Origin of the sequence: Hyphomonas sp. (assembly GCF_041398385.1) — a bacterium.
In the GTDB taxonomy this organism is placed as follows: domain Bacteria; phylum Pseudomonadota; class Alphaproteobacteria; order Caulobacterales; family Hyphomonadaceae; genus Hyphomonas.
This window is the reverse complement of sequence record NZ_JAWKUW010000008.1, coordinates 56649-111373: the sequence shown is the minus strand read 5'-3', so window position 1 is coordinate 111373 and position 54725 is coordinate 56649. Positions and strand designations below refer to the sequence as shown.

Genomic DNA, 54725 nt, shown 5'->3' with positions numbered 1-54725 from the left:
CCATCCGGGCTTGCAAGGCTGTAGGTGCCATCGGGCTTGTATTCGACCACGAGTTCCGGATCTGGCGGCGTTTGCAGGATCCAGGTGCCGACCAGTTCGCTCTGGACCTGTTCGGAACCGGCAGGGTCATGGTCCGGAACCGCCTTGTCGGATGAGAGGAAGAATGCAGCGATTGCGAGCACAGTCGAGACGATCGTGGCGGCCGAAACCGCCAGCGAAAGCCAGGGATGTTCCGAGATGCGTCGTGCCCAGCTCATTTGACCTGCGTTTATCACAATCGCCGGCGCGTTGCACGCAATGTTCCTGTACGGCCAATTGCGCCGTCCGGTGCACCCGGCTAATCCATTGCGCGACAGCCCGTTGACACAGATGCGGGCCCGGTTGCGGGAAGGGGCCACGCGTATGATCCTGACAGAGATTTCCCGGCCGGCCTTGCCGGCATTCCCGATCGAGGGCGGATGCCATTGCGGGGCGGTGCGCTATCGCGTGACGGCGCGGCCGAAATGCGTGAATGCCTGCCATTGCAAGGATTGTCAGCGCCTGACCGGCGCTTCGCATGGATTGTTCCTGCACCTGATGGCCAGCGATCTGGAGCGGCTGTCCGGCACGTTCGACGTGTTCCGCCGACGGGGCGGCAGTGGCAACATGATTCCGATCGAGCGGTGTACGGAGTGTGGCACGCGGATGTGGCACCTGCCGGAGGCTGCGCCGGACCTTGTCATTCTGTGCGCCGGGACGCTAGACGATTCCAGCTGGGCGGTGGCGACATCCCACATCTTTGTCGGGGAGGCGATTGCCGGGTCGACGGCCGCGTCAGATGCGCTCGTGATCGAGGAGTTCAGGTCGACGCGGCCTGCGCTGTGGGGCCGGTTCGAAGAAATCTACGGCCCGCCTCAATAGGCGTAGCGCATCTGGCGGGCGTAGCGATAGCGCTTGTCGTCGGCATCGTCTTCGATGATCGAGGGGATGAGGAAGAAATCCACCATCCACCAGACAAAGCCGATCAGGAAGAGATAGCTGAAAATCTGCAGCAGGGCGGTGCCCCACTTGCCGAGATAGAAGCGGTGAGCCGAGACGCAGCCGAGGAAGAACCAGAGCAGGTAAGCTGCGGCGGGGCTTTTCTTCGAATTGGCCACGCGCTGTTCAATATAGATCCGGTCATTGGTCGAGAGGCTCATCGGCCTGGTCTCCTTTCTTATCGAAAAACAATATATGTGATTTTCGGCGGAGTTCCAGAGGCCGCGGCAAAAAAACTATCCGATTGAGCCGGGCGGTCCGGGCTGCTAAGCGCCGCGGCCATGTACCAGATTTCGACAAAGGGCGCGCGGGCGCCGGTGGAAGCGGCATGGGATGCGCTGGCCTGGGCGGATCCGTCGCCGGCGGGCGCGGTGGACTGCAAGGAAGACGGGCGCGGCGTGTGGCGTCTCGATGCCTTCTGCGAGACGCAGGAAGAGGCCGATGAATGCGTCGCCATCATCGCCGCGACGAGCCCGGAGCTGAATGCCCGGATCGAGGAAGTGGTCGAGCGTGACTGGGTGACGATGTCGCTCGAAGGGCTGCCGCCGGTCTCAGCGGGGCCGTTCTTCGTGACCGGCAGCCATGCGCTGGCGAAGATGGCGCCGGGAAAGATCCCCGTGCTGATCGAGGCGGGACCGGCCTTCGGCACCGGCCATCACGGCACGACGCTCGGCTGCCTGCTGGCGCTGGACGCGGTGCGCCGCCGCCGCGGCATTGGCCGGGTGCTGGACCTCGGGACGGGCTCCGGCGTGCTGGCAATTGCGGCGCTGAAGGCGGGCGCAAGCATGGCGCTCGGCACCGATATCGACTTCGACAGTGTCGGCGTTGCCAATGAAAACGCTGCGAAGAACCAGGTTTCCGGCTTTACCGCGCTGCATGTGCGCGGCGCGAACAGCCCGCGCATCCGGCGGGCGGCACCTTATGACACGGTGTTCGCCAATATCCTGATGCGGCCGCTGATCGGCCTTGCGCCGGAGATCGCCCGCCTGACGGCGCCGGGCGGGACGATCATCCTGTCAGGCCTCTTGCATCACCAGGCCGGGTTGGTGCGCCATGCCTTCGAAGGCCATGGCCTCCTGTTCCAGCGCCGCATCCGCAAGGATGGCTGGTCGACGCTGGTGATGCGCCAGAAAATTCAGGCGCCCTGAAGCCTAGCCGTGCGCGGCGCGGCGGGCCCAGCGGGCATTGCGGCGGGCCAGGATGTGCGGGCGAGCGGCCAGCGGGCCGGCAGAGCGCACTTCGTTGACTTCCAGCGGGCGGCCGACCGGGACCGTGACCACGGCTTCGCTGTGAATGGGGGTGTTGAGTTCACGTTTCATCGCATCTTTCCTTCTTGTTGCCTGGCAGCGGCAATTTTGTGCGCTGCACAATAGATATCGATACGCGTCATATAGGGTGTGAAGGCATACGAAAAAGTATACAAAATGCGCTTTTTGCGTGCAAAAACGCATAGCTCAAATGCGCTTTCCACGCATGGGTGCGGGCGCTAAGACTGCTGCATGAGACAGACTTTCGATATCAAGGGCGGCCCCCAGGACGGCCGCGCGCACCTGCCATTGCTCCGCAAGGAAATGGCTGCGATGGGCCTCGACGGATTCTACGTGCCGCATGAGGACGAGTATCAGAACGAATACCTGCCGGACGCGAATGAACGCCTCGCCTGGGTGTCCGGCTTTACCGGCTCGTTCGGCTCGGCCTTCGTGTTCGCGGACAGGGCCGTGCTGTTCGCCGACGGGCGCTACACGCTGCAGGCGGCCGACCAGACGGCGCCGGAACTCTGGGAACGCCAGGGCGTGCCGGATCCGGGCGCCTTCGGCTGGCTGGCAATGCAGGCGCTGGACGGCAAGACCATCGGCTACGATCCGCGCCTGATGAGCCCGAACGATGTCGCCGCGCTGAAGGCGGCGGCTGAGAGTGCAGGCGCGCGCGCCGTGGCGGTGGACGACAACCCGCTGGACAAGGCGTGGACCGCCCGCCCGCCGCAGCCGGACGCACAGGTCGTGCCGCATCCGGTCAAGTTCGCCGGCGTCGAGCATACGGACAAGCGTGCCGAAATCGGCCGGGCGCTTGCCGCCGCGAAAGTGGATGCCGCGGTGCTGACCTCGCCGTCCTCGATCGCCTGGGCGTTCAATATCCGGGGCGGGGACGTGTCGTGCACACCGCTGCCGCTCGGCCGGGCCATTCTTTATGCGGATGGAACGGCGGACCTGTTCCTGGACGAAGGCAAGGTGTCGCCGAAACTGCGCAAGCATCTCGGCAACACGGTGACGCTGCGTCCGCTCGGCGCGCTGGAAGAGGGGCTTGCGGATCTTTCCGGCAAGACGGTCAGCCTTGATCCGGATGTCGCCTCGGCCTGGTTCTTCGACAAGGTGGAAGCGGCCGGCGGGAAGATCGTGCGCCAGCGCGACCCGGTGGCCCTGCCGCGCGCCTGCAAGAACGCGGCGGAGATAAAAGGCACGACGGCCGCGCACATCCGTGACGGCGTGGCGCTGACGAAATTCCTGCACTGGCTCGACACCGAGGCCCAGAGCGGCGACGTCACCGAGATCGATGCGACGATCAAGCTGGAATCCCTGCGCGATGAAGTCGACGGGCTGCAGGACCTGTCCTTTCCGTCGATTTCCGGTGCGGTGGAGCATGGCGCGCTGCCGCACTATCGCGTGTCGACCGCCTCCGACCGCAAGCTGGACCGTGGCTCCCTGTTCCTGATCGACTCCGGCGGTCAGTATCCGGACGGCACGACGGATGTGACGCGGACCGTGCCGATCGGCGAGCCGACGGCCGACATGATCCGGCACTACACGCTGGTGCTGAAGGGCCATATTGCGCTGGCCACCGTGCGCTTCCCGCCGGGCACGACGGGCACGCATCTCGATGTGCTGGCGCGCCACGCGCTGTGGCAGGCGGGGCTGGATTACCAGCATGGCACCGGCCATGGCGTCGGCGTGTACCTTGGCGTGCATGAAGGCCCGCAGCGGATCGCAAAGCCATGGAACGCGACGCCGCTGGCGCCCGGCATGATCGTCTCGAACGAGCCCGGCTATTACCGCGAGGGCCAGTACGGCATCCGCATCGAGAACCTGCAATATGTCACGCCCGCCGCGCCCATCGAAGGCGGCGAGATCGACATGCTGAGCTTCGAATGCCTGACCTTCGCGCCGCTGGCGCGAGACCTGATTGATGTGAAGCTGCTCTCGAAAGAAGAGCGCGCCTACGTCAACGACTATCACAAGCGCGTCTGGAAACTGCTGAACCGCAAACTGCCGGACGATGTGAAATCCTGGCTGAAAGCCGCGACCGCGCGGATCTGAGAGATCAGATCTCGGAGTAAATCACTGTTTTCAGGGCCGGGTTTTCCGTCACCTGAAGGGCGACATATTCGTAGCGGGTCTTGCGGCCCTTTGGCGGGTAGAGCGTCTTCTGCCCGCCGCCGCCCTTGCGAATATCGTGCAGGCTCCACCATTTTGCGAACTCGGCGCTGCCGGCCTGCAACCGGCCGACAAGGCGCACGAAGCGCGGGTCGGTGGCATTGACGTCGTAGACCGGCCGGAATTCAGCGAGCATGCGCTTGGCCTCAGCCGCCCAGCCGCCGGCGAACAGCCTGCGCGAGGACTCGCGCAGGAACATGCCGGCATAGACGTTCCGGTCCTCGCCGGAGACGCCGCCGAAGCCGAACAGGCGCTCGGCCTGCCCGTTCCAGTGCAGCACGTCGCCGAGGCGGTTGGTGATGTAGGCGGGCTGGGACAGGCGGTCGACCAGGCGGCGCACGGCAGGCGGCGCGGTCTCGTCCATCGCGCCGGCGGCGGGCGCGGTGCCCGTCAGGGCATAGAGGTGCGCGGTTTCGACGGCGTCGAGGCACAGGGCACTTGCAAGGGCGTCGACCGTCTGGCGCGACGGCGTCACGGGGCGGCCCTGTTCCAGCCGGATGTACCAGTCGACGCTGATATCCGCGAGTTCGGCCACCTCATCGCGGCGCAGGCCCGGTGTGCGCCGGCGTCCGCCCTCGGGCAGGCCGACAGCTTCCGGCCTGATCGCTTCGCGGCGCGAGCGCAGGAACCGCCCGAGCGTGGTGGTGTCGTGGCGCGTGGCGGCCGATCCGGATACGGGCATCAGGGGCTCCTGCGTGGGCTCAATTTATCCTAGGATAATCCTAGTCCTGTTTGGACATGAAAAGGCACTTTATTCTTGCGGAACGATCCGTCAACGCCGGATCGCGAGCCAAGGAGACATACGATGCCATTGATTCAGGTCTGGATGCGGTCCGGCAAGGACAAGGCCTACAAGGCCGCCATTTCGAAAAGCATTCATCAGGCGATGATTGAGGTCATGAAGTTGCCGGGAGACGACTACTTCCAGGTCACATGCGAACTGGAAGAAGAGAATTACATCTTCGACCCGAACTATTTCGGTGTGCCGCGCAGCCCCGATTTCCTGATGATCCGCTTGTCGTTCAATGCCCGTCCGGCGGCTGTGAAGCAGCGCCTGTTCGAGACGATCGCGGACAATCTCGTCAAGTCGCCGGGCCTCCGGCGCGAGGATATCGGCATGATCATTATCGAGACGGCATTTGAGAACTGGTGGGTCCATGCCCGCGCGGTCGATCCCGATACGGGAACGGATTCGCGGATCGGGGGCGCCTAGGAGAGGCCCAGCGCCCTGATCGCCTCCCACACACCTTCCGCCCTCGGACGGATGTCGTCGGCGATATGTTTGTGCGTCGGGATGTAGAAGAGGCCGAGGTCGAGGCCCTTGAGGGCGATCCGGGCGCACTCCTCCGGCATGATGACGTTGAATTCGGGCGGGATGTCCTTCGGGTCCGGCAGGCCCTGCGCGATGAGCGGCGTGTAGACGCCGCCCGGCATCAGGACGTGGACGTCCATCAGTTCACCCGCGAGTTCCTCGCGCAGCCATTCGGCCATGATCAGCACGCCATGCTTGCTCGCCCCATAGGCACCGAGCCGGCTGCGCGTCACCGCCTGCGGCAGGCTGAGGGAGTTTTCCGACCCGGTGATCATCAGCCGCCCCCGCCGGCCGGCCGTCTCCAGCGCCGCGCCATAGGCCTGCGCCATGCGGAACGGCGCGAACATGTTGACGGCGAAGAGCGCCATCGTGTCGGGTCCGAACGCCTCCTGCATCATCCGCTTGCGGCGGCCGAAGCCGGCATTGGCGCAGACGAGGTCCAGCCGGCCCTTCCAGGCGAAGGCCTCGGCGACGAGCCTGGCGGGTGCGGCCGGATCGGACAGGTCGCACGCGACGGCAAAGCCGGGGCGGGGCAGGGCGGCGGCCACCTCGCGGGCGAGATCGCCCTGCTTGTCGGCGACGATCACGTCTGCCCCGCGCGCGGCAAGCTGTGCGGCGAGCGCCGCGCCGATGCCCGAGGCGCCGCCTGTCACCAGCACGGCGGTGTCCTTATAGTCGATCATGTGCTGCGCCTCCCTGATTTCGCCGTTTTCGGCAGGCTATACTTATCGCCTCAGCGCGCCCATGGGCTGGCCTGAAGATTCTATTTGTTCCGCATTTGTTCTCATGATAAGAACGCTCCGTAGAGTTGGGAGTGCGGGCCATGATCCTTGCTTTGTCCATTCGCGATTTTGTTCTGATCGACCGTCTCGATCTTGAGCCCGGCGCGGGCTTTACCGCGCTGACCGGCGAGACCGGGGCGGGCAAGTCGATCATTCTCGATGCCTTGTCGCTGACGCTTGGCGCAGCGGCGGACCGGGCCATGGTGCGCGCCGGGGCGGAGCAGGCCTCCGTCGCGGCGGAGTTCGCTGTGCCGCCGGGCCATCCGGTCTGGGAGGTGCTGGCCGAACACGGGTTCGAAGCTTCCCCCGACGAGACGCTGACCCTGAAACGGGTGGTGCGAACATCCGGTCCGGCGCGGGCCTTTATCAATGACCAGCCGGTAAGCGCGGCCCTGCTGGCGGAGGCCGGTGAGACGCTGGTCGAGATCCATGGCCAGCACGCCGCCTCCAGCCTGATGCGGCCCTCGTCGCACCGCAAGCTGCTCGATCTGTTCGCCGGTAATGAGGCGTTACTGGCGGCCTGCGCGGAAGCGCACGGGGCGCGGGCGGCCGCGCGCGAAGCCCGCGAGCAGCTGGAAGAAGCGCACCGCGAGGCGCTGCGCACGCGGGACTGGCTGGCCGCCGCAGTCGGCGAACTGGAACAGCTTGCCCCGCAGGTGGGGGAGGCGGCTGGCCTCACCGAAACGCGCACGCGGCTGATGCAGTCCGAACGGGTCACCGAGGCGATTGCCGAGGCTGAAGACGCGCTGGCCGAGGGAGATGTCGAGGCCGCATTGTCGAAAGCCGCGCGGGCAGCTGAACGCGTCTGCCGCCTGCCGGGCTTCGACGGGGCGGATCATCCGCTTGCCCATGCGGCGCGGGCGGCGGCCGAGGCGATTGAACGGGCACTGATCGAGGCGGGGGAGGCGGCGGGCGCGCTTGCGGCGCTGGAAAGCCTGGTCGAGCATGACACGAGTGCGCTGGAGGCGGCCGAGGCGCGGCTGTTCGCGCTGCGGGCGGCGGGGCGGAAACATTCGGTCGATCCGGACCTGCTACCGGAGCTTCTGGTCCGGCTGCGTGAGCGGCTGGACCTTGTCGAGGCGGGCGAAGACCAGCTGATCCGCGCCCGCAAGGCAGAGGCCGCGGCGAACGCCGCCTGGCATGCCGCCGCCGACAAGCTAAGCGTGGCGCGCAAGGCCGCGGCCGGGCGGCTGGAGGCAGCGATCGCGAAAGAGCTCAATCCCCTGAAGCTCGGCCGGGCGGTGATCCGCGTGGCGGTCGAGCCGTTGGGCGAAGAAGGCGGGGCCCATGGCGCCGACAAGGTGGAGTTCGATGCCGAGACCAATCCGGGCGCGGGCTTCGGGCCGCTGCGCAAGATTGCGTCCGGCGGGGAACTCGCGCGGGTGTCTCTGGCGCTGAAATGCGCGCTCGCAGAAGCCGGCAGCGCCATGACGCTGATCTTCGACGAGGCCGACCAGGGGGTCGGCGGGGCGGTCGCCGCGGCGATTGGCGAGCGGCTGGTGCGTCTCGGCAAGGCGCGGCAGGTGTTCGCCGTCACGCACTCGCCGCAGGTGGCGGCAGCGGCGCGGGCGCAATGGCTTGTGGAGAAAGGCAAGGGCAAGTCTGGCGGCACGCGGCTGCGCGGGCTAGATGAAGCGGACAGGCAGGAAGAAATTGCCCGCATGCTGTCCGGCGCCGAAATCACGGCAGAAGCACGGGCCGCAGCCGGGAGGTTGTTGGAGGATGCATGAGCGAGGCGACCCCGCCCGAAGCCCTGACCCGCGAGGAAGCGGCGGCCGAGCTTGAACGCCTTGCGAAGCTGATCGCGGAAGCGGACGCGGCCTATTACCAGGACGATGCCCCGCTGATGAGCGACGCGGAATATGACGCCGCGCGCCTGCGCAATGCCGAGATCGAAGCCCGCTTTCCGGACCTGAAACGCGAGGACAGCCCGTCCGACCGCGTGGGCGCGGCGGCACATGAGGGCTTTGCGAAGGCGGCTCATGCCGCGCCGATGCTGTCGCTCGAAAATGCCTTCAGCGATGAGGACGTCACGGATTTTGTCGACCGCATCCGGCGCTTCCTCGGCCTCGGGGCCGACGTGCCGGTGGCGATGGTGGCCGAGCCGAAGATCGACGGTCTGTCGCTCAGCCTCACCTATGAAAAGGGAAAGCTGAAACGCGCCGCGACGCGCGGCAATGGCGAGGTGGGCGAGGATGTTACCGCCAATGCCCGCACGCTGAAGGACATTCCGGAACAACTGTCGGGCAAGGGCTGGCCCGACAGGATCGAGATCCGCGGCGAGGTCTACATGACCAAGCCGGACTTTGCCGCGCTGAACGAACGGGAAGGGGAGGCGGGCCGCAAGACCTTTGCCAATCCGCGCAATGCGGCGGCCGGCAGCCTGCGCCAGCTCGATGTCGAGATCACGAAATCGCGGCCCCTGCGCTTCTTCGCCTACGCCTGGGCGGCCGAGAGCGCGCCCTTTGCCGCAAGCCAGCATGAGGCGGTCGAAAAATTCGCAGCCTGGGGATTCGAGACCAATCCGCTTATGATCCGTACAGAGACGGTTGGCGGCCTGCTCGAAACTTATCACGGAATTGAGACCCGGCGGGCCAGCCTGCCCTATGACATTGATGGCGTCGTCTACAAGGTGGACCGGCTGGACTGGCAGCAGCGGCTCGGCTTTGTCTCCCGCGCGCCGCGCTGGGCGATCGCGCACAAATTCCCGGCCGAGAAGGCGACGACCAGGCTGGAAGCCATCGATATCCAGGTCGGGCGCACCGGCTCGCTGACGCCGGTCGCGCGGCTGGAGCCGGTGACGGTCGGCGGTGTCGTCGTGTCGAACGCCACGCTGCACAATGAAGACGAGATTGCGCGCCTTGGCGTGAAGCCGGGCGATGTGGTGGAGATCCAGCGCGCGGGCGATGTGATCCCGCAAGTGCTCCGTGTCGTGAAGGATGGCGGCGGCAAGGCGTGGGAGATGCCACATGCCTGTCCGGTCTGCGGCTCGGACGCGGTGCGGGAGATTGACGACAAGGGTGTCGAGGATGTGCGCCGGCGGTGTACGGGCGGGCTTGTCTGTCCGGCGCAGGCGGTAGAGCGGCTCAAGCATTTCGTGTCACGCAAGGCGCTCGACATTGACGGGCTCGGCGCGAAGCAGATCCAGCTGTTCCACGAGGCCGGCGTGCTGGAAGGGCCGCAGGATATTTTCCGCCTGCGGACGGCGATCGAGGCGGCCGGCCTGCCGCCGCTTGAAGAGTGGGAAGGATTCGGCGCGGTTTCGGCAAAAAAACTGTTCGATGCCGTCGATGCGCGCCGTGCCGTGCCGTTCGCCCGCTTTCTCAATGGGCTCGGCATCCGGCATGTCGGGCAGACGACCTCGCAATTGTTCGCTCGCAATTTCCTGCACTGGGAAAGCTTCTGGGCTGCGGTCACCGCTGCGGCTGAAGGCGGGGAAGACAGCAAGGCCTGGGCTGAACTTACCGGCATAGACGGGATCGGCGCGGCTGCCGTCGGGGCGCTCTGCGATTTCGAACGCGAAGCACACAATCGCGACATGCTGGCGGCCCTGCTCGAGGAAGTCACCGTCGAAGACGAGGCGCGCGCGGCGACCGACAGTCCGGTTGCCGGCAAGACCATCGTGTTCACCGGCACGCTGGAGCGGATGACGCGCGACGAGGCGAAGGCCCGCGCGAGCGCACTCGGCGCCAAGGTCTCCGGGTCAGTGTCGGCGAAGACGGATATTCTCGTCGCGGGCCCCGGCGCAGGATCGAAACTGAAAAAGGCCGAAGAACTCGGCGTACAGACGATGACCGAAGACGAATGGTTTGATCTGATCGGGGGCTGATCCCGCCAGCGGGTGGGAAAGGGGCCTGTTGGCCGCCCTATTTGCCGCCGGGGATCAGTCTCTGGATCAGCGTGCGCTTCGGCGCTTCGACTTCCAGGGCCAGGCCTTCCGAGGTCATCAGGTCATAGGTCATGCGATACCAGTCCGATTCCGGATAGTTGTAGCCGAGCGCTGCGGCTGCTTCGACGGCCTGCGGGCGCATGCCAAGCGTCAGATAGGCCTCCACGAGGCGGTACAGCGCCTCTTCGGTGTGCGAGGTCGTGTCGAAGTCTTCAACGACGGTGCGGAACCGGTTGATGGCGGCCAGCGTCTGGTTGGAACGCAGGTACCAGCGGCCAATGGTCATTTCCTTGCCGGCGAGCTGGTCGTTGACCATGTCGAGCTTCACCTGGGCGTCGCGGGCATATTCGCTGGTGGGGAACCGGCGGACCACATCGACCAGCGAGGCCTTGGCCGCTTCGGTCGTGCCCTGGTCGCGGCCGACATCGACGATCTGCTCGAACTGGCTGATTGCGATGAGGTAATAGGCATAAGCGGCTTCCGAGCCGCCGGGGTGCAGGCCGATATAGCGCCGGGCCGAGGAGATCGCCTCCTCATAATCGTGCTGCTTGTATTGCGCATAGGCCGTCATCACCATGGAGCGGCGGGCCCATTCGGAATAGGGGTGCTGGCGCTCGACCTCATTGAACATCAGGATCGCGTCGTCATAGGCGCGGCTGTCGAGCCTGGCGGCGGCCTGATTATAGAGCTGTTCCACCGGGCGCTCGACATAGGCGAGTTCTTCCTGGCGCTTGGCCTTGCTCTGGCAGGCGGTCAGGCTGACGGCGGCTGCGATCAGGGCGAGGGCAATGGGCTTTGCAGGCTTCATGGGCTCGGGCGCACTTTACTGCTGTTTCTGACCGATCCTGATTAGCCCGAACTTGCAGGCTTTTCCAAGGAACTTTCACAGGGAGACGCTACTGAGCGGGCGGCAGGCCTAGAGGGCGGCGCGGGCCGGGGCGCTGGTTTCGGCAGCCACGTCCTGATCGGTTTCCCAGCACCAGGCCGACGGCGTGGCCAGCAGCGTTCGCACCAGCTTGTTGTTCAGCGAGTGGCCGGGCTGGACCGCATCATAGGAACCGGCAATCGGGGCGCCGGCCAGTATCAGGTCGCCCACAGCGTCCAGCATCTTGTGGCGCACGAATTCGTCTTCGATGCGCAGGCCTTCCGGGTTCATGATCTCCTCGCCATCGACCACGACAGCATTGTCGAGCGAGCCGCCGCGGGCGAGGCCCATGCTGCGCAGCATGTCGACATCGCGGGCAAAGCCATAGGTGCGGGCGAAGGCGAGGTTGCGGGCGAACATGCCGGGCGCAAGGCGCAGGGCCATCTGCTGGGTGCCGATGACGTTGTTGTCATACTCGATCCGGGCGCGCATCGTCAGGTGATTGTCGGGGGACGGGGACAGGGTGGCGCGCTTCGGGCCGTCCACGATTTCCACGGTTTCGAGGATGCGGATGCGGCGGCGCGGGGCGGATTGGGCTTTCATGCCCGCCTGCAGCAGCAGCTCGCAGAACACGGCCGAGGAACCGTCCATGATTGGCACTTCCGGCCCGTCGATCTCGACGAGAAGATTGTCGATGCCAAGGCCGGAGACGGCCGCCATCAGATGCTCGACCACGGCAACGGAGACGCCGGCCTCATTGGTGAGTGTGGTGCCGAGCTGCGTGTCTGAGACGGTTTCTGCGTGCGCGGGAACCAGCGTGTCGCGACCGGAGATGTCCGTGCGGCGGAACACGACGCCGGTGCCGACCGGAGCGGGTTTCAGGATCAGGCGGGCCTTTTCGCCGCTGTGGACGCCGATACCAGCGCACATGGCGGGCCGCTCAATGGTGTGCTGCATGTCCATGCCTGAAACGCCTCTACTCGCACAATACCTGATGAGCCTATCTGGCTTGCAGGCGCTCCGGGCGCAAAACACGGCTTGTTTCGCCGTGTTACAAAAGGGCCGTACCTGTCGGTACGGCCCTGTTTAAAATAGACTTTATCTGTAACAGATGGCGTGAAGCTTACTGTTTTTTCAGCTCTGCTTCAATGATTGGCCGACCGGCGCAGGAAAGCCGGGATTTCGAGGTCGGCATCGTCGAACGGGGCGGCTTCGGGATGGTCGTCCGGCGAGGAGACGATCGGGCCGGGGGCGGCGCCCGGTGCATCGTCGTTTTCGCCTTGCGGATTGCGCCGCCAGCCGAACAGGTTGGCAAAGCCCGCAGTGCGGTTGTCCTGTTTCGGCCGGTCTTCGGCCGGCAGGTCGCGGCGGGCGGAGAATACGGAATCGGCGCTCACGTGGTCGTCTCCTTCATCGCGCACCCATTCGTCTTCTTCGACAGGTGCGGCAGGGGCTGATGTCCGGCCGTGGGTGATGATGGTCGGGCGCTCGTCCTCCGGCGCGACGGCCTCGTCCACGGTCTCTTCAGCCGCCTCTTCGGCGGGGTCGGCCATCACGGTCACATCCTGTTCCGTTTCGGCCTCGAATTCAGGTTCGGCGTCCTCTGCCAGTTCCGGTTCCTCGACCGGCGGGGCGATCGGCTGGCGCACGGTGGCCGTGGCAGCGGCCTGCGGCAGGGCAGGGCGGCCGGTGGCGAAGCCAGCCTGCACGCCGGCGGCGACCACCGACACGCGGATGCGGCCTTCCAGCTCCGGATCAAAGGCAGAGCCAAGAATGATGTTGGCGTCGGCATCGACCTCGCGGCGCACTTCGTTGGCGGCCTCGTCGAGTTCGAACAGCGTCATGTCATAGCCGCCGGTGATGTTGATGAGCACGCCCTTGGCGCCCTTCATCGAGACCTCGTCGAGCAGCGGATTGTCGATCGCCTGGCGGGCGGCGTCGAGCGCGCGGGTCTCGCCCGTCGCTTCGCCCATGCCCATCATGGCCGTGCCCATGCCGCGCATGATGGCGCTGACATCGGCGAAATCGAGGTTGATCAGGCCTGGCATGACCATGAGGTCGGTGATGCCGCGCACGCCCGCGTACAGCACGTCGTCGGCCATACGGAAGGCATCGGCAAATGTGGTGCGGTCATTGGCGATGCGAAACAGGTTCTGGTTCGGCACCACGATCATCGTGTCGACCTGGGACCGGATGGCGTCGAGGCCCATTTCGGCCACGCTCATGCGGCGGTTGCCCTCGAACCCGAAAGGCTTGGTGACGACGGCGACGGTGAGAATCCCGAGTTCCTTGGCCGCGCGGGCGATCACGGGCGCTGCGCCGGTGCCGGTGCCACCGCCCATGCCGGCAGCGATAAAGGCCATGTGGGCGCCTTCGAGCCGGGCGAGAATGTCGGCATAGCTCTCTTCGGCGGCCTGTTCGCCGATTTCGGGACGGGCGCCGGCGCCGAGGCCGGACGTGGTGACGGGGCCGAGCTGGATCTTGGTGCCAGCGCGCGAGCGTTCGAGCGCCTGGGCATCGGTGTTCGCGACGATGAACTCGACGCCCTGGAGGTTCGCCTCGATCATGTTGTCGACGGCGTTGCCACCGGCACCACCGACGCCAAAGACCAGGATCCTGGGCTTCAGTTCATACATCATGCAAATTCCTCACTCTACAGGCGGCCCCAACAGATTGGGAACATGGCGTCTTGCAGCTAATAAGCCGTAAAATGCTGTGAAATTTGGTGCAAATTTAGCTCAAAAATTCTCTTCGAGCCAATGGAACACTTTGTTCACGACGCCGTTTCGCGCCTCCGGGCCGTCTTTACGCGATGCAGCCGCAGCCCTGACTGCATCAGCAAACCCCAACTCGGAGTACAATAGCAGACCGGAGGCTGTGGAAAAAGCGGGCGTTGCCAGCGATTCTCCAAGAAACTCAGCGATTGTCGGCTTGCCGAGGCGGACTGGCGCATTGAGGATCCGGGTCGCAACCTCACGCACGCCGGGCAGCAGGGAAGCGCCCCCGGTCAGCACCACGCGGCGAGGGAGAACGCGGCGTACACCACTCGATTCCAGCGTTTTCTGCACGAGTTCGAAAATTTCCTCGACCCGCGGGCCGATGATGGCGGCAAGCTGGCCGCGCTCCATCCGGGTCGCCTGCAGCCGGCCATCGTCGCCAAGGCGCGGCACTTCGATCCGCTCGGCAAGGCCGGGGCCTTCGATATTGGCGGTGCCATAGACGCTCTTCAGGCGCTCGGCCGCGGCAAAGGTGGTGCCGATGCCCTGGGCAAGGTCTGCCGTCACATGCGAACCGCCGACCGGGATGAGGCCGAGCCAGGCTGGCGAGCCGTTGAGATAGACTGAAACAGCGGTGACGCCGGCGCCCATGTCGATGCAGATGGCGCCGTTTTCGATCTCGTCGTCGATCAGCGTGCCGGCGCCGCTGGCGATGGAGGAGGGGACAAGGGCCGAGACGCCGAGATGCGCCCGGCCGACGCATTCGACCAGGTTCTTCACGACGGATTTGGGGGCCGTCACGGCCGAAAGCAGCACGCCCAGCTCATGGGCATACATGCCCTGCGGTTCGCGGATGCCGTCCTCGGCGTCGGTGCGGTAGGCGACCGGCCAGGCGGCGAGCAGTTCGAGCCCCTTGGTCGGCACCTGGGCGAGGGCCTGGGCCTGCACCTTTTTCACGTCGCGGGCGGTGATTTCGCGGCTGCCGATCTCTAAGCCGGCGGTGACCAGCGAGCAGGAAAGCTTCTGGCCGGTGATGCCCAGAACGACATTGGAAATCTGTTCGCCCGCTTCGCGCTCGGCATCTTCCACGGCAAGGCGGATGGCGCGCTCGAGGCCTTCCATGTCGGTGATGGCGCCGCCGGTGAAGCCGCGCGATTGCTGGCGTCCGGCGCCAAGGATCTTGAAATTGCGGGGAGCGCGCCCGTCATTGCGGCCGATCAGGCAGGTGATCTTGGAGCATCCGATGTCCAGCGCCGCGACCGTACCGGAAGGCGAACGGCCCAGTCGGGCCACGCGGCGGGACTGGACATTGGCCATCAGCTGCGCGCGGCCTCTTCGCGGGCGCTGAAATCCGGGGCGGTGAGCGGGGCGAGATAGACGCGGCCGGCATTGCGCAGGTCGATCGTTTTCAGCGGCCGGTACATCAGGGCGGTGCGCACCTGAAGTTTCGACAGCTGGTCGAGGGCGCCCGGCAGCTTGTGGTCTTCCGGCATGCGCACCGTGGCGCCGGAGATGAGGCGCATGTCCCAGCGACGGTCATTGATACGGGTCGCGATGGCGACGCCGGGCGTCACATCCGGAGCACTGGCAAGCGCCTTGACGAGTTCGGGTGCGGCTTCGGGGGCGCCGCGGCCGGCAAGGCGGACGAGTTTCGGATGGTCTTCGGCGCGTTCGTCCGGAATGACGCGGCCAAGGCCGTCGACCACCGTCCAGCGCTCGCCATCATGCCAGAGGGCGACCGGCTCGGCCGCATCGGCAAGGATCACGACCTGGTCCGGCCAGAGGCGATGCACGCGCACGTTCAGCACCTTGCGGGTGCCTTCGACGCGGCGGCGGATAACATACGGATCGGCGCGGAACATGTTTTCGCCGGGCTCGATCATGGCGGCGGCGCGGATTTCGTTCTGCAGGGCCGGATCCTGCTCAAGCCCGATGACGGACACCTCGTTGACCGACACGCCGGCCATGCGGGCGGTGTCGTCCATGAAGCCGGCAAACCGGTTCTCGATCTTGGACATGGACCCGCCCATCCAGGCGGCCAGCGCCACGATAATGGCGATCAGCATGACAAGGCCGAACAGGACGGAGGAGACGCGCACTTCCTCGCCTGTCACCTCGTCGACGAAGGTGATCGGCTCGCGGCGGCGTTTCGGCACGGTCTGGTTACGGCTTACCTTCGGCATGAAGCGTCCTCGATCATCCAGGAAACCAGCGCTTCGAAGGACATGCCCACAAAGGCGGCCTGCTCGGGAACAAGCGAGGTCGGCGTCATACCTGGCTGGGTATTTGTCTCAAGGATCACGAGCCGGTCTCTCTTGTCGTCGTAGCGAAAATCGGACCGCGTCGCTCCCCGGCATCCTAAAGCCTGATGGGCCCGGAGCGCGAAATCCATCGCTGTCCGGGTGATATGCTCAGGCAGGTCTGCCGGGATCACATGTTGCGATCCTCCAGCAGAATATTTTGCATCAAAATCGTAATAGTCCCTTAAGGTCGTGATCTCGGTGACAGCGAGGGCGCGGTCGCCGAGCACCGCGACGGTCAGCTCCCGGCCGGGGATAAATTCCTCGGCCATGAGATAGTCGCCATAACGCCAGTTGGCGGCGTCGAGATCCTTCGGCGGAGCGTTCGCCCCTTCGCGCACGATCAGCACGCCGAAACTGGAGCCTTCATTGACGGGTTTGACCACGTAAGGCGGCTTCAGTGCATGCTCGCGGGCCGCCTCCTCGCGGGTGACCTGCCGGTCCTCGGCGACAGGCAGGCTGGCGGCGCGATAGACGGCCTTGGATTTCAGCTTGTCCATGGCCAGCGCGGAGGCCAGCACGCCGGAATGGGAATAGGGCAGGCCCATGATCTCCAGCAGGCCCTGCACACAGCCATCCTCGCCCCACGGGCCATGCAGGCCGTTCAGCACCACATCCGGCTTCAACTCCGCCAGCTTCGCGGCAAGGTCGCGGCCGGCATCGATTCCGGTGGCGTCGTAGCCCGCAGCCTTTGCCGCTTCCAGCATCTTGGTGCCGGAGGAAATAGACACGTCGCGCTCGGAGGACCAGCCGCCATAGATCACGGCGACGCGCTTGTCGGGCTTGCTCATTTTATGTCCTCCTTGATGCGTTCTGCGCCGGGAATCATGCGTTTCTCTCCGGATTATCTGCGCTGTGCCAGTGAATACGGGCTTAAGAGAGGCCGCCCCGCGGCAGGCCCCGGAAGGATAACAAAAAAGTTATGCGGGATGCGCTTGCCGCCCCAAGACTACAACAGTAGTCAATGAGGGATTCGAAAAAGGAGTCGCTGGCGGGGGCGCCGGTTTGTCTCCACACAAAAAATATCGAGGAGGCGCCCCTTTGTCGGTCGGCTGTAGACTATTTCCGAGCATCGTTGCGGGTGTCGCAATTTTAGTTAGCGCTAACAATGCGTGGGCCGATCCGGATGCCGGATCGCCCGGCGGCGAGTCCGGTACGAGCTTCACGATCGACGACTTCGCCCAGTACAATCCCCGCACGGCGCTCGACATGGTGCGCCGGGTGCCGGGCTTTTCCATCCAGAGCGACGATGACGGCTCACGCGGCTTTGGTCAGGCGACCGGCAATGTGCTGATCGACGGCCAGCGTGTTTCCGGAAAATCGAATGGCGCGGCGGCAGCGCTGCGGCGGATCTCGGCCGACCGCGTCACCCGCATCGACCTGGTCGATGGCGCGCGGCTCGACATTCCGGGCCTCTCCGGACAGGTCGTCAATGTGATCACCAGCGGGGAAGGGGGCCTTTCCGGCACCTGGCGCTGGAAAAGTCGGGTCCGCGAGAACCTGACGCCGTATTTCCATGAGGGCGAAGTGGCCCTCTCCGGCGGCAGCGACGCGCTGAGCTGGAGCCTTGAGGCGAGCAGCCTGCCGGAACGCGGTGCCAATGCAGGCTGGGAAACCACTACCGACGGGGCCAGCGTGCTGCTGGAACGGCGGAAAGAGGATTTCACCTTTATCGCCGACAATGCCTCCGTATCCGGATCGCTGGCCTGGAAGCCGGACAGCGGCGCCGTCGGCAACCTGAACGGCAAGGTCGGGATCTGGCAGTCGGACCTTAAGGAAGTGTCCAAGACTTTCCCGGTCGGGGAAACGGAAGGCCGGCGCCTCTTTCTCAGCGGTGAAGACGAATGGAACGCGGAATTCGGCGGCGACTATGAATTCGGTCTTGGGCCAGGCCGGCTGAAAGGCATTGGCCTGATCCGGCTGGAGCACAGCCCGATCGTCAACAGTTTCACATCCGGCGCCCTTGACGGGACGGACCTTTCCTCGTCGCGTTTCCTTCAGACAACGGATGAAGGGGAATATATTGCCCGGGCGGAATATTCACTGGCCTCGTCCAAAACGCGGGACTGGCAGGTCTCGTTCGAAAACGCCTTCAATTTCCTGGAAGCCGAGTCGGCGCTCAGCGAGTCCGTGGGTGGCGGCCCGTTCGTCGACATCCCGCTCGATGGTGCCAATACGCGCGTCGAGGAAAAGCGGATGGAAGCCAACCTCACGCATAGCCGCCAGCTGATGCCGAAACTGCGGCTGCAGGTGTCTCTGGGGGCGGAGTATTCGGAATTGTCGCAGTCCGGCGACAATGCGAATTTGCGTGAATTCACGCGGCCCAAGGGCTTTGCGAGCCTGTCCTGGCAGGCGCAGCCGAGCCTCAAGGTCACGACGCGGCTGGAGCGCGATGTCGGCCAGCTCAATTTTTCCGATTTCATTTCCTCGGTGAACCTCAACGCCGAAAACGGGCGTGAGGGCAATTCGGAAATCGTGCCCCAGCAGGACTGGACGCTCAGCGTTCAGGCTGAAAAGGACATGAAGGACTGGGGCGCGGCGACGTTCAAGGTCTTCTATTCCGACATTGAAGACATCGTGGACCGCGTGCCGATCGGGACCGGCGACGGCCCCGGCAATCTCGACTCGGCCTGGCAAATCGGCGCGGAAATGGACGTGACCCTGAAGCTCGACAAGCTGGGCGTCGCGGGCGGTGAGCTGAAATCCAATGCGGAATGGTATGACTCCGAGGTGGAAGATCCGCTGACCGGCGTCATGCGCCCGATCAACGGTAATCTTGCCTATTATTTCAATTTCGAATTCCGGCAGGACATTCCGAATTCCGACTGGGCCTGGGGCGCCCTCGTCGACCGTTACAAGGTGCACTATTATTACCAGCTGGGTGAGCGGGGCATTGAATTCGGCGAGCCCGGCTATTCCAATGCCTTCATTGAACGGAAGAATTTTTACGGCATGACCGCCACGTTTGCCGTCGGGAATCTGCTCAACCAGCAGGACGGGTTCGAGCGCCAAATCTATTCACCCAACCGGCTGGGTTCGGTCGTGCGCAAGGAAAGCCGCGGGCGCCGCTTTGGCCCGATCGCGATTTTCGAACTGAAGGGAACGTTCTAGGCGGGGGTCGCCAGCCGCCCGATGCGGCGGACTTCCCAGCGGAGGTCCACGCCCTGTGTGTCGCGCACGCGGGCGCGGACAAGTTCGCCAAGGGCTTCAAGGTCGGCCGCGGTCGCGTCGCCCGTATTGATCAGGAAGTTGCAGTGCATGGGCGAGACCTGCGCGCCGCCGACTTTCAGGCCCCGGCAGCCCGCCGCGTCGATGAGCTTCCAGGCGGAGCGCTGGTCCGGCGTGCCGGGCGGGTCCGGATTGGCGAAGGTGGAACCGGAGGTCTTTTCCCTGATCGGCTGGGTCTCGCTGCGGCGGGCCTGCAGCGCTTCGATGGCGGCGAGGATGGTTGCTGGGTCGTCCGTGCCCGTCCCTTCGAGGATGAGGCGCGTGACGATCAGATCGTCCGGCAGGTCCGTGTGGCGGTAGGAAAAATGCGCTTCCGGCTGGGCGCCCGGCTTGCCGGGGCCGCGATACGCGGCCTTCGAGCCGTCGCGCCGGAAACCATGCAGGGCAACCAGCCCGTCGCGCAGTTCGCGCCCGTAACAGCCTGCATTGGTGCGCGTCGCGCCGCCGATGGAGCCGGGAATACCGGACAGGAATTCGAGGCCCGTGATGCCGTTGGCCGCGGCAGTCTTCGCCACGGCAAGGTCCAGCGCCCCGGCGCGGGCCTCGACGGTGATGCCGTCCAGCGCGTCCACCTGTCCCCAGTATTTTCCCATCAGGCGGATCACGACGCCATCGATGCCGCCATCACGCACGATGACGTTCGAGCCGACACCGAGCACCGTGACAGGAATGGCCGGGTCCAGCGCTGTAAGGAAATCGCCGAGGTCTTCTTCATCCGCGGGTAGGAACAGGGCGTCCGCCGGCCCGCCCACCCGGAACCAGGTGTAAGGGGCCAGCGGCGCGTTTTCGATGATCTTGCCGCGCACGGGGGGAAGGGGGAACGCCGTCATGCGCTTGGCGTTCCCCTGACTTGGGGCCGCTGTCAAGCGGCGGCCCCCGCCTTGCGTCCGCCATACCAGTCGACATTGCGGGTCATGTACATGGTGAGCGCGATGGCTGCGAAGCTCGCGAGCGCCCCGGCGAGCAGGGCATGGCTCTCGGCCCGCATCAGCACATAGATGAGGCCGTAAATGCCGGACAGGATGCCAAGGGCGCGCAAGCCATAGGCGCGGGAGCGGAAGACGCTCATCGCATAGGCCGAGATGAGGCCCACCGTCATCACCGCCGCGATCAGGAACGCGCCGTCGAAGCCCATCCGCTCGGCAAAGGCGAGCAGCAGGATATAGAAGATCGACTGGGCGAGCCCCACCAGTACGTATTGCGCCGGGTGGGCCCGCGCCCCGCTCGTCACCTCGAACAGGAACCAGGCGAGGAAAACGAAGCCGATGAACATGGCGGCGTATTTCAGCGCCCGCTCGACGCTCTGATACGGGCTGACTTCCTTCATGAAGCGGACGGCCATGTCGCGGCGATTGTATTCGGTGACGTCCGAAAGCTCGATATTGCTGCCGGCGCCGGCAATGTCGCGGGCGAGATAGGGCACGCGCCAGCTGGCGGTGAAGCCTTCGACGCCTTTCACGCTGGCCGTGTGGCTATCCGGCAGCTTGCCGCCCTGGAAGCTCGGATCGTCCCAGTTGCTCTTGAGGGAGAAGCTGGTGTCCTTGGCAAAGGGCCCGACGGCGAACCGCTCGGCGCCGGTGAGGCGCAGGGCCGCCGTCACGCGGATCGGCGTTTCGGCGGTTTGCAGATCCCCGATCACGCCGCCGGCGAGGCTCACCCCGGAAGAGGGGACCGGCTGGTAGGCCTGGTCCATGCCATAGCGATAGGGCGCGGGCTCCATGGCGACCGGCTTGCCATTGGCCGTGACGCGGAAGGCCTCGCGGATGCCGCGCGTGTCGGAAACGCCCATATAGAGGCGCGCATCGGCCCAGACCGGTTCGGCCCCTTCGGGCAAGGCAGCCCGCAGCGCACCGGGATCGAAGGTCGCGTCGAAGGTCACATGCGCATCGAAAACGGGAATGGTGTGGATACCGCGCTTTCGCTCCGTCACCTGAACATCCGCGTCCGCCGTGCCGGTTTCGGCGAAGGCGATGGCGTTGCCGTAGACGACATCGTTCGGCCGGGCCGGGTTCGGCGCGCGCGAAAAAGGCAGGACCAGCACCGGGCCGAGCAGGCTTTGCGAGCCGCCGATCGCCTGGCTGACCTCAGTGAGGGCGCGGTCGGCGCCCATGCGCCGGTCCTGCACGACGCCGAACACGAACAGGGCCGGGATCGCCATGAGCAGCGCGAGGCCGCAGACGAGCAACAGCTTCAGGCCCGCGGAGCGTTGGGGAATGAATTGGGCAAGGGGATTGGCCGGCGGTCCGGCCTGCGAAGTCTCTGACACTTTCTGTCCTCCGGGCATGTGGAGGCTGCCCTCATGAAGGACGGACACGGCAGGGGCAGGGCGCCCAGGCGGCACCGGGAAGGAGAGATTACGGAAAGTTCAGGGCAGGGTCAGGCCGCGAGACCTGTCACCTGCAACAGTTCAGCCAGACAGTCAGGCACCTCACGGCCACCTGTATCTAGCGTGTAAGTGCAATAAGGATTGGGATCCCATCGGCGTGCCTGCACGGCTTCCATCGTCACGGGGGCCAGTCCCTCGATCCCTGTCTCACGGGTCTGGAGGCGGGTGTGGACTTCATCGGGGTCCGAACAAACGATCTCGATCTCGACGATTTCCGCCCCGGCTGATCGCGCGATGTCCCGCCAGCCCTGACGTGCTGCTTCGATGGCATTCACCGCATCGACGATCACATCACGCCCCGCCTGCAGGTGATGCGTGGCCAGTTCATAGCCCCGCTTGTAGCCGCCTGTCCCCACGTCGAAGTCTGCGCCGTTCAGGTCGCGCAAAGCCTGTTCAAAGACATCAATCCGCAAATATTCCGCGCTGGCCCGCTCGGCGAGCAGCCGGCCGAGTGTGGATTTTCCAGAACCCGGCAAGCCCGACAGCATCACCAGCCGGGCCATTGCACTTATGCCTGCTGGTGCTGGATGGCGCCGTGGCAGTGCTTGTATTTCTTGCCGGAGCCGCAGGGGCAGAGCGAGTTGCGCGGCGTGTTCGACCAGTCATCCTCTGCCTGGTGCAGGGCCGGGCCCGGCGGCACGGACGTGTCGGCGGGGTCCATTTCATTGACGCCAGTATCGGGGTCGAGATGGGTCTCGTGGACTTCCGGCAGCGTCGGCATCGGCGGGACCGGCGCGGGCGCGGGGCGCCGTTGCGGTGCCGGCTGCTGAGGCGCTTGCTGAGCCTGGGGCTGCTGCACGCGAATGTGCATGAGCGACCGCGTGACCGTGGCACGCAGTTCTTCGAGCAGGCTGTGGAACAGGTTGAAGGCTTCCGACTTGAATTCGTTCAGCGGGTCACGCTGGCCGTAGGAGCGAAGGTGGATGACCGAGCGCAGCTGGTCGATCATCTGCAGGTGTTCGCGCCAGCGCATGTCGAGCACCTGAAGCAGGATCTGCTTTTCGATGCGGCGCATCTGGTCGGCGCCGACGGCGTCGGTGATCGCCTTGTAGACCGTGCTGACGGCCTCGCGGATGCGGCCGGCGACTTCCTTGTTGGCAACGCCTTCTTCGGCAGCCCATTTGTCGACCGGCAGGTCGATGGCGAAATCGTTGCGCATCGCTTCGCGAAGGCCCACGACATCCCATTGTTCCGCATACGCCTTTTCCGGCATGGTGCGGGTGACGAGGGCATGGATCACATGATCGCGCATTTCGTCGATGATGTCGGAGACGTCGTCGGCGCGCATGAAGTCCATGCGCTGTTCGAAGATGGCCTTGCGCTGGTCGTTGATCACGTCGTCATATTTGAGGACGTTCTTGCGGATCTCGAAGTTGCGCTGCTCGATCTTCTTCTGGGAGGTCTCCATCGCCTTGTTCATCCAGGGATGGGTGATGCCCTCGTCTTCCTTGATGCCGAGGCGGCGCATGACCGCATCCATCCGCTCGGCGGCGAAAATGCGCATCAGGTCGTCTTCGATGGAAATGTAGAATTTCGATTTGCCGGGGTCGCCCTGACGGCCCGTCCGGCCGCGCAGCTGGTTGTCGATGCGGCGGCTTTCGTGGCGCTCCGTACCCAGAACGTAGAGCCCGCCCGCATCCAGCGCGCGCTTTTTCTTGACTTCGATTTCGGCCCTGATCTGCGATGCCATGAGTGACGTTTCGCCCTCGGTCAGCTCACGGTCGAGCTCGGCTTCCTTCTTCGTCCTCTCCTGATCCATGCGCATGTCGAAATTGCCGCCCAGCTGGATGTCGGTGCCGCGGCCGGCCATGTTGGTGGCCACCGTCACGGCGCCCGGCACGCCGGCATCGGCGACGATGAAGGCTTCCTGCTCGTGATGGCGCGCATTCAGCACCTTGTGCGGAATCTTCGCCGCCGTCAGCAAATTGGAGAGGAGTTCGGATTTCTCGATCGAGGCGGTGCCGAGCAGGATCGGCTGGCCCTTGGCATGGCACTCGCGCACTTCCTTGACGATTTCGGCATATTTCGCCTTGGCCGTGCGGTAGACGACGTCATCCTCGTCGATCCTCTGGATCGGCTTGTTGGTCGGAAGGTCGATGACTTCCAGCTTGTAGATGTCGGCGAATTCGTCGGCCTCGGTCAGGGCCGTACCGGTCATGCCGGACAGTTTGCCATAGAGGCGGAAATAGTTTTGGAAGGTGATCGAGGCGAGCGTGACGTTCTCGGGCTTGATGTCGACCTTTTCCTTGGCCTCGATGGCCTGGTGCAGGCCTTCGGAGAGGCGGCGGCCTTCCATCATCCGGCCGGTGAACTCGTCAATCAGCATCACCTGGCTGTCCTTGACGATGTAATCCTTGTCGCGGGAATAGAGCTTGTGCGCCCGAAGCGCCTGGTTGGCGTGATGGACCAGCGAAATATTGTGCGGTTCCCAGAGCGAGCCTTCGAGCAGGCCGGCTTCTGCCATCCATGTCTCGATCTTCTCGGTGCCGGTTTCGCTGTAGGTGACCGAGCGCTGCTTCTCGTCGAGTTCGAAGTCTTCTTCTGCAAGGCGCGGGATCATCGCGTCGATCTTGATATAGAGATCGGAGCGGTCGTCGGTCGGGCCGGAAATGATCAGCGGCGTGCGGGCTTCGTCGATCAGGATGGAGTCGACTTCGTCGACGATGGCGAAGTGGTGGCCGCGCTGGGCCATCTGCTCCAGCGCATACTTCATGTTGTCGCGCAGATAGTCGAAGCCGAATTCGTTGTTGGTGCCGTAGGTGATGTCGGCGGCGTAGGCGGCCTTGCGTTCCTCGTCGGTGATGCCGTGGACGATGACGCCGGTGGACATGCCGAGGAAGCCATAGATCTGGCCCATCCATTCCGCATCGCGGCGGGCGAGATAGTCGTTGACGGTAACGACATGCACGCCCTTGCCTTCGAGGGCGTTGAGATAGGCGGCGAGCGTTGCCACCAGCGTCTTGCCTTCACCGGTGCGCATTTCGGCGATGGCGCCGGAATGCAGGATCATGCCGCCCATCAGCTGCACGTCGAAATGGCGCATTCCGGTGGCACGCCTGGCCGCTTCGCGGGTGACGGCAAAGGCCTCTTCCAGCAACGAATCGAGGCTGGCGCCATCGGCGAGCCGCTTGCGGAATTCGGCGGTTTTTCCCTTGAGCGCGCTGTCGGACAGCGCCTCCATCATGGGCTCCAGCGCATTGATCCGGTTCACACGGGCCCTCAGGGGCTTCAGCTTGCGCTCGTTGACAGAACCGAAAATCTTACGCGCGACGGAGAGCATATCTGGCAGTACCCATCAGATTTGTGGCGGCAAATCACGAATCCTGACCGTTCTACCGCACAGGACGTTTGCGGGTTCACCCACCGTTTTGTGCCGCCCGAACCCTCTCGACCGGCACGCGGGTGAGACTTAAGAACGCCGCATTGGGGTGTCAATGCAGCGCCCTCAGCCACCGGGAGTGTTAATTGTGCCGAAACTGATGGCTTTCCGGGCGGGGATCCGCCCCCTCGTCGCCGCGTCTCTCGTCGCCCTGATTTGCGCCTGTGGTGCCCCGCCGGCGGAGGAAACCCCGGTCCAGGTCGACGGGGCCGTTGCCGCCATCGTCAATGGCGACCGGATCTATGTCTCCGATGTCGAGCTGGAGGCGGTTGCCCGCGGCCTCGTCTCGCCGGGACAGAAAATCGGCCCTGGCAATGCCGATTATGACGCCGTCCTGGGCCAGCTGATCGAGGAAACCCTGATGGCCCAGGAGGCGATCCGCCGGGGGCTGGACAAGGATCCGACCTCTCAGCGGCGCCTCGCACGGGCCCGCGACCGCATCCTTGGCAACCTGCTCGTGGAGAGCGTGGTCGCCGCCGAAGTGACCGAGACCGACATCGAAGCCATGTACAAGGCGCAGGTCTCCCTGCAGCAGGATGATGACCAGGTGCTGGTCGCCCACATTCTCGTGCCGACCGAGGAAGAGGCCCAGGAACTGTTCGAACGGATCCGGGAAGGCGAGAATTTCGACAGCCTCGTCGCCAGCCATTCGCAGGACAGCGCCACACGGATGGAGAAGGGGAGCCTCGGCTATGTCTCGCCGAATGACGAGCCGGAGCCGTTCCCCGTCGTGATCGCCAATACCGGCGTCGGCGAGGTCTCGCCGCCCTTCCAGTCGGCCGATGGCTGGCACATCCTGAAAGTGAAGGACCGCCGGTCGAAGCCGCCGCAGACGCGCGAGGAAATGCGGCCGGAAATCGTCACCTTCCTGACCTTCGAGCAGATGGCCAAGCTGATCCGGCGCCTGAAGGCGGAAGCCAAGGTGCTGCGGGGCGAGCCGGCCCTCGACGAGTCGTCCACGACGCCGTACAGGCTTCCCGATTCCGATGCGGAAGCCCCGCCGGAAGAAGCGTCAGACCCCAGACCGCCAGGAACCGAGCTTTGAACCTTACCCCTTCGCCTTTCGCGCCCGCCAGCTTTCCGCACCTGCCAGAGGTCAAAGGGGTCCGCGCCGCGACGGGCTCGCGTGGCTTCTATGCGCGCCGGGGCGTGACACGTGACGACGTGTTCCTCTTTGCCTTTGACGAAGGCACGACCTGCGCCGGGGTCTATACCGTTTCGCGCACCGCTTCGGCGGACGTGCGCTGGTGCCGCGAGGCGCTGAAGGAAGGCAAGGGCCTCGCCCGCGCGCTGGTCGCCAATTCAGGCAATTCCAATGCCTTCACCGGCCCGAAAGGCCGGGACAAGAACGAAGCGACGCTGGCCGCGCTGGTGGCGACGCTGGGTGTGCCGAAGGAACAGTGCTTCCTCGCTGCAACCGGCGTGATCGGTGAGCCGCTGCCGGACCCGAACTATGTCGGCGCCTTCATCCCCGAGCTTGCAGCCAAGCTCAGCCCGCCGGACTGGGAAGCGGCCACGCGGGCTTTCATGACGACGGACACGTTCACGAAAGCAGCCGGCACCAGCCTCGACATGGACGGCACCACGGTCAATTTCGCGGGCATCATCAAGGGCTCCGGCATGATCGCGCCGAATATGGCGACCATGCTGGGCTATATCTTCACCGATGCCGCGGTCGCCCCCGACGTGCTGCAGGAAGTGTTGCAAGACATCACGGACGAGACCTTCAACTGCATCACCGTGGATGGCGACACTTCGACCTCCGACACGGTCATGGTGTTTGCGACCGGGGCGAGCGGCGTGGCGCCGATCACGTCGCGGGACGATCCGCGCCTCGATTCGCTTGCCATGGCGCTGCACTCGGTCTGCCTGGAACTCGCCCAGCTGGTCGTGAAGGACGGGGAAGGGGCGCAGAAATTCGTCACCATCGAAGTCACAGGCGCCGCCTCGCACCTCTCGGCCCAGATCATTGCCGCCCACATCGCCAATTCGCCGCTGATCAAGACGGCGATGGCGGCGGGCGATGCCAATTGGGGCCGGATCGTCATGGCGGTCGGCAAATCGCTGGAGCCGATCGACGACGAGGCGCTCGCCATCTGGTTCGACGATGTCCAGGTGGCCAAGGACGGCGCCCGCATGCCGGACTACAGCGAAGCGGCGGCGAGCGCGGTCTTCGCGAAGCGTGAGTTCACGATCCGCGTCGATGTCGGCGCCGGCGACCAGTCGGCCACGATGTGGACCTGCGACCTGACGCACGGCTATGTCGACATCAACGGGGCCTACCGGACATGAGCGGCCCGCTGCTGCTGGTCGTTGCTGCCGCACTCTACAATGAAAAGGGCGAAATCCTGCTGGCCCAGCGGCCGGAAGGAAAGCAGCTGGCAGGCCTGTGGGAGTTTCCGGGCGGCAAGGTCGAGCCGGGCGAAACGCCGGAAGCGGCGCTGAAGCGCGAACTGCTGGAAGAATTGGGTGTCACGGTTAACGAAGCGGATCTTTTGCCGCTCACATTCGCCAGTTTCGATTACACCAAATTTCACCTGCTGATGCCATTATACGCCTGTCATGCCTGGCGTGGCGAAGTGCATCCGCGCGAGGGACAGTCTGTCGCCTGGGTGCCTCCGTCGCGCTTGTCTGACTATCCGGCGCCTCCGGCAGACATCCCTCTGTTCGAAGTGCTCTCGGGTAAACCCTGACGGAGCGACTATGCGAACGAAGTCCACTGCCCTCCTGAAGCGCCTTCTTTCCGATGAAAGTGGTGCGACGGCTGTTGAGTACACGCTCGTCATGGCGCTGATCGCCATTGCGATCATCGGATCGATCACCTCGATCGGCGTCAACATCAACGGCAAGATGAACACCATCGCAACCTCCATCGAAAATTGATGAAGCGCGCCTGACCGTCCGGGTCAGGACGGGTCTTTTTTCCCGATAACATCCGCCAGGCTCACCGTGGCGCTGCCGGGTTTCAGCGGCTGTGGCTGGCCGGGGGCCGGCGCCCAGCCGGACACATGCACAATCTCGAAACTTGCACGCACCCGCCCGTCGGGATCGGCGAACCGTTCCGTATAGAGCTCCATGGCCCGCATCAGGACGCGGCGCGGCAAGGGCTGGACCTGGCCATGGCCGAAGGCCGTGCGTTCGCCCATGCCTTTCAGGTCCGCCAACAGGCGCATCGGGTTCCGGTAGCGCACGATGACGCTGTCCCGATCGGCGACCGGCAGGGCAAATCCGGCTCGCTGCATCAGGGCTGCCATGTCGCGCAGGCCCGGCAGGGGCGAGAGGCGTGCCGCGGCCCCGCCGGTCAACGCGGTTTCCGCTTCCATCAGGCATTCGCGCAGTTCCCCCAGCGTGCCCGCACCGAACAGCGCGCCCAGGAACAGGCCGTCCGGCTTCATCGCCTGCCGGATCCGGACCAGCGTGCCGGGCAGATCGTTGACCCAGTGCAGCGACAGCGCTGACAGGACGAGATCGTAGCGGCCTTCGGCGAGGTCCGGCGTTTCCTCATCGCCGGCATGTGCGGCGACGCCTGCGGCCGCGGCCTGCCGCACCATTCCGGGCGACAGGTCGGACGCCTCCATCGCCGCCACCCGCCCGGTCGCCAGCGCAGCCGCCGCAAGGCGCCCATCATGGCAGCCGAGGTCCAGCCCGCATCCGAACGTGTGCGCCGTGTCCTGAAGGCGCTCGCAAAGATCGCTCGACACCCGGTCTTTCAGGAACGCATAGTCCGCATAGGTTGCCGCGGCGCGGTCGCGATTGCGGGCAAGGCGCGCCCGGTCGAACAGGCGGGGGGCAGATGGGGGAGTGCCGGGCGGCGTCATGGCGCGCGATATGGACCACGAGCGCCGGGCGGCAAAGGCCTTTCTGCGGCAGGCGGCGGACTTCATCTGGCCGCCGCGGTCCCTTGTCAGCCGCGACCGGGGTGCCGGGAAGGGGCCGCTCAGCCCGGCGGAGTTTTCAAGGATCCGGTTTCTGGATGGTGCCGTGTGCGACCGGTGCGGCATGCCGCTGGGCGTCGATACCGGGGCCGGCGGCGTATGCGCTGCCTGTATCGCCCGGCCGCCGCGCTGGAACCGGGCGCGGGCGGCGTTCGTCTACGACCCCCAGTCCCGGCGCCTGGTGCTGGACCTGAAACGCTCCGGCCGCCGGGACGGGCTTGCGACGTTCGGCAGCTGGATGATGCGGGCAGGGGGCGCCCTGATTGTGGAGGCGGACCTGATCGTGCCGGTGCCGCTGCACTATGTCCGCCTTGCCGGGCGGGGCTTCAACCAGTCCGCCTGGCTGGCCCGGACCGTTGCGCGCCTGTCCGGCACGCCGATGCGGGTCGATGCGCTGAAACGGACGCGCCGCACGCCGACGCAGGGCGGCCTCTCAGCCCGCGCCCGTAAGCGCAACGTGGCCGGCGCATTTGAAGTCCGCAAACGCAGCGTTCCGTTTGTGGCGGGCAAGCGGGTGCTGCTGGTGGATGATGTGCTGACCACCGGGGCGACCCTGTCGGCCTGCGTGCGTGCCCTGAAACAGGCAGGCGCACATGAGGTGGACGTTTTGGTGCTGGCACGCGTTGTCCGCGAAACGGATGTCACCATATAATTATCTGGAACATTTCCAACGGAGCGCTGAATGGCGAAAGTCACCATCTATACCCGCATGTTCTGCCCCTACTGCACGCGGGCGGTGTCCCTGCTGAAGGACAAGCAGGTCGATTTCGAGGAAATCGATGCCGGGATGAGCGCCGAGAAAAAGGCGGAGATGGTCCAGCGCTCGAATGGCGGGCGGACCTTCCCGCAGATATTCATTGGCGACCGGCATATCGGCGGCTGCGACGACATGATGGCGCTGGAACGGGCCGGCAAGCTGGATGCCCTGCTGGCGCAGGCATGAATGAGGTAAACGGGTGATCCGCTACGCACTCTTCTGCAAGGCCTGCGAGGGGGAGTTCGAGGCATGGTTTGCCTCGTCCGCGGCCTTTGATTCGCAGAAGGAGAAGCGCCAGGTGCGCTGCGCGGTGTGCAATTCCTCGCGGGTCGAAAAGCAGATCATGGCCCCGGCCGTAAAGACCACGAAAGCGAAAGAAGCGCCCGCGGATCCGGAAAAGCTGATGCAGGCCTTCGCGGAAAAGGCGCGCCAGCACGTGGCGGACAATTTCGACTATGTTGGCGGCGCGTTCGCTGAGGAAGCCCGCTCCATGCACTATGGCGAGCAGGCGCATCGCCCGATCTGGGGCGAGACCACGGCCGAGGAGCGCGAGGCGCTGCAGGAGGAGGGCGTGCCGGCCGCACCCCTTCCGGCAGCCTTCACCCCGCCGGTCCCCAAGCCCAAGGGGCCTGTCAACTGACGCAGCGACGGCGCATTGCCACGCTTGACCCGTGCCGCGCCTTCGATATTACGGCCTGAGCACGGATTTTACGGGGAGAAGCCTCTCATGGCGGCTGGCGAATACCACCACGGCGAAATGGACATCCACGACCAGCAGGCAACGTGGGACGGGTTCCTGAAATTCTCGGTCTGGGGCAGCCTCATGCTGGCGCTCATGCTGGGCCACGCCATCCTGACCATCCCGCTGGGCATGCACTGGGCCGTGTCGCTCGGCATCATGACCCTCGTCGGCGTCATCGCCGGCCTCGTGATGAACCTTGGCGGCCGCTGGTTTGCCACTGTGGTCCTGCTGCTACTGCTGGGCCTGTTCGTCCAGTTCATGATCTGGCTGTTCGCCGTCATGATCTGATGCCGTCTCCGGCCGGATCGGAAGCGATCAGGCCGGGACCGTCTCTGCACAGTCAGCGCACAGCGCTTCGGCCGGGTCTGCCTCGAGACGGGGAAGCCCGATCTGGCTGTCGCAGGTCAGGCAGAATCCATAGCGTCCATGGCTCATCCGGGCGAGCGCCGCTTCGATTCGTGCAAGGTCGCGTTCGGCGCAGCGGCGCACCGGCACACCGTCCGGAAGCGTCTCGCCCGTTATACGCGGGCCGCGGGCAGGGGTTGCATCGCCAGGCTTCATCTAATTTGATGCTGCGACTCCTTTAAGGGGTTGGCAAGGCTGAAGAAGCCAAACAAAACGAAGCCATATCGACAAGCGCAAAAGGCGTGCACGAAATCCGGCCACGGAGAAATGGATGGCAGGTTCCCCCCTGATAATGACTGACGTCACCAAGCGCTTTGGCGGGTTCACGGCGGTGGACCGGCTGTCGCTGGAAGTGCCGGAAGGGCAGATCATCGGCTTCCTCGGCCCGAACGGTGCCGGCAAGTCGACCAGCCTGCGCATGGCGCTGGGCGTGGTGCCGCCGGACAGCGGCGATGTGCGCCTGTTCGGCCGCAAGCCGGATGTCGGGACGTTGCAGCGCGTCGGCTTTCTCCCGGAGGAGCGCGGCCTCTACAAGAAGATGACGGCCCGCGACACGATCATTCATTTCGCGCGCCTGAAAGGGCTCAGCGCCGGCGCCGCGCGCGAGCGTGCGAACGCCCTGCTTGAGGCGACTGGTCTCGCCGAGTTCCGCACCTCGCGAATTTCGAAACTGTCGAAGGGCATGGCGCAGAAGGTGCAGATCCTGTCCACGCTGGCGCACGCGCCGGATTTCCTGATCCTCGACGAACCCTTCTCCGGTCTCGACCCGGTGAACCAGCAGATCCTGGAAGATCTGATCCGCTCTGAACATGCGCGCGGCGCAACGATTCTCTTCTCCACCCATGTCATGGAGCACGCCGAACGCCTGTGCGACCGGATCGTGATGATGGCGCGAGGGCGCAAAGTGTTCGACGGTACGCTGGACGGTGCGTTCGCGACGCTCGACAAGGGCGCAAGCCTCGATGTGGAGGAGGGGTTCGATCTCGTCTCCGCGCTGGCGCCGAAAGGCTTTGACCTGCAACGCGCCGCCTCGCGCGGGCATGGCGATGCTTGGCGGATCAGCCTGAAGCCGGGGCAGGGGCCACAGGATGTGCTGCGCGCCGCGATTGAAGCCGGCGCACCGATTACCGGCTTTGCCCCCGACGAGGCGCGCCTGCGCGATGTGTTCGTGTCCCTGGTCGGAGAGGCCGAGGCGGCCGCGCTCGACCGGAGCGCCGCGCAGGACGCCGCCAGGCAGGAAGGAGTGCCGGCCGAATGAGGAATATCTATCTCATCTTCCGCCGCGACTATCTCGGCTATGTGAAGGCATGGGGCTTCTGGCTGAGCCTTGCGGCCGTTCCGATCTTCATGCTGATCGGGGCGCTGTTCGCCACGTTCGCCGCGCAGTCCTCGCCGGTGCGCTATTATGCTGTGGTGGAACCCGGCCGGATGTTTGCCGATGCCATCGATGCCCAGTTCTCGATGGATGAGGAAGACGAACAGCGGGAAGTGCAGGAGACGGTTGAGCGCATGAACCTGTCGGTCGGCGCAGACCAGGCCGCCATGACCGCGCCTCTGCGCGAGCGCAAGTTCATAGAGGTGACCCCGCCCGCACGCGATCTTGACGGATTGCGCCCTTACCTCATGGGCGAAAAAACCGTCGCAGGCCCGGCAGGGGACAAGGCGCTGTTTGCCGCCTTCATATTGTCCGCAGACGGACGGGAGCTGGAATACTGGAGTGAGGACGTGAATGTCGGCACGCTGCGCTATGCAGCGCGCGATGCCTCCCGCCGGCTCGCCCGCGAAACGGCGCTGAGGCAGGCCGGGCTGGATGTCGATTTCATCGAAGCGGCGGAAGACAATTCCGTGGATGTGCCGGCCCGCCGCATCCGGACCGCCGACGAGCAGGAAACCGCCGGGGCGGAAGTCACGCTGGCAGACCGGGCACCGGTCTTCGTCGCCGGGGGGCTCGCCTATTTCCTCTGGCTGATGATCTTCTCGATCATCCAGTATCTCCTGATGGGCACGATCGAGGAACGCTCGAACAAGATATTCGACACGCTGCTGACCTCGGTGCGGATGCCGCAACTGCTCGCAGGCAAGCTGCTCGCCGTGTTCGCCGTCACGTCCACCATGATGCTGGTCTGGGGCGCCTTCGCGCTTGGCGGCTCGGCGGCGCTGGCGGCGCAGGTGCCGGAAGCGGGCGAAAAGCTCGCGCCGATCATCGCGACCGTGTTCAGCCCGAAGATCGTCATTCCGGGCGTCATCAGCTTCCTGCTCGGCTATGTCATGTACGGCATGGTGTTCATGGCGCTCGGCTCGCTGTGTGACACGATCCAGGAGGCGCAGACGCTGCTCAGCCCGATGATGATCCTGCTCATGCTGCCCATGTTCGCCATCATCATCGCCTTCCAGGATCCGGGCTCGCCGGTGATCGGCATTGCGTCCTGGGTGCCGCTGTTCACGCCCTTCCTGCTGATCCTGCGGATGCCGCATGACCCGCCCTTGTGGGAAGTGCTGGCCCAGATGGGCCTGATGGCGGCAACGGCGCTCATCGTCATGTGGTTCGCCGCCAAGGTGTACCGCGCCGGCGCCGTGAACGGCGCCAGCATCGGTGACCTCGGCAAGATGCTGAAGGGCCTGTTCCGGAAGAAGGCGGTTTAGCCCTCGGCCATTCCGCTGGTACAATGTCCCCACAAAATGAAGAGGTGGGGACATGAGTAAAACGATTTTTGAGGCGCCCGTCCTCCTGTTGGGAGCGGCCTTCACAATTGCCTTCGGCATGATTGTGGTGCCGGCCCTGATCGAGAGCGGAGACATTGCCGGCGCCTTCGCGGCGGGCTTCGTCAATCCGTTTGCCTCCGGCTATTCGTTGGACACGATTCTCTGCGCAGTCATCCTGATGGTCTGGGTGCTCCATGAAAGAAGCACGCTGGGCATCCGGCACGGCTGGGTCGCAATCCCGCTCTCCATCATCCCCGGCGTCGCCCCCGCCTTCGCAATTTATCTCGTGATCCGGTCCAGGCAGCTGAGCGCGCGCCCTTAAACAAAAGCCCCGCCAGATCGCTCTGACGGGGCTTTCAAAACTCTGGTGTAGCAGACGCGCTTACACGATGCCTTCGCGCTGGGCGCGTTTGCGAGCCAGTTTCCGCGCGCGGCGCACGGCTTCGGCGCGCTGGCGGGCTTTCTTCTCGGAGGGCTTCTCGAAGTGCTGGCGGGCTTTCATTTCCCGGAACAGGCCTTCGCGCTGCATCTTCTTCTTGAGCGCGCGCAGGGCTTGCTCGACGTTGTTATCGCGGACGACGATCTGTACTATTTTAATCTCCATCGACTGGGGGCGTCGCCCCGATTGCGTCTAGTTGTCGGCCTGACTGGCCGGAAAGCGGGCGCTATATCACGTGAAAAGGGATTTGGCCAAGCCCCCCTTGCCATGGAGTTCAGTTATGACTGCCACACCGTCCGATAAATTACGCCAGCGCTGGCTGGATGCCCTGCTGCCCGAAGTCGCTTTTGACGGCTGGACGGAGGCCGCTGCGGCCCGCGCAGCCAAGGCGGCCGGGCTTGATCAGGGTGAACAGGCGCTGGCCGCCCCGCGGGGCGTGCAGGACCTGATCGACGCCTTCTTCGATCGCGCCGGGCAGGTCGCGAAAGAATCGCTCGCGGCGCAGGATCTGGCCGCAATGGGCGTCACGGCCCGCGTGACGGCAGGGGTGCTGGCCTGGCTGGAAGCCCTCCAGCCTCACCGGGAAGCCGTGCGCCGCGCAACGACACGTGGCCTGCTGCCCTGGCATGCAGGCCCGGCCATGCAGCGGGCTTGGCAGGTGGCGGACATGGTTTGGGACGCCGCAGGCGACACGGCCAAAGACTACAACCGCTATTCCAAGCGTGGCCTGCTGGCCGCCGCCTTGCCGCCGATCGTGCTGTACTGGCTGGATGCCCCGTCCGACGAAGATCTCGACGCCTATGTCACCCGCCGGCTTGCGCAGGCTTCGGGCATCGGCCGGTCAGCAGGGAAGATCGTCGGCCCCTTGCTTGACGCCGTCAGCGCGGGCGTGCCCAATGGCAGGAGCCGCTAGAAGGAGTTTCTTTTTGAAGGGAAGCTGTCGGACGAAGGTTAAACAAGCGCCCCAGGGGGCTGGGGGGGCTGATGGGTCCGGGGTGCCTGCAGGACACCTCCGCCCGACAATGCTAAGATGGCGGGGCGCGTGGGCGCAAGCAAGACCGAATGGTGGCAGTTTCGCCGCAATTGGGGGTCTGGGAGCAGCAATTTCCATTAAATGTCGGTTAGACTGGTCCGCACAGGCAATTCCTGTCCGAATTCTCATGACAAGCGAGACACAATAGCCAGATTATGAGCGAATTTCCTTCCCGCCAGAGCCCGTCCGAGCCGCGAATCGCTTTTCACAAGACGGAGTTGCAGCCGATTCTCGACGTCTACGGGCGGCTGGTGATGGCGGGGGAGGCGCGGGACTATGCGATCGGCATGCACCGGGACCATGCGATCTTCGCGATCTTCCGCCGCCACGCCGAAAATCCGACCTGGCGGATCGAGAAACAGCCCCATCTCGCCAACATGCAGGGCCAGTATGTCGTCTACGGACAGGCCGGCCAGGTGCTGCGCCGCGGCCGCGAACTGGCGCAGGTCTTGCGGGTTTTCGACCGCAAGCGCTTCACCGTCGTCGACTGATCCACACCCTGCACGCGTTAACCTGTTGTTTACTAAAAACTTCTTGCGAACAAGAAGAGAACAAGATAGGAACATGTCTCCAGGAACGGAGCATGAACATGGATATCACAGTCAGCTTTCGGGGACGCACTGGCAAGGCATGGGACTTTCGCCGCGTTCCGACCGATTCTCCCTGGGCGCGCAGCGCCGGGGCGGTCATCTTCGCCGCGCCGGACTCCTATGGCTGGCGGATCATCCGCGTCATGGAGCTGACCGGCCGCCCGCATGACCTGCAGCCCATCTGGGCGCTTGCTGAAGCCGAACGTTACGGCGCGACGGCCGTGTTCCTCGCGCTCGAATTCGAGGCGGCGGACCGCAAGCGCATGGTGGCCGACATCGAGGAAGGGTTCACGCCCGTCTGCTTCGGCGCCCGCGTGGAACCGCTCGCAGCCTGATCTGCTAGGTGCGGATCTTCGCCGAATACCAGCGCTCGACATCCTGTTCGAGAATGGACAGCGGGCGCGGCCCGCCGGCGAGGATCACATCGTGGAACTCCACGAAATCGAAGTCAGGGCCGAGCACGCGCTCGGCCCGCTCCTTGAGATCGAGAATGCGCTTGCGCCCGATCCAGTAAGCGGCCGCCTGTCCCGGCCAGACCGTATAGCGGTTGACCTCCTGCGCCATCTGCGTTTCCGGTTGCCCGGTCACGGCGACCAGGTAGGCGAGCGCCTCCTGCCGGGTCCAGTGCAGCCGGTGGATGCCCGTATCGGCCACGAGGCGTGCTGCACGAAACAGCAGCGACTGGAGATAGCCGATGCGCGAGAGCGGGTCGTCCCGATACAGGCCGACCTCATCCGCCAGCGTCTCGGCATAGACGCCCCAGCCTTCGCCATAGGCCACATTCCAGATCATCTGCCGGATCAGCGGCAGGCGCGCCTGTTCCGCCGTCAGCGCACTTTCGAGGTGATGGCCCGGCACGGTTTCATGGAAGACCAGCGTCGCCAGCGTGAAACCCGGCCAGTCGGACATGTCCGACAGGTTGATCTCGAACAGGCCGGGCGCCGATCCGTCGGCCGTCGCAGCTGAATAGAAGGCGGCCGGCGCGGAAGATTCGAGGAAGTCCGGCACGGCGCGGATCGAGACCGGCGTGCGGATCGCCTGGCTGATCATCTGGGGCAGGGCGGCTTCGGCATCGGCCAGATGCGCGCGCATCCGGTCCAGCAGCGCTTCATGGCCTTCCGGCGTGTCCGGATAGACCTGTCCCGGCTCGGCGGCGAGCTGCTGCAGGCGTGCGGTGACGCTGCCCTCGGTCAGGCCGGCATCGAACAGGGCGACCTGGAGGTCAGCCGTCAGCCGGTCAACTTCGGCAAGGCCCAGGGCATGAAGCGAATCCGCCGAGATGCCTTCGTCCGTATACGCCTCAAGCGAGGCATCATAATAGGCGTCGCCATCGGGATGCTGCCACACGCCCGGCTCTGAAGGGGCTTTCTCTGCCAGGGCGGACAGGTCCGCGGCGAGGCGGCGATAGGCCGGGAAGATGGCATCCTCCACCAGCGCGGTCGCGCGGGCGAGCAGCGTCATCGCTTCGTCCGGGTCGAGGCCTTCAACGCCCGGCAGCTGGCTCTCCATCGTGGTCACGAGGATATGGTCCCCGGCCGGGCCTTCGCTCAGCCGCATCGCCAGCTCGGCCATCCGGGCGAGGATGAAATCGGGCGGCACCACGCCGGCGCTCGCATCGGCAGCCATGCGCCGGCGCTCGTCTTCGATGGCGTCGGGGAACTGGGTGAGCCGGTCGACATAGGCCCGCGCATCGGGCGCCTTGCGGAACGGGTGCGACCGGGTCAGCAGGTCGGGCACGTCGATATAGGCCCCCCGCATGTGATCCATCACATAGGGGTACGATATGCCGAGGCCGGTCTGGCCGTGGCCGGACACGAACAGGCTTTCGGCGGTCTCATAGGCGGCCATGACCGTATCAAGATGGCGGGCCTGCGGGCTGCCTTCTGCCGGACGGGGCGTTTCGGACAGGGCTTCGAGGATTTCGAGCCGGTTCACCCGCTTGCGCTCATAGGCCGCCTGCGAGCGGTCGGTCAGGTAGCGGTTGAAGGCAAATCCGACCTGGTCCTCGGTCAGGCCGAGGCGGGTTGCCAGCTCCGGGTCGCCGGCGAGTTCGGTCTTCGCGATCGAGGCGAGGGTCTGATCCACCTGCCGGGCGATGCGGCGGGGCGTGCCGGCATCGTCCAGCTGCGGCCCGCAGGCCGTCAGCGCAAGGCCCGCCGTACCCGATAACAGGAATGTGCGGCGGTGCATCATGAATGCCGTGTGACGCGTTGGAAACATGACTGAAACTTCACCCTCTCGTCACTGCAGTTCAAGCTGGTTCGGTGGTTGTGGCCAGACCTTATTTCCGGTAGGGAACCGGCCAAATCCTTAACCCGGAGTGACCCACGTGAACACGACTCCCGCAGCCGGAACCACACCTTTGAGTGGCAACGTCCTTTTCTACAAGCAGCCCCAGCCGCTCAACCCGGAACAGCATGCCGGTCTCGGCATCAAGCAGATCCCGCAGCCGTTCGGCTTCATGCGGGAAGCGCACGCCATTCCGGTCACGGTCACCGAGTTCGGCATGTGTGCCACGTCCTATCCGGTGATTTTCGTCGGCGAAGACCGTACCCCGGTCGCCGTGATGGGCGTGCGTCAGGGCCAGAACCTGTTTGTTGACGAAAGCGGCCGCGTGGACGACGACCACTACGTGCCGGCCTTTGCCCGCCGGTACCCCTTCGTGTTCGCCGCTGACGAGACGTCCGACCGTCTCCTGCTGTGCGTCGACCGCGCTGCGCCGATGGTCACCAATCAGCCGGAAGTCGCTTTCTTCGAAAACGGCCAGCCGACGCAATTCACCAATGACGCCATCGAGTTCTGCAAGGAATTCGAGCGCCAGCGCCAGGCGACCAGCGACTTCATGAAACTGATCCGCGATTACGACCTGTTCGAGCAGAAATCGGTCTCGTTCCAGCCGCGCGACATGCAGGGCCGTGAAACCGGCCCGCAGCAGAAGATTGCCGACTATTGGGCGATTTCCGAACAGCGCCTGAATGCCCTGCCGGATGATAAACTCCTCGAGCTGCGTAACAACGGCGCCATCGGGGCGATTTATGCGCACCTCGTTTCGCTGCTGAACTGGCAGCGGATCATCCAGCGTGCCGTTCGCACCGCCCCGGCACAGCCGGCGGCACCGGCTGCTCCGGCGAACGCGTAAGCGCCAGGCGAACCGGACGAAACAGAGGCGGCTCCGTCAGGAGCCGCCTTTTTTCTTGCCCGCGCACCGCCTGCGGCGTTCACGCTTCCGCGAGGCCCTTCATTTTTTCACACTTTCGCGGGCATAAGGGCGGCAGATCAATGATTTCCGGGTGTTCCTGATGAGACTTGCTGTGTGTCTGGCTGCGGCCTTCGGCCTTGTGCTTGCTGCCCTGCCGGCGCGTGCCGAACCTGTCGATGGCGGCCATGCGACCGTTGAGCTGGTTTCGGAGCGCGAGGCCGCCCTGCCGGGCGAGACGGTCTATGCCGCGCTGAAGATGGACCTCGACAAGGGCTGGCACGTCTATTGGCGCAATGCCGGTGATGCCGGGCTGCCGCCGCAGGTGCTGGTCCAGCCGGACAGCGATGTTCCCGCGGGCAATTTCGGCGACATCGTGTGGCCGCTGCCGCACATCCTTCCCGTCGTGGAAGGGGAGATCATGGACTATGGCTACGACGACCAGGTCGTCCTGCCGTTCCCGGTCACCATTCCTGAAGATGCCGTTGGCCCCGTCACCCTCGACGTCATTGCCGACTATCTGATCTGCGAAGACACCTGTGTGCCGGAAACGGCGCATGTCCGCCTGCGCCTCGACACCGACCGCGCAGAGCCCGACGTGCGCGATGGCGACCTGATCGCCCGCTGGATCGCGCGCAGCCATGTCGATTTCCCCGGCGAAGCGCGGATCGACCGCAGCAAGTCGCCCTGGACGCTCAGCCTGCGTCTGGATGGCGGCTTCGGCAAGGTCGATTCGGTCCGGTTCTTTCCGTACAGCCACGAGATTTCGCACCCGGCCAGCCAGCCGGTCGAGCGCGGCCGCCACGGCGCGACGCTGCTGCTGACGCCGTCGGGGCTCGGCGATGTATCGGGGCCGCTTGAAGGGGTCGTGGTCATCGAAACCGAGGGCGGCGGGCGCGCAGGCTATGCGATTTCCGCCAGCGAGGGGGCGGCATTGCCCGATACGTCCGGCCTCGGCCCCGTGCGCGAAGCTATGGGGGTGTCCCCCTTTCGCCTTGCCTTCCTCGCACTGATCGGGGGCCTGATCCTCAACCTGATGCCCTGCGTCCTGCCGGTACTGTCGATGAAAGCCTTTGGCATGGTGTCGGCGGTGTCCAGCGGTCATGCCGGTGAAGTGCGCCGCCATGGCCTGTGGTACACGGCAGGCGTGCTGGTCTCGTTCGCGGCGCTGGCCGCCATCGTGGTCGCCCTGCGCGCGGCGACCGGGCCGACCACGCTTGGCTTCCAGCTGCAGAACGCGCCGACTGTGGCGGTGCTGGCGCTGATCATGTTCGCCGTCGGCCTCTGGCTGATGGGCATGTTCGAGCTCGGCAGCTCCTTGCAGAATCTCGGCTCCGGCCTTGCCAACAGGGAAGGCGATGTCGGCGCTTTCTTCACCGGCATTCTCGCCGCCGTCGTCGGCGCGCCTTGCGTCGGGCCGTTCCTCGGCGCCGGGCTCGGCGCGGTGATGAACCAGCCGGCCGTCACCGTCTTCGCCTTTTTCCTCGCCATGGGTCTTGGCCTTGCCTTGCCGTTCCTGCTGCTCAGCTATGTGCCGGGCCTGCACCGCCTGCTGCCGCGGCCGGGCAAATGGATGGAGACGCTCAAGCAGTTCCTGGCTTTCCCGATGTTCCTCACGGCCGCCTGGCTGCTGAAGGTACTGGGCGACCTTGCGGGTTCGGGCGCGGTCGCCTGGACCGCTGCGGGCGCGGCCCTGCTCGCCTTCGCGGCCTGGGTCTGGAAGCGGGAAGGGGCCTTGCCGCGCAGTCTCGCGGGCCTTGCCATCCTTGCCGGCCTGTTCGTGCCGCTGGAGCGCGCCATGGCGCCTGCGCCGGCGCTCGGCTCATCGACGGCCTATGCCGCCAAGTATGAGGCCGAGCCCTGGAGCCGCGACCTCGTCGCCCAGCGCGTCGCCGAGGGCCGGCCGGTCTTCATCGACTTCACCGCCAGCTGGTGCGCCACATGCCAGGTCAACAAGGCGACGACGCTGAAGTCAGAGGCCGTGCATGAGTTCTTCACGGCCAATGACGTTGCCTTCATGGTCGCGGACTTCACGCGCAAGGATCCGGCCATCGCCGCCGAACTCGCCCGCCACCAGCGGGCCGGCGTGCCGATGTATCTCTGGTACCCGGCCGGCAGCAGCGAACCACACGTCCTGCCGGAAATCCTCACCCAAGGGCTTGTGACTGGACTTCCGGTCACGCCTTGAGTTTCATGGCCGGACACACCTGTTCACCCTGAGACGCAACGGAGACGAACCCATGTTCAGCCGCCGTAACCTTTCACTCGCCGCCGGTATGGCCGCCGCCGTCGCCCTGACGGCAGGGGCGCTGATCGCCTCCACGGCGACAGCGTCTGTGGGCGCCCAGCCGGGCGATCCGGCCCCCGGCTTCACCGCAATGAACTCCTATGGCGAACAGGTCTCGCTCGCCGATTTCGCGGGCAAGACGGTGGTGCTGGAATGGACCAATGACGGCTGCCCCTTCGTGCGCAAGCATTACACTCGGCCACCCGGCAACATGCAGGCCTTGCAGGCTGATGCGGCCGCAAACGATGTCGTCTGGCTGACCGTGATTTCGTCCGCCACGGGCAAGCAGGGCTACGCCGATGGCGACCGGGCGAACCAGCTGACAGAAGATCGCCATGCGGCGCCTGCTCATGTCATCCTCGACCCTTCCGGCACGCTCGGCCGCCTCTATGACGCCAAGACGACGCCGCACATGTTCATCGTCGCCCCCGATGGCGTGCTCGCCTATCAGGGCGCCATCGACAGCGAGGCGTCGGCCAGTTCCGGCGATATCGAAGGCGCGACGAATTATGTCAGCGCGGCGCTTGCCAGCCTCGCCGCAGGCGAATCCGTCGATCCGGCGAGCACCAAGCCCTATGGCTGTTCCGTGAAATATTAGTCCCTGCCGGAATGGATGCTTGATCCGGGGGCCGGGCGGCCCTAAAGCCGCTCGCCATGCTTGAGATCATTGCGGAAAATCCAGCCCTGCACGCCGAAGCGATCGAAGACCTGTTCGATCGCACCTTCGGTCCCGGCCACTTTGCCAAGACGGCCGAGCGGCTGCGCGAATTTTCCCATTCCCTGCCGGAGATCACCCGCGTGGCGGTGAAAGACGGAGAGGTGGTCGGCGTCTGTCGCGTCTGGCCGCTGGTCGTCGGCCCCTCGCGCGAGCGGGCGCTGTTTTATGGTCCGGTGGCCGTGACGCCGGACCATCGCGGCTCGCGCCTTGGCCTCACCGTGACCGGCGAGGCTCTGGAGGCAGGTGAAAAGGCCGGCTGGCCGGCGGCCATCCTGATCGGCGCGCCGAAATACTTTGGCGAGATCGGCTTTACCGTGACCCCGAAGAACCAGCTCCTGTTCCCCGGCCCGCAGGACCAGGCGCGCGTCATGGTGCGCAACCTTGCCGGCGATGCGAACCAGCTGAGCGGCCTCATCACCGCGCCTTAGGTCACCGCGAACCAGACACACGCGCCCGCCGTTACGAGCATCACCAGGAGGGTGATCAGCGTGCCGACACCCCTGCCGAAACTGGTTCCCGCCGACGCGCCGAGCCCGGTCGCGTGCAGGATGCGCCCAAGCAGGAAACTGCCGCCGAGGCCATGGATCAACAGGGCAGGCGCGGACAGGGCGCCGAGGCCGAGCAGTCCCAGCAGGACCACCGGAACATCCTCCACCGCATTTCCCTGTACCCGGATCGCCAATTGCATGGGCTCATTGTTCCCATCGCCGAACTCGATCTTCTCAGAGACCCTCACCCTTCCGACATTGAGCTTCAGCAAAAGCATCAGCAGCCCGAAAAGGCCCGCATACAGGACGGCGGCGTGCATGGATGTCATAAGTCAGTCTCCCCGATTTTCGGGTGACCTTATCGGCTTCCGGAGAAACGTCAGCAAGTTTTCTTTCAGGCGGGAAAGCATCGCGCCACATCTGCCATCCAGGCCTGCACCACTTCCTTCTGCTCGATCGGCGATTTGCCGTGGCGCACGAGGATGAGGTCTTTTTCCGGCACCAGAACCGTGTACTGACCTTCATAGCCATTGCAGGAGAAGCTGCCCGGCCCCGCCATGCCGAGCCACCAGTGCGCGCCATAGCCGAGCGCCTCGGTCTCCGGCACGGCCGGCGTCGGCGTGCGGGAATAATCGACCCAGCCTTCCGGCAGGATGCGTTGCCCGTCCCAGATGCCGTCGCGCAGGTAGAGCAGGCCAAAGCGGGCAAAGTCCCGCGCGGTACAATAGCAGAAGGACGAGCCGATAAAGGTGCCCGCCGCATCGAATTTCGGCAGGGGAGAGGTCATGCCGAGGGGATCGAAGAGTTCCCGGAACATGAAGTCCCTGAAATCGTCGCCGCTGACGCCGAGCGCACGGGCCGCGCAGCGGGAGACGATGTTCGATGTGCCGCTGGAATAGTTCCACACCGTATCCGGTTCATGCGCCAGCGGCAGGCTGGCCGCGAAGTGGGCGACATCCGTGCTGCCGCTGCCGAACAGCATCTCGATCACGTCCGACACGCCAGCATCGACATAGTCCTCGGCGAATTTCATCCCGCTCGACATGCGGAGAAGCTGGTCCAGCGTGATCGCCCCGCGCGGGTCTCCCGGCGCCGACCATTCCGGCACGTCGGCCGGGGCGTGGATGTCGATCTTCCCGTCCCGCACGAGAATGCCGACCAGCGCCTGCGTGATGCTCTTCGCCTCGGACCAGGACGGGAAGGTGCTCTCGTGTGTGAAGTCCCGCCAGTAGCGCTCGGCGACGATCTTGCCGCCCTGCACCGCGAGGAAGGCGTGCGTCTCGCCCATGTCGGCCGGCGCGGGGTCGCTGAAGGCATACGAAAGCAGGTCTTCGAGGCGTTTGACATCAACGCTATCGACCCCGGGAACAACCTCCCAGGCACCTGTCGGCCACCTCTGTCCGGCCGGTTGCGGGGGCAGGGGCGGCAGCGGATGGTCGAAGGGCATGGCGTCTCTCCCGGGGATAGTCTGTCGGACCATCCCACACCCAAACGGCGCGGAAGGCCAGACCCGGCCCCTGCGGGGATGGCCAATTGGCCGCCGGCCGGGTTAGGTTTGCCCGTTCAGATCGGGGGCTCATCCAGTCCATCGGAAGGAGCAGGCATGCTGATACAGGAAATCGTGAACGCCATCATCCAGATTGCGGTTGTCCTGATCCTGGGGCTGGTCGTTTGGGCCATCTTCGGCCGGAAGCAGGCGGGCTTCCTGAAATATCTGGGCCTCTATGCCCCGACGGGCCGGTCCATGGCGATTGCCCTGGGCCTGTGCGTGATCTGCACATTGTTGTCAGGGGTCTTCTACATCCTGCCCGAGCTGCGCGCTGCAGGCGCGGCAGACAATACGGTTGCCGGCGCGGTCCGGCAGAATGGATGGAGCGCGGAAACACTTGCGGTGATCCTGGTCGTTGCGGGCTTCAAGACATCGCTGTCCGAAGAAATCTTCTTCCGCGGCCTCATCGCCAAGCGGCTGATCAGCTGGCTGGGATTCGGCGTCGGCAATACGATTCATGCATTGCTGTTCGGGTCCGTCCACCTGCTCATTTTCGCGGTTCCGGGCGGCCCGGCTTTCACCCCGCTTCTGGGAGCGGCCTTCCTGTTGCTGCCAGGTGCGGCCGGGTGGCTGATGGCCTATGCGAACGAGCGGACCGGCAACGGGTCGATTGCGCCGGGCTGGCTGATCCACGCGCTCGGCAATGCGATTGCCTATCCGATCCTGGCGTTCGTCGTCTGACGCGTCAGCGCCCTTCGCGGCGCCGGACGGGCAGCAGGAACAGCGCCAGAATGCCGGCCTATTCGGCGCCGAGCGCGCGCATATCGGAGATCATCAGGTTCGCACCTGCCGTCGCCGAGGTCGTGCCTCCGCGTGCCTCAACCAGGGTCTTGTACTTCGTCAGCCAGCCAACAGCGTCAGCGGCGGCGCCGCTGGCCGTCTCAGGATCGCCGAGTTCGTCATACCAGCCCGCCGCCTGCACCGACATCCGGCCAAGTTCATACGTCACGGTTTCGGCCGAGTCAGGACAGACCTTGGCGAGCCACTCCATCCGTCCGATGGCGCCCATCGAATTGGGGGCGGCGCCGTTGTCGAGATAATAGGGGGCGATTGCGCGGTAGGCCGCTTCATAGCCGGCCACTTCCGCTTCCACCCAGCCCGGCGTGCTGTACGGGCACGGGGCATCGGCCGTCTGGCCCCGCGAGGAGACGAAAGGATGGAACTGGCCGCGGGCTTCGAGGTCCACGACGTGCCTGACGATCAGGTCTGTCAGCAATTGCCTGCCGCTCGCCACGGTATCTACGACGGCCTCGCTGCCGTCTTCGTATGTCAGGCCGGACCTGAATACCGGGCCGCCGGAGTCTGCCGTGCCCAGCTTGTCGTAGCCGAACAGGGCCTTCGTCGCATCGGTGAGGGACTGCAACCGGCTTGCAGGATCCTGGATACGCGCGGCAACTTGCGTGAAGGTGTGGGCGGCGAAGAACTGGACGAAGGGGTCTTGCGGGCACAGCTGGCTCAATTGCGCCGCGTGGGAATAGGCGACGTTGAGCTGGGCCGGATCGGAGGTCTGGCCTGCGGCGGCGGCCACCTGGTAAAGCATCGTCGCCGCATCGGCCGGGCAGGCGGCGTCCTCGGCGCTGGCGACCATGCCGGCGGCAAATGCTGCAGCCGCCAGGGCAAGGTGTCTGATCAGTTTCATCTCGCGTCCCCTTGGAGAGTTGGTGGTGGAGCTACCGGCCTTCGCGGCGCCAGGACAGCAGCAGCAGGACAATCAGGAGCGCCGCAGCCGCGATGCCGGGCAGAAGGGGCTGGCTGGACGAGGAGCGCACCGCATAGGCGCCGCGCTCGCGCAGGCCCAGCCAGTTTCCGCTCGCGGACGATCCACGTGCGCCGCTGCGCCGGATTTCCGGTAGGTCCGTACCGCTGGCGTTGAGGCGGAAGACGCCACCGCCGGTCGCGCGGGCAAGTGGCTGCATCATTTCCGTCGTGGACTGAAGGTCCGCGTATTCCTTGGGGTTTGCCGGGCCGTTGAGGGCGACGGCTTCAAGGCCGCCGGCCTGCGCGCGGTAAAGGCCGAGCTGGTCGATCGGCACTTCCGCGCGGAACGTGCCGGGCTCCACTTCGCGCCAGTCGGGTTCCAGCTGGCTGCCTTCCGGCGTTTCGATCTGCAGGGGCGGGGCCGTGTCGAGCAGGGTGCGCAGTTCTGCGCGCGCCGTGTCACCTTCGGCCGACAAGGTGAGGCGGCGTTCTTCCAGCTCCGGTTCCTTCATCAGCCAGTGCACAACGCGGCGGATGAGTTCGGCGAACGGCCCGCCGCCTTCATGGCCCCGCGCCCACAGCCAGATCTGGTCGGACATCAGCATGCCCACGCGGCCCTTGTCGACACGGTCGAGGATCAGGAGCGGCTTGTCTTGCGGCCCGCTCATCACGACGTCGCCGGCCTGGGCGTTCGCCTCGATATAGCGCATCCAGCCGCCCCATTTGCGGCCTTCCAGCGGCTGCGTCACGGCATGGCGCTTGCCGACATCCGTCAGCGCCGGGATGAATTCGCCGGTGCGGATCGTGCCCGTCGGAACGGCCGGCAGCACGGCGGCGAGCGGCGAGCGGGCAAGGCTGCCCGGCCCGGAAAAATCCTCTCCCGCCGCAATCAGCAGCGCCCCGCCTTCGGAGACATAGCGCGCCATATTGGCGAGATAGGACTGGGTGATGACGCCGCGCCGCTCATACTGGTCGAAGATGATGAGGTCGAATTCCTTCAGCTTCTCCTCGAACAATTCCTCGGTCGGGAAGGCAATCAGGGCCAGCTCGTCATTCGTGGCGTTGTCGGTCTTGTAGGGCGGCCGCAGGATGGTGAAGTGGACGAGGTCCACGGACGGATCGGATTTCAGGAGGTCGCGCCACGTGCGGCCTGCCTGGTTCGGCTTGCCGGTAACCAGCAGCACGCGCAGCCTGTCGCGCACGCCGGCAAGGCTGGCGGCGGTGCGGTTGTTCGCCATGGTCAGTTCCTGACGGCCGGGCGGTGCCTCCACAACAATGACATTCTCGCCGCGCCGCTCGATCTTGATCGGAAGGGTCGTCTCCTCGCCGGCCTTCACGCGAACGCGCTCCGAAATGCCGCCATTTACGGAAACGCTGAGATCGACTTCGCCGCCATCCGGATCGTCGACCCGCACGATCAGGTTTGCCGTTTCGCCGACAATGCCGAAGCTCGGTGCCTCAACGAGTTCCACCCGACGGTCGCCGCGATTGGGGTCTCCGACGATGAGGCCATGCACCGGGCCGATCACACCTTCCTGCGTCGGGTCTTCCGGCAGGTCATGTACCTGACCGTCCGTAATCAGAATGGCGCCGGCGATGCGGTCGCGCGGCACGTCCGCCATCAGGCCTTCCAGCGCGCCATAAAGGTGGGTGCCGTCATCGTTCGGGTCGCTTTCCAGCACCCGCACTTCGAGGCTCGGGTCTTTAGCGAGTTCTGCCTGTACCGCGGCATAGGCCGCGGCGGCGGCTTTTTCCCGGTCACCGAACTCCATGCTCTCGGAACGGTCGAGCACCACCGCCGCCACGGACGGCAGCGGCTCGCGTTCTTCATGCACCAGGCTTGGGTTCGACAGGGCCGCCGACAGGAGGCCAAGGCCGAGGGCGCGTGTCAGCCAGGCCCGCCCGCGCCGGAGGATGTAGAACAACCAGGCAAGCGCCGTCAGGCCGGCGAGGCCCCACAGCAGGGGCCAGCCAAGGAAGGGATCGAACCCGATGCGCACCGCTTCGATCATTGCGGGCCTCCGTCGGGAATATTGTTCGGCAGGCGGATTTCCCGGTCGTCTTCCTCGTCGCGGTCGCCAAGGCGTTCCAGCAGCGCCGGCAGGTGCACCTGGTCGTCCTTGTAGCTGCCGGTCAGGATATACATGACGAGATTGACGCCGAAGCGCCGCGCCATTTCGCGCTGCTGCGCCCCGCCATCGACGGAATAGAGATCGCGCCCGTTCTCATCGATCGCCCAGGCGGAAACCCAGTCGGCATCTCCAATGAAGAGGCCCGAAACACCATCGCCGCGCGGCTGTGACGGCGAGCCGGATTTCTCGATCCAGAGGCGCCGGTCGGGATAGCGGCCGGGGAAATCCGTCAGCAGGTAAAAGCTCCTTGTCAGGACATGATTGTCCGGAACCGGCTGCAGCGGCGGCGCATCGAGTCCTTCCAGCAGGCTTTCGAGCCGGGCGATCCGGAAATCCGTACCGGCATCGCCGCCGTCGCGCGTGTCGATCACCAGCGCGCCGCCGGAGCGCAGATAGGCGTTGAGGCGGGCGACCGATTGCGGCGGCAGCGGTGCGGCATTTTCCGGCACGGCGAAATAGATCAGGGGATAGAGTTCGAGCGGACTCGACTCAAGATCCAGCCCATCCGGCGGCGCGGGCTCCACGGAGGTTCGCAGGGTCAGGATCTGCGACAGGCCCAGCAAGCCCGCGCGCGTGCGCTCATTCAGGGCATTGTCCGTCGTCTTCACATAGCCGAACCGCATGGTCAGCGCCGGGCCGAGCGCCGGATCATTTGCGCTGCCGGGCAAAGGCACGACCGTCGGGCCCGCGGTCACGCGGCGATAGGTGCCGTCCGGCATCAGTTCATACTGATAGGCCTGCGCTGAAGCGTCCGGGTACGGAGCAAAGGCGAGCGCGCCGAGGAACAGTGCCGCAGCTGCGCCGGTCCGGCGTCCGAAACGCGGCAAGCGCCCGGCGACCAGCAGCGCGATGAAGAGGTCGAGCGCGACCAGCAGCGCGGCGCCCGCCAGCAGCGGTCCGGCAAGGCGCATGGAGCGCGCCTCCGCATCGCCCAGCAGGTGGGCGCTGGCAGGCCAGGCCGAAATCATCCGAGGGTCGGCGCCTCGCGCGGCATTGAGGGCGCGCGTGCCGGCCGGGCCCTGATAAAGTCCCGGCGGATGCGCTTCAGACGGCTGGACGGTGGCGAAGTCAGCGGCCTTCAGCGGCGCGGCGGCCTGGCCGGGCGCAGAGAGGCGGCCATAGCCGTCGAGGGTCAGCTTCGGCGTGTAGGCGCCGTCGCCTTCGTCGGTCGACTCGCCGCGGCCAGCCGCGATGGACCGGCGCAGCATCTGCGAGAAGACATTGGAATAGGCAAGGTTCGCCCAGTCCGGCCCCGCCGTGATGTGGAAGAGGATGATCGTGCCGGTGCCGCGGGTGTCCGCGGTGACGAGGGGCGACCCGTCGGCAAGGCGCGCCCAGGTATGTGTCGCAAGGTCCGGACCCGGACGGGCAAGCACTTGCTGCGTCACGCGCACATCCGCCGGTACGGTGAGGCCGGAAAAGGGCGACGTCTCCGGGAAGGGCGCCAGCGCCTGCGGCTCGTCCCAGGCGAGCGCCCCGCCAAGGGCGCGCGAAGACCGGCGCAGCGGCACGGGCAGCAAATCGTCGCCCTGCGCGGCAAGGCGCGGGCCCGCAAAGCGGATCAGCGCGCCGCCTTCCTCGACCCATTTGGCCAACCGCTCGGCATCTTCCGGCAGAATCTGGCCGACATCGGTGAGGATGATTGCATCCGGCGACTCGGCCACCAGGGTTTCGATGTCGCCCTCGGTGATCGAGGCGAAGGGCTCGAGCGCCTTGCGCACATAATGCATGTCTGAGAGCAGCGGCTGGGCATCCGCGCCGGCGCCGACAAGGCCGACGCGGCGCGACCGGTCGGCCGAATCCCAGAGCCACACCGTGCCCGCGCCCTGACGGCCGGTAACAGCAAAGCGGGCAATGCGGGCAAGGGCGGCGGCCGGAATGGTGAAATCGGCCTGCGCCTCGGTTGCTCCGCCATCGAATGAAACCTCCGCCGTCGCCAGCGCGGAGCCATCCAGCGTCATGGCGGATACAAAGGCGCGTTCCGTGCCATCGGGATCGGCCCGGCGCAGCGTGACGGAAACGGAATCGGTTTCTGACGTGATTGCCGTAATCGCGGCGGGCCCGCGCGGCGGCGCGGCGAAGACGGTCATTGGCGCAATCGCGGCAAGGTCTTCCGCAAAGGCGCGGCCGGAGCCGGAGTCGAGCCCGTCGCTCGCCCAGAAGATGCGCGAAGGCCGGAGGCCGGAAGCCCTGAGGCGTTCAAGGGCGTCCTTCCGGTCGGTGTTCCAGGCGAGCGGACGCAGCGAGGAAATCCGCTTGGCGGCGTCCGTGCGGCTCATCCGCTCGGCGGGATTGGCGTTCAATTGCTGCGGCGCGGTCAGCAACAGATGCACCGGCGCGTCGCGCTCGGCCCCGTCCAGCGTCGCTGTCGCGGCATTCATCAACTCGCCCCAGCGCGGCGCCGATGGCCAGCCATTGTCCATCACGATCAGGACCGGGCCGCTGGCACCGGCATCTTCCGTCTTCGCGCCCGGCGCATAGACCGGCTGGGCGAGGCCCAGAATGGCCGCGATCACTGCCAGCGTGCGGATCAGCCAGACCCACCAGGGCGTGCGCGCCGGGGTTTCCTCGCGCGGCTCTGCGCCTTCGAGGATGCGCAGGGAGGGCAGGTCGATGTCCTTCGGTGCGGGCGGCGTCGCGCGCAGGATCCACCAGATCACCGGCAGCGCCAGCAATGCGGCAAGGGCCCACGGGGCGCCCAGCAGGAAGGGCCCGAGCTGCGTCATGCCTTGGCCCCGAAGCTTTCGATCTGTGCCTTCAGCTGCGCCGCGCTGCGGATCGGCGGCGTGCCGGTCGTATGTGAGACAAACCGCCAGCCCATGCGATTGGTCAGCTCACGGAGCGCCTCGCGCTCGGCGGTATAGCGCTTCTGGTATTCCTCGCGCATGGTTTCGGCGCGGCCGAAGATGCGGGACATGTCGGTCCCCGGCCGGTGCAGCTTCACCCGGCCCTGGAAGGCGAAGTCGAGTTCGGTCGGCGAGGCGACAGCGAGGATGATGCCTTCGGCGCATTTCGCCGCCAGCGGCGCAAGGCGCGCCTGCCATTCGGGGATCGGGTCGTAGAAGTCGGAGGCAACGACCAGTGTCGCCGGCTTGCGCGGCGGGGAGGGGAATTTGCGCCCCGTACCGCGCGCGAAATCTTCTGCCAGCCGGTCCACCGCGCGCTTGCCGAAACTGGGCGCACGGCCCGCGCCAAGCGCGCCGATGCGCTCGCCATCTTTCGAGAGGAGGATCGACAGGGCCAGCATGAGCAGCGTCGCTTCCTCCGCCTTGGTGCGCAGCTCGCCGTCACCCTTCCAGCGGAAGCCCGGATGATCGTCGCACCAGAAGAGGACCGTGCGGGCGGTTTCAAGTTCTGTCTCGCGGACGAAGAGGTCGTGGCCCTTGGCTGAGCGGCGCCAGTCCACCCTGTCGGCCGCGTCTTCCTGCGCATAGCGGCGGTACTGCCAGAAATGCTCGCCCGTGCCCGCGCGCCGCCGCCCGGCCGAGCCGATATGCGCCGCTTCTGAGGCCTCGGCCTTGAAGTTCAAATTCGGCAACTGGCGGGCGAGCGCTTCGGCTTCTGCGCGGAGATCGGCGGCGGGAGTCATGACCTTGCCTCTGCGACGCATGCGCGAATGTCGGTCAGCGTTTTGGAGAGAAATTCCTTCGTGCCGGATTGTGGGGCGCCACCTGCGAAGAAACCTCCGGGTTCCAGGTCGGTGCGGGGATCATCCGGGTTCTGCCGGTTCCAGGCCGCAATCAGCTCGTGGCGGCTTGCTTCCAACTCATCGCGGATTTTGCTTTCTTCTTCCTCCGGCAGCGTGCCAGCCACTTGATCCAGAAGGAACTGGCCGAGCTTGATGCTCAGAGCACAGCCCTGAATAGACACATTCGAACCGGCTGTGGATGATGACGCCTGTTCCGCAGGGCTGCAAGCAGACAGGGTGCCGGCTATGAGGATCGCCATCAGCCGTGTCCGGTTCAGGCCTTGCCGGACGCCGTCTGCTTGGCACTGGATCCCGGCTTTCGCCGGGATGAGCGGAGTAAGGAACACGGTCGCTACGCCACCTTCCGCGCGAGGTCGTTGATCAGGTCGGTCAGGCCGGGGGCTTCGCCGGTCGGGTCGTAGCGCATGGCCATGCGGTGGCCGAGGCAGGGCTCTGCCAGTGCTTCAACATCTTCGAGGCTCGGCGCAAACCGGCCGCGCAGCAGGGCCCGCGCCCTTGCCGCCAGCATCAGCGCCTGACCGGCCCGCGGGGAGGGGCCCCAGTCGACGAGGCGCTTCACACGCGCGTCAGAGGTCTGCTCCGGCCGCGCCTCGCGGATGAGGGCGAGGATGGCCGAGACGATCTTCTCTCCCACCGGCATTTTCCGCACCAGCGCCTGCAGCGCCATCAGGCGCGAAGCGTCGAGCGCGGCATGCACGGCCTGGTCGGCGCCGCTCGTCGTTTCGATGAGGATGCGGCGCTCTGTGTCGAGGTCCGGATAGTTCACGTCGATCTTCAGCAGGAAACGGTCCAGCTGGGCTTCCGGCAGCGGATAGGTGCCTTCCTGCTCGATCGGGTTCTGCGTCGCCAGCACATGGAACGGCGCCGGCAGGTCATGCCGCATGCCCGCCACGGTCACGTGCCGCTCCTGCATGGCCTGCAGGAGGGCGGACTGGGTGCGGGGGGAGGCGCGGTTGATCTCGTCGGCCATCAGCAGCTGGGTAAAGATCGGCCCGCGCAGGAAGCGGAAGCTCCGCTGGCCGGTCGCGCTTTCATCCAGCACTTCGGAGCCGAGAATGTCGGAGGGCATCAGGTCCGGCGTGAACTGGATGCGCTGGTTCTGCAGGCCGAGCGCCGTGCCCATCGCCTCCACAAGCCGCGTCTTGGCTAGGCCCGGCGCGCCGATCAGCAGGGCATGGCCGCCGCCCAGAATCGCCGCCAGCGCCAGCTCGATCACCCGCTCCTGCCCGAACACCGCCTTGCCGATTTCAGCCTTCACCTGCTGCAGCGTTTCGGCGGCGTGCTCCGCCTCTGCAACAATCGTGTCCGCGGTCATATTCGTATCGGCCATATTCGACAGCGCCTTTTCCGGTTTGCGTGATCTGCAATGAGACCTATTTGTAAGGCCTCTTCAAGGCGGAGGAAGGTGTGTCTACCAGTTTGGCCAATAAAAACAGCCTCGAGGCCACGCTGAAGGCGCTCATGCCGGAGGGGACTCTGGACGGCAAACTGCCCCCCGTCGACCTCTGGAACCCTGACCATTGCGGCGACATCGACATGGAGATTCGCGCCGACGGGTCCTGGTGGCATGAAGGCGGGCGGATCAACCGGGAGCGGCTGGTGAAGCTTTTTTCCCGCATCCTGCGCAAGGATGAGGACGGCAAAACCTATCTCGTCACCCCGCATGAAAAGGTCGTCGTGCATGTCGAAGACGCCCCGTTCCTTGCCGTGCGCGTGGATCGGGCAGGCGAGGCGGGGCCGGACCAGACGCTCGGTTTCCTCACCAATCTCGGCGACGTGACCCTTGCCGGGCCGGACGCGCCGATCCGCGTCGAAACCGACCCGGAGACTCAGGAACCCTCGCCTTACGTCCTCGTGCGGGGGCGGCTTGAGGCGAAGCTCACCCGGCCGGTCTTCTACGAACTCGTGGACATGGCGGTCGATGCCCCCGACGGCTCCGGCCAGCTCGGCGTCTGGAGCCAGCGTGCCTTTTTTCCCATCGGACCGGCAGGCTGAGACGAAACCATGGCCTGGGCCGGACTTGACGATTTCCTGTTCCGCGTGGACGCGCGGCTCGACCCGCCCGCCGGCAATGGCCGGCTGGACGAGGGCGGCGACATGGATTTCCTGTCGCCGGAAGAGGTCGCGATCATTCGCCCGGCCGCCGTTCTGGTCGGCGTCATTCCCCGCAATAAAGGGGCAACGGCCCTCCTGACGCTCCGCCCCGACACCATGTCCACCCATGCCGGCCAGGTCGCGTTTCCGGGCGGCAAGGTCGACCCCATCGACATTGACGAGGTCGCCGCCGCCCTGCGAGAGGCCGAGGAGGAAGTCGGCGTCGCGCCGGATGACGTGCAGATCCTCGGCAAGGCCGCGCCCTATGTCACCGGCACCCGCTTCCGCATCACGCCCGTCGTGGGCTTGCTGCCTTACGATTTCGTCGCCCGGCCAGACCCGACAGAGGTGGCCGCCGTGTTCGAAACGCCGCTCGACTTCCTGATGGATGCGCGCAACCACCGGATGGGAGAGGCCTATTACAAGGGCAAGCCGCGGCGCTATTACGAGATGCCCCACAATGGCTATCGTATCTGGGGCGTCACCGCCGGCATCATCCAGCGGCTCTACGAGACTTTGTATGAGGGCTAAGGCCTTGCGGCATTTCGGGGTTTCCCAAGCGCGCCGCATCTGCCTATCCTGCACCGGAAGGCAGGAGAGGGGTTAGACGTCTTGGCCGGACGCATTCTGTTTGAACTCTTGATTTTCTCGATCCCGTTCATGGTGTTCGGGCTGTACCTGCTTGCGACCGCCACGGCCGAGCAGGAAGGCCGGCGGAAATGGCCGATCAATCTCCTCTTCCTCATCGGCCTCGCACTTGCCACCGCTGCCTATTTCGTCATGGCCTTCATGGAAGACCGGTCGGCGACCATGTGCCAGAAGCCGACGCGCTATGTGGACGGCAAGCTGGTGCCCGGCGAGAAATATCCCTGCGAGCATGACCTGAAGGATGCCGGGCGGGCGCTGAATCGCGATCCCGGCGGCGCGGTCGAACTCGACACCGAACC

At 65.5% G+C, this 54725-nt stretch carries 56 protein-coding genes (2 of these 56 cut by a window edge); 29 read left to right on the top strand and 27 right to left on the bottom strand.

Going from position 1 to position 54725, the window contains the following annotated elements:
- Positions 1–257: the 5' portion of a hypothetical protein gene (locus R3C13_RS13855; RefSeq protein ID WP_371311425.1), read on the bottom strand. It extends 154 nt beyond the left edge of the window; only the first 257 of its 411 coding nucleotides appear in the window; its start codon is at positions 255–257; its stop codon lies beyond the left edge, outside the window.
- A gap of 145 nt (positions 258–402) precedes the next feature.
- On the opposite strand from R3C13_RS13855, the gene R3C13_RS13850 reads away from it, so the two are divergent.
- Positions 403–900 carry a GFA family protein gene (locus R3C13_RS13850; RefSeq protein WP_371311424.1) on the top strand — a complete coding sequence of 166 codons (498 nt, stop codon included), beginning with the start codon at positions 403–405 and terminating at the stop codon, positions 898–900.
- On the opposite strand, the gene R3C13_RS13845 is transcribed toward R3C13_RS13850, so the two are convergent.
- On the bottom strand, positions 894–1178 hold the full coding sequence (locus R3C13_RS13845) for a TM2 domain-containing protein (protein WP_371311423.1): 285 nt from the start codon (positions 1176–1178) through the stop codon (positions 894–896). The two genes, R3C13_RS13850 and R3C13_RS13845, sit on opposite strands and share 7 nt — an antisense overlap.
- Positions 1179–1298: 120 nt before the next feature.
- Here R3C13_RS13845 and R3C13_RS13840 point away from each other — a divergent pair, with 120 nt between their 5' ends.
- The gene (locus tag R3C13_RS13840) at positions 1299–2165 is read left to right on the top strand and encodes a 50S ribosomal protein L11 methyltransferase (RefSeq protein ID WP_371311422.1); all 867 of its coding nucleotides are present in this window, start codon (positions 1299–1301) and stop codon (positions 2163–2165) included.
- A gap of 3 nt (positions 2166–2168) precedes the next feature.
- Here R3C13_RS13840 and R3C13_RS13835 read toward each other — a convergent pair whose 3' ends face one another.
- Positions 2169–2336, bottom strand: a complete 168-nt coding sequence (locus R3C13_RS13835; RefSeq protein WP_371311421.1) for a hypothetical protein — start codon at positions 2334–2336, stop codon at positions 2169–2171.
- 180 nt (positions 2337–2516) lie between these two features.
- Between R3C13_RS13835 and R3C13_RS13830 the strand changes: the two genes are divergently transcribed.
- Positions 2517–4328 (top strand): aminopeptidase P family protein, encoded by a 1812-nt coding sequence (locus R3C13_RS13830; RefSeq protein WP_371311420.1) that lies wholly within the window; start codon positions 2517–2519, stop codon positions 4326–4328.
- 4 nt (positions 4329–4332) lie between these two features.
- On the opposite strand, the gene R3C13_RS13825 is transcribed toward R3C13_RS13830, so the two are convergent.
- Entirely contained in the window at positions 4333–5127 is a 795-nt protein-coding gene (locus R3C13_RS13825; RefSeq protein WP_371311419.1) for a helix-turn-helix transcriptional regulator, read from the bottom strand.
- Positions 5128–5250: 123 nt separating this feature from the next.
- Between R3C13_RS13825 and R3C13_RS13820 the strand changes: the two genes are divergently transcribed.
- A complete protein-coding gene (locus tag R3C13_RS13820) occupies positions 5251–5658 on the top strand; it encodes a tautomerase family protein (protein WP_371311418.1) in 408 nt (135 codons plus the stop codon).
- Here R3C13_RS13820 and R3C13_RS13815 read toward each other — a convergent pair.
- The gene (locus tag R3C13_RS13815) at positions 5655–6440 is read right to left on the bottom strand and encodes an SDR family NAD(P)-dependent oxidoreductase (protein ID WP_371311417.1); all 786 of its coding nucleotides are present in this window, start codon (positions 6438–6440) and stop codon (positions 5655–5657) included. The genes R3C13_RS13820 and R3C13_RS13815 overlap by 4 nt on opposite strands.
- Before the next feature lie 140 nt (positions 6441–6580).
- On the opposite strand from R3C13_RS13815, the gene recN reads away from it, so the two are divergent.
- A complete protein-coding gene (gene recN, locus R3C13_RS13810; RefSeq protein ID WP_371311416.1) occupies positions 6581–8269 on the top strand; it encodes a DNA repair protein RecN in 1689 nt (562 codons plus the stop codon).
- Positions 8266–10368, top strand: coding sequence for an NAD-dependent DNA ligase LigA (gene ligA / locus R3C13_RS13805; RefSeq protein ID WP_371311415.1), 2103 nt, complete (start codon positions 8266–8268; stop codon positions 10366–10368). The genes recN and ligA overlap by 4 nt, the downstream gene beginning before the upstream one ends.
- Before the next feature lie 37 nt (positions 10369–10405).
- Here the strand turns inward: ligA and R3C13_RS13800 are convergent, their stop codons facing one another.
- From R3C13_RS13800 to R3C13_RS13775, 6 genes are all read right to left on the bottom strand, one after another.
- Positions 10406–11236 (bottom strand): outer membrane protein assembly factor BamD, encoded by an 831-nt coding sequence (locus tag R3C13_RS13800; RefSeq protein WP_371311414.1) that lies wholly within the window; start codon positions 11234–11236, stop codon positions 10406–10408.
- A 108-nt stretch (positions 11237–11344) separates the two neighbouring features.
- A complete protein-coding gene (gene lpxC / locus R3C13_RS13795; RefSeq protein ID WP_371311413.1) occupies positions 11345–12256 on the bottom strand; it encodes a UDP-3-O-acyl-N-acetylglucosamine deacetylase in 912 nt (303 codons plus the stop codon).
- Positions 12257–12438: 182 nt separating this feature from the next.
- Positions 12439–13932, bottom strand: a complete 1494-nt coding sequence (ftsZ, locus tag R3C13_RS13790; RefSeq protein WP_371311412.1) for a cell division protein FtsZ — start codon at positions 13930–13932, stop codon at positions 12439–12441.
- A gap of 99 nt (positions 13933–14031) precedes the next feature.
- Positions 14032–15327, bottom strand: coding sequence for a cell division protein FtsA (gene ftsA, locus R3C13_RS13785; RefSeq protein WP_371311411.1), 1296 nt, complete (start codon positions 15325–15327; stop codon positions 14032–14034).
- Entirely contained in the window at positions 15327–16193 is an 867-nt protein-coding gene (locus tag R3C13_RS13780) for a cell division protein FtsQ/DivIB (RefSeq protein WP_371311410.1), read from the bottom strand. Before R3C13_RS13780 ends, ftsA begins: the two co-directional genes overlap by 1 nt.
- Positions 16181–17101 (bottom strand): D-alanine--D-alanine ligase, encoded by a 921-nt coding sequence (locus R3C13_RS13775; protein WP_371311409.1) that lies wholly within the window; start codon positions 17099–17101, stop codon positions 16181–16183. The genes R3C13_RS13780 and R3C13_RS13775 overlap by 13 nt, the downstream gene beginning before the upstream one ends.
- Before the next feature lie 250 nt (positions 17102–17351).
- Here R3C13_RS13775 and R3C13_RS13770 point away from each other — a divergent pair, with 250 nt between their 5' ends.
- A complete protein-coding gene (locus tag R3C13_RS13770; protein WP_371311408.1) occupies positions 17352–19421 on the top strand; it encodes a TonB-dependent receptor plug domain-containing protein in 2070 nt (689 codons plus the stop codon).
- On the opposite strand, the gene murB is transcribed toward R3C13_RS13770, so the two are convergent.
- From murB to secA, 4 genes are all read right to left on the bottom strand, one after another.
- Positions 19418–20368 carry a UDP-N-acetylmuramate dehydrogenase gene (murB, locus tag R3C13_RS13765; RefSeq protein WP_371311407.1) on the bottom strand — a complete coding sequence of 317 codons (951 nt, stop codon included), beginning with the start codon at positions 20366–20368 and terminating at the stop codon, positions 19418–19420. The genes R3C13_RS13770 and murB overlap by 4 nt on opposite strands.
- A 32-nt stretch (positions 20369–20400) precedes the next feature.
- Entirely contained in the window at positions 20401–21804 is a 1404-nt protein-coding gene (gene creD, locus R3C13_RS13760; protein ID WP_371311406.1) for a cell envelope integrity protein CreD, read from the bottom strand.
- A gap of 110 nt (positions 21805–21914) precedes the next feature.
- Positions 21915–22427, bottom strand: coding sequence for an AAA family ATPase (locus tag R3C13_RS13755; RefSeq protein ID WP_371311405.1), 513 nt, complete (start codon positions 22425–22427; stop codon positions 21915–21917).
- 5 nt (positions 22428–22432) lie between these two features.
- Positions 22433–25204: a preprotein translocase subunit SecA gene (secA, locus tag R3C13_RS13750; RefSeq protein ID WP_371311404.1), complete on the bottom strand. Its 2772-nt coding sequence runs from the start codon at positions 25202–25204 to the stop codon at positions 22433–22435.
- Between the two features lie 187 nt (positions 25205–25391).
- Between secA and R3C13_RS13745 the strand changes: the two genes are divergently transcribed.
- Genes R3C13_RS13745 through R3C13_RS13730 form a run of 4 tightly spaced genes read left to right on the top strand, consistent with a single transcriptional unit; the run spans position 25392 to position 28186 of the window.
- The gene (locus tag R3C13_RS13745; protein ID WP_371311403.1) at positions 25392–26348 is read left to right on the top strand and encodes a peptidylprolyl isomerase; all 957 of its coding nucleotides are present in this window, start codon (positions 25392–25394) and stop codon (positions 26346–26348) included.
- Positions 26345–27595, top strand: a complete 1251-nt coding sequence (gene argJ / locus R3C13_RS13740; RefSeq protein ID WP_371311402.1) for a bifunctional glutamate N-acetyltransferase/amino-acid acetyltransferase ArgJ — start codon at positions 26345–26347, stop codon at positions 27593–27595. Before R3C13_RS13745 ends, argJ begins: the two co-directional genes overlap by 4 nt.
- On the top strand, positions 27592–27996 hold the full coding sequence (gene mutT / locus R3C13_RS13735; protein ID WP_371311401.1) for an 8-oxo-dGTP diphosphatase MutT: 405 nt from the start codon (positions 27592–27594) through the stop codon (positions 27994–27996). Before argJ ends, mutT begins: the two co-directional genes overlap by 4 nt.
- A 10-nt stretch (positions 27997–28006) precedes the next feature.
- Complete coding sequence (locus tag R3C13_RS13730; RefSeq protein WP_371311400.1) at positions 28007–28186, top strand: Flp family type IVb pilin; 180 nt, start codon at positions 28007–28009, stop codon at positions 28184–28186.
- A 23-nt stretch (positions 28187–28209) separates the two neighbouring features.
- Here the strand turns inward: R3C13_RS13730 and R3C13_RS13725 are convergent, their stop codons facing one another.
- Complete coding sequence (locus R3C13_RS13725; RefSeq protein WP_371311399.1) at positions 28210–29121, bottom strand: methyltransferase domain-containing protein; 912 nt, start codon at positions 29119–29121, stop codon at positions 28210–28212.
- Between R3C13_RS13725 and R3C13_RS13720 the strand changes: the two genes are divergently transcribed.
- The 4 genes from R3C13_RS13720 (at position 29120) to R3C13_RS13705 (ending at position 31025) form a co-directional block, all read left to right on the top strand.
- Positions 29120–29890, top strand: a complete 771-nt coding sequence (locus tag R3C13_RS13720; RefSeq protein WP_371311398.1) for a ComF family protein — start codon at positions 29120–29122, stop codon at positions 29888–29890. The genes R3C13_RS13725 and R3C13_RS13720 overlap by 2 nt on opposite strands.
- A gap of 30 nt (positions 29891–29920) precedes the next feature.
- Positions 29921–30181: a glutaredoxin 3 gene (gene grxC / locus R3C13_RS13715; RefSeq protein WP_371311397.1), complete on the top strand. Its 261-nt coding sequence runs from the start codon at positions 29921–29923 to the stop codon at positions 30179–30181.
- Between the two features lie 13 nt (positions 30182–30194).
- Positions 30195–30635, top strand: a complete 441-nt coding sequence (locus tag R3C13_RS13710; protein WP_371311396.1) for a DUF1178 family protein — start codon at positions 30195–30197, stop codon at positions 30633–30635.
- Between the two features lie 87 nt (positions 30636–30722).
- Positions 30723–31025: an aa3-type cytochrome c oxidase subunit IV gene (locus R3C13_RS13705; RefSeq protein WP_371311395.1), complete on the top strand. Its 303-nt coding sequence runs from the start codon at positions 30723–30725 to the stop codon at positions 31023–31025.
- A 27-nt stretch (positions 31026–31052) separates the two neighbouring features.
- Here the strand turns inward: R3C13_RS13705 and R3C13_RS13700 are convergent, their stop codons facing one another.
- Positions 31053–31298: a TraR/DksA C4-type zinc finger protein gene (locus R3C13_RS13700; RefSeq protein ID WP_371311394.1), complete on the bottom strand. Its 246-nt coding sequence runs from the start codon at positions 31296–31298 to the stop codon at positions 31053–31055.
- Between the two features lie 136 nt (positions 31299–31434).
- On the opposite strand from R3C13_RS13700, the gene R3C13_RS13695 reads away from it, so the two are divergent.
- Genes R3C13_RS13695 through R3C13_RS13685 form a run of 3 tightly spaced genes read left to right on the top strand, consistent with a single transcriptional unit; the run spans position 31435 to position 34167 of the window.
- Positions 31435–32400 carry an ABC transporter ATP-binding protein gene (locus R3C13_RS13695; protein WP_371311393.1) on the top strand — a complete coding sequence of 322 codons (966 nt, stop codon included), beginning with the start codon at positions 31435–31437 and terminating at the stop codon, positions 32398–32400.
- Positions 32397–33785 carry an ABC transporter permease gene (locus R3C13_RS13690; RefSeq protein WP_371311392.1) on the top strand — a complete coding sequence of 463 codons (1389 nt, stop codon included), beginning with the start codon at positions 32397–32399 and terminating at the stop codon, positions 33783–33785. The genes R3C13_RS13695 and R3C13_RS13690 overlap by 4 nt, the downstream gene beginning before the upstream one ends.
- Before the next feature lie 52 nt (positions 33786–33837).
- Entirely contained in the window at positions 33838–34167 is a 330-nt protein-coding gene (locus R3C13_RS13685; RefSeq protein ID WP_371311391.1) for a DUF2834 domain-containing protein, read from the top strand.
- 60 nt (positions 34168–34227) lie between these two features.
- Here R3C13_RS13685 and rpsU read toward each other — a convergent pair whose 3' ends face one another.
- Positions 34228–34449 (bottom strand): 30S ribosomal protein S21, encoded by a 222-nt coding sequence (gene rpsU / locus R3C13_RS13680; protein WP_371311390.1) that lies wholly within the window; start codon positions 34447–34449, stop codon positions 34228–34230.
- A gap of 115 nt (positions 34450–34564) precedes the next feature.
- Here rpsU and R3C13_RS13675 point away from each other — a divergent pair, with 115 nt between their 5' ends.
- The 3 genes from R3C13_RS13675 to R3C13_RS13665 all read left to right on the top strand — a co-directional run bounded on the left by R3C13_RS13675 (position 34565) and on the right by R3C13_RS13665 (position 36242).
- A complete protein-coding gene (locus R3C13_RS13675) occupies positions 34565–35197 on the top strand; it encodes a COQ9 family protein (RefSeq protein WP_371311389.1) in 633 nt (210 codons plus the stop codon).
- A 275-nt stretch (positions 35198–35472) separates the two neighbouring features.
- Positions 35473–35808 (top strand): DUF2794 domain-containing protein, encoded by a 336-nt coding sequence (locus tag R3C13_RS13670; RefSeq protein ID WP_371311388.1) that lies wholly within the window; start codon positions 35473–35475, stop codon positions 35806–35808.
- 98 nt (positions 35809–35906) lie between these two features.
- Positions 35907–36242, top strand: coding sequence for a hypothetical protein (locus R3C13_RS13665; protein ID WP_371311387.1), 336 nt, complete (start codon positions 35907–35909; stop codon positions 36240–36242).
- A 4-nt stretch (positions 36243–36246) separates the two neighbouring features.
- On the opposite strand, the gene R3C13_RS13660 is transcribed toward R3C13_RS13665, so the two are convergent.
- A complete protein-coding gene (locus tag R3C13_RS13660; RefSeq protein WP_371311386.1) occupies positions 36247–38127 on the bottom strand; it encodes a DUF885 family protein in 1881 nt (626 codons plus the stop codon).
- 109 nt (positions 38128–38236) lie between these two features.
- On the opposite strand from R3C13_RS13660, the gene R3C13_RS13655 reads away from it, so the two are divergent.
- From R3C13_RS13655 to R3C13_RS13640, 4 genes are all read left to right on the top strand, one after another.
- Positions 38237–39046 carry a SapC family protein gene (locus R3C13_RS13655; RefSeq protein WP_371311385.1) on the top strand — a complete coding sequence of 270 codons (810 nt, stop codon included), beginning with the start codon at positions 38237–38239 and terminating at the stop codon, positions 39044–39046.
- A 160-nt stretch (positions 39047–39206) separates the two neighbouring features.
- Entirely contained in the window at positions 39207–41291 is a 2085-nt protein-coding gene (locus R3C13_RS13650) for a protein-disulfide reductase DsbD family protein (protein WP_371311384.1), read from the top strand.
- A 52-nt stretch (positions 41292–41343) separates the two neighbouring features.
- Complete coding sequence (locus R3C13_RS13645; protein ID WP_371311383.1) at positions 41344–41988, top strand: redoxin domain-containing protein; 645 nt, start codon at positions 41344–41346, stop codon at positions 41986–41988.
- Between the two features lie 56 nt (positions 41989–42044).
- Complete coding sequence (locus tag R3C13_RS13640; RefSeq protein WP_371311382.1) at positions 42045–42536, top strand: GNAT family N-acetyltransferase; 492 nt, start codon at positions 42045–42047, stop codon at positions 42534–42536.
- Here the strand turns inward: R3C13_RS13640 and R3C13_RS13635 are convergent.
- Together R3C13_RS13635 and R3C13_RS13630 are read right to left on the bottom strand one after the other, a co-directional pair.
- Positions 42533–42925, bottom strand: a complete 393-nt coding sequence (locus R3C13_RS13635; protein WP_371311381.1) for an MAPEG family protein — start codon at positions 42923–42925, stop codon at positions 42533–42535. The two genes, R3C13_RS13640 and R3C13_RS13635, sit on opposite strands and share 4 nt — an antisense overlap.
- Positions 42926–42990: 65 nt before the next feature.
- A complete protein-coding gene (locus R3C13_RS13630) occupies positions 42991–44043 on the bottom strand; it encodes a serine hydrolase domain-containing protein (RefSeq protein WP_371311380.1) in 1053 nt (350 codons plus the stop codon).
- Between the two features lie 156 nt (positions 44044–44199).
- On the opposite strand from R3C13_RS13630, the gene R3C13_RS13625 reads away from it, so the two are divergent.
- On the top strand, positions 44200–44826 hold the full coding sequence (locus R3C13_RS13625) for a CPBP family intramembrane glutamic endopeptidase (RefSeq protein WP_371311379.1): 627 nt from the start codon (positions 44200–44202) through the stop codon (positions 44824–44826).
- 58 nt (positions 44827–44884) lie between these two features.
- Here R3C13_RS13625 and R3C13_RS13620 read toward each other — a convergent pair whose 3' ends face one another.
- The 6 genes from R3C13_RS13620 to R3C13_RS13595 form a co-directional block, all read right to left on the bottom strand.
- Positions 44885–45784: a hypothetical protein gene (locus R3C13_RS13620; RefSeq protein WP_371311378.1), complete on the bottom strand. Its 900-nt coding sequence runs from the start codon at positions 45782–45784 to the stop codon at positions 44885–44887.
- 31 nt (positions 45785–45815) lie between these two features.
- Positions 45816–47855 (bottom strand): hypothetical protein, encoded by a 2040-nt coding sequence (locus tag R3C13_RS13615; RefSeq protein ID WP_371311377.1) that lies wholly within the window; start codon positions 47853–47855, stop codon positions 45816–45818.
- A complete protein-coding gene (locus R3C13_RS13610; protein WP_371311376.1) occupies positions 47852–50701 on the bottom strand; it encodes a DUF4159 domain-containing protein in 2850 nt (949 codons plus the stop codon). The genes R3C13_RS13615 and R3C13_RS13610 overlap by 4 nt, the downstream gene beginning before the upstream one ends.
- Positions 50698–51564 carry a DUF58 domain-containing protein gene (locus tag R3C13_RS13605; protein ID WP_371311375.1) on the bottom strand — a complete coding sequence of 289 codons (867 nt, stop codon included), beginning with the start codon at positions 51562–51564 and terminating at the stop codon, positions 50698–50700. The genes R3C13_RS13610 and R3C13_RS13605 overlap by 4 nt, the downstream gene beginning before the upstream one ends.
- Positions 51561–51923, bottom strand: coding sequence for a hypothetical protein (locus tag R3C13_RS13600; RefSeq protein WP_371311374.1), 363 nt, complete (start codon positions 51921–51923; stop codon positions 51561–51563). Before R3C13_RS13600 ends, R3C13_RS13605 begins: the two co-directional genes overlap by 4 nt.
- Before the next feature lie 92 nt (positions 51924–52015).
- Positions 52016–53023 carry an AAA family ATPase gene (locus tag R3C13_RS13595; RefSeq protein WP_371311443.1) on the bottom strand — a complete coding sequence of 336 codons (1008 nt, stop codon included), beginning with the start codon at positions 53021–53023 and terminating at the stop codon, positions 52016–52018.
- A 122-nt stretch (positions 53024–53145) separates the two neighbouring features.
- Here R3C13_RS13595 and R3C13_RS13590 point away from each other — a divergent pair, with 122 nt between their 5' ends.
- From R3C13_RS13590 to R3C13_RS13580, 3 genes are all read left to right on the top strand, one after another.
- Positions 53146–53679, top strand: a complete 534-nt coding sequence (locus R3C13_RS13590; protein WP_371311373.1) for a DUF1285 domain-containing protein — start codon at positions 53146–53148, stop codon at positions 53677–53679.
- Between the two features lie 9 nt (positions 53680–53688).
- Positions 53689–54309: a CoA pyrophosphatase gene (locus R3C13_RS13585; RefSeq protein WP_371311372.1), complete on the top strand. Its 621-nt coding sequence runs from the start codon at positions 53689–53691 to the stop codon at positions 54307–54309.
- An 81-nt stretch (positions 54310–54390) separates the two neighbouring features.
- Positions 54391–54725 carry the 5' portion of a DUF6111 family protein gene (locus R3C13_RS13580; RefSeq protein WP_371311371.1) on the top strand. It continues 34 nt past the right edge of the window, so 335 of the gene's 369 nt are visible here — the first part of the coding sequence; it begins with the start codon at positions 54391–54393; its stop codon lies off the right edge, out of view.

Coding starts and splice junctions, on each gene's coding strand:
- ftsA (WP_371311411.1), bottom strand. CDS start 15,327: ATGGCCAATGTCCAGTCCCGCCGCGTGGCCCGACTGGGCCGTTCGCCT.
- R3C13_RS13820 (WP_371311418.1), top strand. CDS start 5,251: ATGCCATTGATTCAGGTCTGGATGCGGTCCGGCAAGGACAAGGCCTAC.
- R3C13_RS13840 (WP_371311422.1), top strand. CDS start 1,299: ATGTACCAGATTTCGACAAAGGGCGCGCGGGCGCCGGTGGAAGCGGCA.
- grxC (WP_371311397.1), top strand. CDS start 29,921: ATGGCGAAAGTCACCATCTATACCCGCATGTTCTGCCCCTACTGCACG.
- ligA (WP_371311415.1), top strand. CDS start 8,266: ATGAGCGAGGCGACCCCGCCCGAAGCCCTGACCCGCGAGGAAGCGGCG.
- recN (WP_371311416.1), top strand. CDS start 6,581: ATGATCCTTGCTTTGTCCATTCGCGATTTTGTTCTGATCGACCGTCTC.
- R3C13_RS13705 (WP_371311395.1), top strand. CDS start 30,723: ATGGCGGCTGGCGAATACCACCACGGCGAAATGGACATCCACGACCAG.
- R3C13_RS13830 (WP_371311420.1), top strand. CDS start 2,517: ATGAGACAGACTTTCGATATCAAGGGCGGCCCCCAGGACGGCCGCGCG.
- R3C13_RS13670 (WP_371311388.1), top strand. CDS start 35,473: ATGAGCGAATTTCCTTCCCGCCAGAGCCCGTCCGAGCCGCGAATCGCT.
- R3C13_RS13615 (WP_371311377.1), bottom strand. CDS start 47,855: ATGATCGAAGCGGTGCGCATCGGGTTCGATCCCTTCCTTGGCTGGCCC.
- R3C13_RS13645 (WP_371311383.1), top strand. CDS start 41,344: ATGTTCAGCCGCCGTAACCTTTCACTCGCCGCCGGTATGGCCGCCGCC.
- R3C13_RS13845 (WP_371311423.1), bottom strand. CDS start 1,178: ATGAGCCTCTCGACCAATGACCGGATCTATATTGAACAGCGCGTGGCC.
- R3C13_RS13640 (WP_371311382.1), top strand. CDS start 42,045: ATGCTTGAGATCATTGCGGAAAATCCAGCCCTGCACGCCGAAGCGATC.
- R3C13_RS13685 (WP_371311391.1), top strand. CDS start 33,838: ATGAGTAAAACGATTTTTGAGGCGCCCGTCCTCCTGTTGGGAGCGGCC.
- R3C13_RS13675 (WP_371311389.1), top strand. CDS start 34,565: ATGACTGCCACACCGTCCGATAAATTACGCCAGCGCTGGCTGGATGCC.
- R3C13_RS13775 (WP_371311409.1), bottom strand. CDS start 17,101: ATGAGCAAGCCCGACAAGCGCGTCGCCGTGATCTATGGCGGCTGGTCC.
- R3C13_RS13590 (WP_371311373.1), top strand. CDS start 53,146: ATGCCGGAGGGGACTCTGGACGGCAAACTGCCCCCCGTCGACCTCTGG.
- lpxC (WP_371311413.1), bottom strand. CDS start 12,256: ATGGACATGCAGCACACCATTGAGCGGCCCGCCATGTGCGCTGGTATC.
- R3C13_RS13620 (WP_371311378.1), bottom strand. CDS start 45,784: ATGAAACTGATCAGACACCTTGCCCTGGCGGCTGCAGCATTTGCCGCC.
- R3C13_RS13635 (WP_371311381.1), bottom strand. CDS start 42,925: ATGACATCCATGCACGCCGCCGTCCTGTATGCGGGCCTTTTCGGGCTG.
- R3C13_RS13585 (WP_371311372.1), top strand. CDS start 53,689: ATGGCCTGGGCCGGACTTGACGATTTCCTGTTCCGCGTGGACGCGCGG.
- R3C13_RS13625 (WP_371311379.1), top strand. CDS start 44,200: ATGCTGATACAGGAAATCGTGAACGCCATCATCCAGATTGCGGTTGTC.
- R3C13_RS13780 (WP_371311410.1), bottom strand. CDS start 16,193: ATGCCGAAGGTAAGCCGTAACCAGACCGTGCCGAAACGCCGCCGCGAG.
- mutT (WP_371311401.1), top strand. CDS start 27,592: ATGAGCGGCCCGCTGCTGCTGGTCGTTGCTGCCGCACTCTACAATGAA.
- R3C13_RS13665 (WP_371311387.1), top strand. CDS start 35,907: ATGGATATCACAGTCAGCTTTCGGGGACGCACTGGCAAGGCATGGGAC.
- secA (WP_371311404.1), bottom strand. CDS start 25,204: ATGCTCTCCGTCGCGCGTAAGATTTTCGGTTCTGTCAACGAGCGCAAG.
- rpsU (WP_371311390.1), bottom strand. CDS start 34,449: ATGGAGATTAAAATAGTACAGATCGTCGTCCGCGATAACAACGTCGAG.
- R3C13_RS13605 (WP_371311375.1), bottom strand. CDS start 51,564: ATGACTCCCGCCGCCGATCTCCGCGCAGAAGCCGAAGCGCTCGCCCGC.
- R3C13_RS13650 (WP_371311384.1), top strand. CDS start 39,207: ATGAGACTTGCTGTGTGTCTGGCTGCGGCCTTCGGCCTTGTGCTTGCT.
- R3C13_RS13800 (WP_371311414.1), bottom strand. CDS start 11,236: ATGAAGCCTGCAAAGCCCATTGCCCTCGCCCTGATCGCAGCCGCCGTC.
- R3C13_RS13815 (WP_371311417.1), bottom strand. CDS start 6,440: ATGATCGACTATAAGGACACCGCCGTGCTGGTGACAGGCGGCGCCTCG.
- R3C13_RS13835 (WP_371311421.1), bottom strand. CDS start 2,336: ATGAAACGTGAACTCAACACCCCCATTCACAGCGAAGCCGTGGTCACG.
- R3C13_RS13755 (WP_371311405.1), bottom strand. CDS start 22,427: ATGGCCCGGCTGGTGATGCTGTCGGGCTTGCCGGGTTCTGGAAAATCC.
- R3C13_RS13730 (WP_371311400.1), top strand. CDS start 28,007: ATGCGAACGAAGTCCACTGCCCTCCTGAAGCGCCTTCTTTCCGATGAA.
- R3C13_RS13630 (WP_371311380.1), bottom strand. CDS start 44,043: ATGCCCTTCGACCATCCGCTGCCGCCCCTGCCCCCGCAACCGGCCGGA.
- R3C13_RS13600 (WP_371311374.1), bottom strand. CDS start 51,923: ATGGCGATCCTCATAGCCGGCACCCTGTCTGCTTGCAGCCCTGCGGAA.
- R3C13_RS13610 (WP_371311376.1), bottom strand. CDS start 50,701: ATGACGCAGCTCGGGCCCTTCCTGCTGGGCGCCCCGTGGGCCCTTGCC.
- R3C13_RS13660 (WP_371311386.1), bottom strand. CDS start 38,127: ATGTTTCCAACGCGTCACACGGCATTCATGATGCACCGCCGCACATTC.
- R3C13_RS13700 (WP_371311394.1), bottom strand. CDS start 31,298: ATGAAGCCTGGCGATGCAACCCCTGCCCGCGGCCCGCGTATAACGGGC.
- R3C13_RS13695 (WP_371311393.1), top strand. CDS start 31,435: ATGACTGACGTCACCAAGCGCTTTGGCGGGTTCACGGCGGTGGACCGG.
- R3C13_RS13720 (WP_371311398.1), top strand. CDS start 29,120: ATGGCGCGCGATATGGACCACGAGCGCCGGGCGGCAAAGGCCTTTCTG.
- murB (WP_371311407.1), bottom strand. CDS start 20,368: ATGACGGCGTTCCCCCTTCCCCCCGTGCGCGGCAAGATCATCGAAAAC.
- R3C13_RS13725 (WP_371311399.1), bottom strand. CDS start 29,121: ATGACGCCGCCCGGCACTCCCCCATCTGCCCCCCGCCTGTTCGACCGG.
- ftsZ (WP_371311412.1), bottom strand. CDS start 13,932: ATGATGTATGAACTGAAGCCCAGGATCCTGGTCTTTGGCGTCGGTGGT.
- R3C13_RS13825 (WP_371311419.1), bottom strand. CDS start 5,127: ATGCCCGTATCCGGATCGGCCGCCACGCGCCACGACACCACCACGCTC.
- R3C13_RS13690 (WP_371311392.1), top strand. CDS start 32,397: ATGAGGAATATCTATCTCATCTTCCGCCGCGACTATCTCGGCTATGTG.
- R3C13_RS13850 (WP_371311424.1), top strand. CDS start 403: ATGATCCTGACAGAGATTTCCCGGCCGGCCTTGCCGGCATTCCCGATC.